Source organism: Kribbella kalugense (assembly GCF_004365875.1).
In the GTDB taxonomy this organism is placed as follows: domain Bacteria; phylum Actinomycetota; class Actinomycetes; order Propionibacteriales; family Kribbellaceae; genus Kribbella; species Kribbella kalugense.
This window is the reverse complement of sequence record NZ_SODF01000004.1, coordinates 341,924-397,339: the sequence shown is the minus strand read 5'-3', so window position 1 is coordinate 397,339 and position 55,416 is coordinate 341,924. Positions and strand designations below refer to the sequence as shown.

At 67.8% G+C, this 55,416-nt stretch carries 57 protein-coding genes, 2 tRNA genes, 1 pseudogene and 2 riboswitches (2 of these 62 only partly in view); of the genes and pseudogenes, 19 read left to right on the top strand and 41 right to left on the bottom strand.

All coding sequences use genetic code 11. The features are described 5' to 3' along the window. Window positions 1-746, bottom strand: the 5' portion of a protein-coding gene (locus tag EV650_RS39190) for a Gfo/Idh/MocA family protein (RefSeq protein WP_134124297.1). It extends 349 nt beyond the left edge of the window; the window shows 746 of its 1,095 coding nt (coding positions 1-746); its start codon is at window positions 744-746; the stop codon falls past the left edge of the window. Between the two features lie 74 nt (window positions 747-820). On the opposite strand from EV650_RS39190, the gene EV650_RS39185 reads away from it, so the two are divergent. Further along, complete coding sequence (locus EV650_RS39185; protein WP_134124296.1) at window positions 821-1,939, top strand: ROK family transcriptional regulator; 1,119 nt, start codon at window positions 821-823, stop codon at window positions 1,937-1,939. Window positions 1,940-2,053: 114 nt separating this feature from the next. Here the strand turns inward: EV650_RS39185 and EV650_RS39180 are convergent, their stop codons facing one another. Genes EV650_RS39180 through EV650_RS39170 form a run of 3 tightly spaced genes read right to left on the bottom strand, consistent with a single transcriptional unit; the run spans window position 2,054 to window position 4,754 of the window. Beyond that, window positions 2,054-2,953 (bottom strand): aminoglycoside phosphotransferase family protein, encoded by a 900-nt coding sequence (locus EV650_RS39180; protein ID WP_202875326.1) that lies wholly within the window; start codon window positions 2,951-2,953, stop codon window positions 2,054-2,056. Next, window positions 2,950-3,954 carry an NAD(P)H-dependent glycerol-3-phosphate dehydrogenase gene (locus EV650_RS39175; RefSeq protein WP_134124294.1) on the bottom strand — a complete coding sequence of 335 codons (1,005 nt, stop codon included), beginning with the start codon at window positions 3,952-3,954 and terminating at the stop codon, window positions 2,950-2,952. Before EV650_RS39175 ends, EV650_RS39180 begins: the two co-directional genes overlap by 4 nt. Beyond that, window positions 3,951-4,754, bottom strand: coding sequence for a lysophospholipid acyltransferase family protein (locus tag EV650_RS39170; RefSeq protein ID WP_134124293.1), 804 nt, complete (start codon window positions 4,752-4,754; stop codon window positions 3,951-3,953). Before EV650_RS39170 ends, EV650_RS39175 begins: the two co-directional genes overlap by 4 nt. A gap of 16 nt (window positions 4,755-4,770) precedes the next feature. On the opposite strand from EV650_RS39170, the gene cofC reads away from it, so the two are divergent. Both cofC and EV650_RS39160 read left to right on the top strand, forming a co-directional pair. Continuing rightward, window positions 4,771-5,442, top strand: coding sequence for a 2-phospho-L-lactate guanylyltransferase (gene cofC / locus EV650_RS39165; protein WP_134124292.1), 672 nt, complete (start codon window positions 4,771-4,773; stop codon window positions 5,440-5,442). Window position 5,443: 1 nt separating this feature from the next. Continuing rightward, window positions 5,444-5,650: a hypothetical protein gene (locus tag EV650_RS39160; protein ID WP_134124291.1), complete on the top strand. Its 207-nt coding sequence runs from the start codon at window positions 5,444-5,446 to the stop codon at window positions 5,648-5,650. Between the two features lie 117 nt (window positions 5,651-5,767). On the opposite strand, the gene EV650_RS39155 is transcribed toward EV650_RS39160, so the two are convergent. From EV650_RS39155 to leuC, 4 genes are all read right to left on the bottom strand, one after another. After that, window positions 5,768-6,340 (bottom strand): HU family DNA-binding protein, encoded by a 573-nt coding sequence (locus tag EV650_RS39155; protein ID WP_134124290.1) that lies wholly within the window; start codon window positions 6,338-6,340, stop codon window positions 5,768-5,770. Window positions 6,341-6,508: 168 nt separating this feature from the next. Beyond that, entirely contained in the window at window positions 6,509-7,687 is a 1,179-nt protein-coding gene (corA, locus tag EV650_RS39150; protein WP_134124289.1) for a magnesium/cobalt transporter CorA, read from the bottom strand. 267 nt (window positions 7,688-7,954) lie between these two features. Beyond that, window positions 7,955-8,554, bottom strand: a complete 600-nt coding sequence (gene leuD / locus EV650_RS39145) for a 3-isopropylmalate dehydratase small subunit (RefSeq protein ID WP_134124288.1) — start codon at window positions 8,552-8,554, stop codon at window positions 7,955-7,957. Window positions 8,555-8,568: 14 nt separating this feature from the next. Then, window positions 8,569-9,993, bottom strand: coding sequence for a 3-isopropylmalate dehydratase large subunit (leuC, locus tag EV650_RS39140; protein WP_134124287.1), 1,425 nt, complete (start codon window positions 9,991-9,993; stop codon window positions 8,569-8,571). 141 nt (window positions 9,994-10,134) lie between these two features. On the opposite strand from leuC, the gene EV650_RS39135 reads away from it, so the two are divergent. Next, entirely contained in the window at window positions 10,135-10,854 is a 720-nt protein-coding gene (locus tag EV650_RS39135) for an IclR family transcriptional regulator (protein WP_134124286.1), read from the top strand. Window positions 10,855-10,915: 61 nt separating this feature from the next. After that, entirely contained in the window at window positions 10,916-11,482 is a 567-nt protein-coding gene (locus EV650_RS39130) for an HdeD family acid-resistance protein (protein WP_134124285.1), read from the top strand. On the opposite strand, the gene EV650_RS39125 is transcribed toward EV650_RS39130, so the two are convergent. Genes EV650_RS39125 through EV650_RS39105 form a run of 5 tightly spaced genes read right to left on the bottom strand, consistent with a single transcriptional unit; the run spans window position 11,458 to window position 16,281 of the window. Beyond that, window positions 11,458-12,471 carry a LacI family DNA-binding transcriptional regulator gene (locus tag EV650_RS39125; protein WP_134124284.1) on the bottom strand — a complete coding sequence of 338 codons (1,014 nt, stop codon included), beginning with the start codon at window positions 12,469-12,471 and terminating at the stop codon, window positions 11,458-11,460. The genes EV650_RS39130 and EV650_RS39125 overlap by 25 nt on opposite strands. Next, entirely contained in the window at window positions 12,443-13,348 is a 906-nt protein-coding gene (locus tag EV650_RS39120; protein WP_134124283.1) for a nucleoside hydrolase, read from the bottom strand. The genes EV650_RS39125 and EV650_RS39120 overlap by 29 nt, the downstream gene beginning before the upstream one ends. A 7-nt stretch (window positions 13,349-13,355) precedes the next feature. Beyond that, complete coding sequence (locus EV650_RS39115; RefSeq protein ID WP_134124282.1) at window positions 13,356-14,171, bottom strand: carbohydrate ABC transporter permease; 816 nt, start codon at window positions 14,169-14,171, stop codon at window positions 13,356-13,358. Beyond that, window positions 14,168-15,028, bottom strand: a complete 861-nt coding sequence (locus EV650_RS39110; protein WP_134124281.1) for a carbohydrate ABC transporter permease — start codon at window positions 15,026-15,028, stop codon at window positions 14,168-14,170. Before EV650_RS39110 ends, EV650_RS39115 begins: the two co-directional genes overlap by 4 nt. Continuing rightward, window positions 15,025-16,281 carry a sugar ABC transporter substrate-binding protein gene (locus EV650_RS39105; RefSeq protein WP_255512135.1) on the bottom strand — a complete coding sequence of 419 codons (1,257 nt, stop codon included), beginning with the start codon at window positions 16,279-16,281 and terminating at the stop codon, window positions 15,025-15,027. The genes EV650_RS39110 and EV650_RS39105 overlap by 4 nt, the downstream gene beginning before the upstream one ends. A 186-nt stretch (window positions 16,282-16,467) precedes the next feature. Between EV650_RS39105 and EV650_RS39100 the strand changes: the two genes are divergently transcribed. Both EV650_RS39100 and EV650_RS39095 read left to right on the top strand, forming a co-directional pair. After that, window positions 16,468-16,866, top strand: a complete 399-nt coding sequence (locus EV650_RS39100; RefSeq protein WP_134124279.1) for a hypothetical protein — start codon at window positions 16,468-16,470, stop codon at window positions 16,864-16,866. Continuing rightward, on the top strand, window positions 16,848-17,594 hold the full coding sequence (locus EV650_RS39095; protein WP_134124278.1) for a hypothetical protein: 747 nt from the start codon (window positions 16,848-16,850) through the stop codon (window positions 17,592-17,594). Before EV650_RS39100 ends, EV650_RS39095 begins: the two co-directional genes overlap by 19 nt. Window positions 17,595-17,609: 15 nt before the next feature. On the opposite strand, the gene EV650_RS39090 is transcribed toward EV650_RS39095, so the two are convergent. The 5 genes from EV650_RS39090 to EV650_RS39070 all read right to left on the bottom strand — a co-directional run bounded on the left by EV650_RS39090 (window position 17,610) and on the right by EV650_RS39070 (window position 21,142). Then, a tRNA-Glu gene (locus EV650_RS39090) sits at window positions 17,610-17,685 on the bottom strand. A gap of 78 nt (window positions 17,686-17,763) precedes the next feature. Then, a tRNA-Gln gene (locus EV650_RS39085) sits at window positions 17,764-17,835 on the bottom strand. A gap of 118 nt (window positions 17,836-17,953) precedes the next feature. Next, a complete protein-coding gene (locus tag EV650_RS39080) occupies window positions 17,954-18,847 on the bottom strand; it encodes a CPBP family intramembrane glutamic endopeptidase (protein ID WP_134124277.1) in 894 nt (297 codons plus the stop codon). After that, window positions 18,844-20,361, bottom strand: a complete 1,518-nt coding sequence (gene gltX / locus EV650_RS39075; protein WP_238174763.1) for a glutamate--tRNA ligase — start codon at window positions 20,359-20,361, stop codon at window positions 18,844-18,846. The genes EV650_RS39080 and gltX overlap by 4 nt, the downstream gene beginning before the upstream one ends. Continuing rightward, window positions 20,354-21,142: a fumarylacetoacetate hydrolase family protein gene (locus EV650_RS39070; RefSeq protein WP_134124276.1), complete on the bottom strand. Its 789-nt coding sequence runs from the start codon at window positions 21,140-21,142 to the stop codon at window positions 20,354-20,356. The genes gltX and EV650_RS39070 overlap by 8 nt, the downstream gene beginning before the upstream one ends. A 41-nt stretch (window positions 21,143-21,183) precedes the next feature. On the opposite strand from EV650_RS39070, the gene EV650_RS39065 reads away from it, so the two are divergent. Genes EV650_RS39065 through EV650_RS39055 form a run of 3 tightly spaced genes read left to right on the top strand, consistent with a single transcriptional unit; the run spans window position 21,184 to window position 22,718 of the window. Beyond that, window positions 21,184-21,666 (top strand): GNAT family N-acetyltransferase, encoded by a 483-nt coding sequence (locus EV650_RS39065; RefSeq protein WP_134124275.1) that lies wholly within the window; start codon window positions 21,184-21,186, stop codon window positions 21,664-21,666. Beyond that, a complete protein-coding gene (locus EV650_RS39060) occupies window positions 21,663-22,514 on the top strand; it encodes a 3-methyladenine DNA glycosylase (RefSeq protein WP_134124274.1) in 852 nt (283 codons plus the stop codon). Before EV650_RS39065 ends, EV650_RS39060 begins: the two co-directional genes overlap by 4 nt. Window positions 22,515-22,523: 9 nt before the next feature. Continuing rightward, window positions 22,524-22,718, top strand: a complete 195-nt coding sequence (locus EV650_RS39055; RefSeq protein WP_134124273.1) for a hypothetical protein — start codon at window positions 22,524-22,526, stop codon at window positions 22,716-22,718. Here EV650_RS39055 and EV650_RS39050 read toward each other — a convergent pair. Together EV650_RS39050 and EV650_RS39045 are read right to left on the bottom strand one after the other, a co-directional pair. Next, entirely contained in the window at window positions 22,705-23,331 is a 627-nt protein-coding gene (locus EV650_RS39050; RefSeq protein WP_166678430.1) for a class I SAM-dependent methyltransferase, read from the bottom strand. The two genes, EV650_RS39055 and EV650_RS39050, sit on opposite strands and share 14 nt — an antisense overlap. Beyond that, the gene (locus EV650_RS39045; RefSeq protein WP_134124271.1) at window positions 23,328-24,152 is read right to left on the bottom strand and encodes a class I SAM-dependent methyltransferase; all 825 of its coding nucleotides are present in this window, start codon (window positions 24,150-24,152) and stop codon (window positions 23,328-23,330) included. The genes EV650_RS39050 and EV650_RS39045 overlap by 4 nt, the downstream gene beginning before the upstream one ends. A gap of 133 nt (window positions 24,153-24,285) precedes the next feature. Between EV650_RS39045 and EV650_RS39040 the strand changes: the two genes are divergently transcribed. The 4 genes from EV650_RS39040 to EV650_RS39025 all read left to right on the top strand — a co-directional run bounded on the left by EV650_RS39040 (window position 24,286) and on the right by EV650_RS39025 (window position 30,458). Then, the gene (locus EV650_RS39040) at window positions 24,286-25,554 is read left to right on the top strand and encodes a Fic family protein (protein WP_134124270.1); all 1,269 of its coding nucleotides are present in this window, start codon (window positions 24,286-24,288) and stop codon (window positions 25,552-25,554) included. A 65-nt stretch (window positions 25,555-25,619) separates the two neighbouring features. Then, window positions 25,620-26,201, top strand: a complete 582-nt coding sequence (locus EV650_RS39035) for a DinB family protein (RefSeq protein ID WP_134124269.1) — start codon at window positions 25,620-25,622, stop codon at window positions 26,199-26,201. Window positions 26,202-26,258: 57 nt separating this feature from the next. Further along, a riboswitch (cobalamin riboswitch) is annotated at window positions 26,259-26,429 on the top strand. A gap of 187 nt (window positions 26,430-26,616) precedes the next feature. Next, entirely contained in the window at window positions 26,617-29,421 is a 2,805-nt protein-coding gene (locus tag EV650_RS39030) for a ribonucleoside-diphosphate reductase subunit alpha (RefSeq protein WP_202875324.1), read from the top strand. Next, window positions 29,418-30,458, top strand: a complete 1,041-nt coding sequence (locus tag EV650_RS39025; protein ID WP_238174762.1) for a ribonucleotide-diphosphate reductase subunit beta — start codon at window positions 29,418-29,420, stop codon at window positions 30,456-30,458. Before EV650_RS39030 ends, EV650_RS39025 begins: the two co-directional genes overlap by 4 nt. A 57-nt stretch (window positions 30,459-30,515) precedes the next feature. On the opposite strand, the gene EV650_RS39020 is transcribed toward EV650_RS39025, so the two are convergent. From EV650_RS39020 to EV650_RS40595, 10 genes are all read right to left on the bottom strand, one after another. After that, on the bottom strand, window positions 30,516-31,373 hold the full coding sequence (locus EV650_RS39020) for an alpha/beta hydrolase (protein WP_134124267.1): 858 nt from the start codon (window positions 31,371-31,373) through the stop codon (window positions 30,516-30,518). Between the two features lie 78 nt (window positions 31,374-31,451). Beyond that, complete coding sequence (locus tag EV650_RS39015; protein WP_134124266.1) at window positions 31,452-32,030, bottom strand: isochorismatase family protein; 579 nt, start codon at window positions 32,028-32,030, stop codon at window positions 31,452-31,454. A gap of 12 nt (window positions 32,031-32,042) precedes the next feature. Continuing rightward, a complete protein-coding gene (locus tag EV650_RS39010; protein WP_134124265.1) occupies window positions 32,043-33,332 on the bottom strand; it encodes an MFS transporter in 1,290 nt (429 codons plus the stop codon). A gap of 38 nt (window positions 33,333-33,370) precedes the next feature. After that, on the bottom strand, window positions 33,371-33,823 hold the full coding sequence (locus EV650_RS39005; protein ID WP_202875321.1) for a MarR family winged helix-turn-helix transcriptional regulator: 453 nt from the start codon (window positions 33,821-33,823) through the stop codon (window positions 33,371-33,373). Window positions 33,824-33,869: 46 nt separating this feature from the next. Further along, complete coding sequence (locus tag EV650_RS39000; protein WP_134124264.1) at window positions 33,870-34,112, bottom strand: hypothetical protein; 243 nt, start codon at window positions 34,110-34,112, stop codon at window positions 33,870-33,872. After that, on the bottom strand, window positions 34,109-35,698 hold the full coding sequence (gene cimA, locus EV650_RS38995; RefSeq protein WP_134124263.1) for a citramalate synthase: 1,590 nt from the start codon (window positions 35,696-35,698) through the stop codon (window positions 34,109-34,111). The genes EV650_RS39000 and cimA overlap by 4 nt, the downstream gene beginning before the upstream one ends. A 237-nt stretch (window positions 35,699-35,935) precedes the next feature. Then, a complete protein-coding gene (locus EV650_RS38990; protein WP_134124262.1) occupies window positions 35,936-36,334 on the bottom strand; it encodes a hypothetical protein in 399 nt (132 codons plus the stop codon). Window positions 36,335-36,466: 132 nt separating this feature from the next. Continuing rightward, complete coding sequence (locus EV650_RS38985; RefSeq protein ID WP_134124261.1) at window positions 36,467-37,555, bottom strand: branched-chain amino acid aminotransferase; 1,089 nt, start codon at window positions 37,553-37,555, stop codon at window positions 36,467-36,469. Window positions 37,556-37,603: 48 nt separating this feature from the next. Continuing rightward, a complete protein-coding gene (locus EV650_RS38980; RefSeq protein ID WP_134124260.1) occupies window positions 37,604-38,653 on the bottom strand; it encodes a 3-isopropylmalate dehydrogenase in 1,050 nt (349 codons plus the stop codon). Next, the gene (locus tag EV650_RS40595; RefSeq protein ID WP_166678429.1) at window positions 38,650-38,805 is read right to left on the bottom strand and encodes a hypothetical protein; all 156 of its coding nucleotides are present in this window, start codon (window positions 38,803-38,805) and stop codon (window positions 38,650-38,652) included. Before EV650_RS40595 ends, EV650_RS38980 begins: the two co-directional genes overlap by 4 nt. 146 nt (window positions 38,806-38,951) lie before the next feature. On the opposite strand from EV650_RS40595, the gene EV650_RS38975 reads away from it, so the two are divergent. Continuing rightward, window positions 38,952-39,518 carry an O-methyltransferase gene (locus tag EV650_RS38975; RefSeq protein WP_134124259.1) on the top strand — a complete coding sequence of 189 codons (567 nt, stop codon included), beginning with the start codon at window positions 38,952-38,954 and terminating at the stop codon, window positions 39,516-39,518. A 114-nt stretch (window positions 39,519-39,632) separates the two neighbouring features. Here EV650_RS38975 and serA read toward each other — a convergent pair whose 3' ends face one another. The 7 genes from serA to ilvD all read right to left on the bottom strand — a co-directional run bounded on the left by serA (window position 39,633) and on the right by ilvD (window position 49,262). Next, window positions 39,633-41,231 (bottom strand): phosphoglycerate dehydrogenase, encoded by a 1,599-nt coding sequence (gene serA, locus EV650_RS38970; RefSeq protein ID WP_134124258.1) that lies wholly within the window; start codon window positions 41,229-41,231, stop codon window positions 39,633-39,635. Window positions 41,232-41,349: 118 nt separating this feature from the next. Then, window positions 41,350-42,552: a S1 family peptidase gene (locus EV650_RS38965; RefSeq protein ID WP_134124257.1), complete on the bottom strand. Its 1,203-nt coding sequence runs from the start codon at window positions 42,550-42,552 to the stop codon at window positions 41,350-41,352. A gap of 116 nt (window positions 42,553-42,668) precedes the next feature. Then, window positions 42,669-43,688 (bottom strand): ketol-acid reductoisomerase, encoded by a 1,020-nt coding sequence (gene ilvC, locus EV650_RS38960; protein WP_134124501.1) that lies wholly within the window; start codon window positions 43,686-43,688, stop codon window positions 42,669-42,671. Window positions 43,689-43,715: 27 nt separating this feature from the next. Beyond that, complete coding sequence (gene ilvN, locus EV650_RS38955) at window positions 43,716-44,384, bottom strand: acetolactate synthase small subunit (protein ID WP_134124256.1); 669 nt, start codon at window positions 44,382-44,384, stop codon at window positions 43,716-43,718. Continuing rightward, window positions 44,384-46,135 (bottom strand): acetolactate synthase large subunit, encoded by a 1,752-nt coding sequence (locus EV650_RS38950; RefSeq protein WP_238174761.1) that lies wholly within the window; start codon window positions 46,133-46,135, stop codon window positions 44,384-44,386. The genes ilvN and EV650_RS38950 overlap by 1 nt, the downstream gene beginning before the upstream one ends. Before the next feature lie 258 nt (window positions 46,136-46,393). Beyond that, a complete protein-coding gene (locus EV650_RS38945) occupies window positions 46,394-47,569 on the bottom strand; it encodes a hypothetical protein (RefSeq protein ID WP_134124254.1) in 1,176 nt (391 codons plus the stop codon). Between the two features lie 25 nt (window positions 47,570-47,594). Next, window positions 47,595-49,262, bottom strand: coding sequence for a dihydroxy-acid dehydratase (gene ilvD, locus EV650_RS38940; protein WP_134124253.1), 1,668 nt, complete (start codon window positions 49,260-49,262; stop codon window positions 47,595-47,597). 124 nt (window positions 49,263-49,386) lie between these two features. Between ilvD and EV650_RS38935 the strand changes: the two genes are divergently transcribed. From EV650_RS38935 to EV650_RS38925, 3 genes and pseudogenes are all read left to right on the top strand, one after another. Then, complete coding sequence (locus tag EV650_RS38935) at window positions 49,387-49,908, top strand: CHAP domain-containing protein (RefSeq protein ID WP_134124252.1); 522 nt, start codon at window positions 49,387-49,389, stop codon at window positions 49,906-49,908. An 86-nt stretch (window positions 49,909-49,994) separates the two neighbouring features. After that, the gene (locus tag EV650_RS38930) at window positions 49,995-50,711 is read left to right on the top strand and encodes a class I SAM-dependent methyltransferase (protein ID WP_134124251.1); all 717 of its coding nucleotides are present in this window, start codon (window positions 49,995-49,997) and stop codon (window positions 50,709-50,711) included. Further along, window positions 50,709-50,785: riboswitch (ZMP/ZTP riboswitch) on the top strand. Its footprint overlaps the gene before it by 3 nt. Next, window positions 50,783-51,715, top strand: a pseudogene (locus EV650_RS38925) (5-aminoimidazole-4-carboxamide ribonucleotide transformylase); the annotation flags it as partial. Its footprint overlaps the riboswitch before it by 3 nt. Here the strand turns inward: EV650_RS38925 and EV650_RS38920 are convergent. The 4 genes from EV650_RS38920 to EV650_RS38905 are packed head-to-tail and all read right to left on the bottom strand — an operon-like array spanning window position 51,705 to window position 54,577. After that, window positions 51,705-52,238, bottom strand: coding sequence for a phosphotransferase-like protein (locus tag EV650_RS38920; protein WP_134124249.1), 534 nt, complete (start codon window positions 52,236-52,238; stop codon window positions 51,705-51,707). The pseudogene EV650_RS38925 and the gene EV650_RS38920 overlap by 11 nt on opposite strands. Before the next feature lie 44 nt (window positions 52,239-52,282). Then, window positions 52,283-52,546, bottom strand: coding sequence for a MoaD/ThiS family protein (locus tag EV650_RS38915; protein ID WP_134124248.1), 264 nt, complete (start codon window positions 52,544-52,546; stop codon window positions 52,283-52,285). Continuing rightward, window positions 52,543-53,637, bottom strand: coding sequence for a WD40/YVTN/BNR-like repeat-containing protein (locus EV650_RS38910; protein WP_134124247.1), 1,095 nt, complete (start codon window positions 53,635-53,637; stop codon window positions 52,543-52,545). Before EV650_RS38910 ends, EV650_RS38915 begins: the two co-directional genes overlap by 4 nt. A gap of 10 nt (window positions 53,638-53,647) precedes the next feature. Continuing rightward, window positions 53,648-54,577 carry a 2-hydroxyacid dehydrogenase gene (locus EV650_RS38905; protein ID WP_134124246.1) on the bottom strand — a complete coding sequence of 310 codons (930 nt, stop codon included), beginning with the start codon at window positions 54,575-54,577 and terminating at the stop codon, window positions 53,648-53,650. Window positions 54,578-54,631: 54 nt separating this feature from the next. On the opposite strand from EV650_RS38905, the gene EV650_RS38900 reads away from it, so the two are divergent. Further along, window positions 54,632-55,416, top strand: the 5' portion of a protein-coding gene (locus EV650_RS38900; protein ID WP_134124245.1) for an FAD-binding oxidoreductase. The gene runs 595 nt beyond the window's last position; the window shows 785 of its 1,380 coding nt (coding positions 1-785); it begins with the start codon at window positions 54,632-54,634; its stop codon lies off the right edge, out of view.

Sequence of the window (55,416 nt, the reverse complement as noted above, 5' to 3'; positions counted from 1 at the left end):
TTCCGGCCGGCCGCGACCTGGCTGACCACGATCGTCCCGACCACGCCGGCTTCGGTCCGGAACTGTGCAGTTGCCAGATCCTCGGTCCGCACCTCGACGCCACCACGCTGGGCTCGGACGGTCCGCATTTGGGCACTGATCGCGGCGATCCGGTCGCCGGTGACGAACTCGGTCAGGTCACACCAGTGCGACCCGATGTCCGCGAACGTGCGCGACGGGCCGCCGGTCGTATCGTCGACTCGCCAGTTCTGATCGTCCGCCCCGGCCAGCCAGTCCTGCAGGTACGAACCGTGCAAGCTGGTGATCGTCCCGGCATCGCCGGCCGCGATCCGCGTCCGCAGCTCGCGGACCATCGGGTGGTAGCGGTACACGAACGGCACGGCGCCGACCAGACCGGCCTCGAACGCCGCGGCTTGGAGACCGGCCGCGTCCTGGACCGAGGTGGCCAGTGGCTTCTCGCAGACCACGTGCTTGCCGGCCTCGAGGGCCTTCAGCGTGACGTCGCGATGCGTGTTGTTCGGCGTGCAGACGTGGACCACATCGATGTCCGAGGCAAGCAGCTCGTCGATGGTCGCGAATCCACGTTCGGCTCCGGTCGCCTCCGCGGCCGCCTCAGCCCTTGCCGGCGAGGAGCCGACAGCGCCGACCACGGTCGCTCCCGAAACCAAGGCAGCCCGGCCGTGGACCTGGCCCATGAAGCCGCCGCCGACGATCCCGACCCGGAGCTTGCGCGCATTGGTGGACACGTCGTAGGACGCTATGGGACCCTTTTGAACCCTGTCAAGCAAAAGTCCACCGCCAGTACGACGAAAGTCCGGTGATGAGCGATCTCGGTACTGCGGACGCGGTCCTGCGGCTGCTGCTCGACGGGCAGGCCCGGACCCGCGCCGAGCTGATCGACGTGACCGGTCTGGCCCGCTCCACGGTCACCGGTCGGATCGAGGCGCTGCTCGCGGCCGGTCTCGTCGTACCGTCGGGTGAGGCCGCGTCGACCGGTGGGCGGCCGCCGGCCCGGTTCCGGTTCAACCCGACCGCGCGCCTCGTACTCGCCGCAGATGTCGGCGCGACGCATCTGTCCGTCGCCCTCACCGACCTGGCCGGCGAGATCCTGCACCGATCGACGACTCCGCTCAAGATTGCCGAAGGACCCGAGGTCGTTCTCGATGCCGTCGTACGGGCAGGACATGCGCTGCTCCGGGAGGCGGAGAGGTCGCCTGACGATCTGGCCGGCACTGGAGTCGGGCTGCCCGGGCCGGTCGAGCACAGCACCGGACGACCGAACCATCCGCCGATCATGCCCGGCTGGGACTCGTACGACGTCGTCGGCCGGCTGAGCCAGGATCTTCCGGGTCAGGTGCTGGTCGACAACGACGTGAACATCATGGCGCTCGGCGAACACGCGACGGCGTACCCGGAGATCGAGCACCTGCTGTTCGTGAAAGTTGCCACCGGCATCGGAGCCGGCGTGATCAGCGGCGGCCGCCTGCACCGCGGCGCCCAGGGCGCGGCCGGCGACATCGGCCACATCCAGGCGCAAGGGCACACCGAACTCTGTCGCTGCGGCAATGCGGGCTGCCTCGAAGCGATCGCATCGGCGGCCGCACTCGCCACCACGCTGGGTGTCGAGACGAGCCTGGACATCGTCGAGCTCGTCCGGTCCGGCAACACGACCGCGACAACCGCCGTACGCCAGGCCGGCCGCGAGATCGGCACGGTCCTCGCCGCCGCGGTCAGCCTGCTCAACCCATCGGTGATCGTGGTCGGCGGCTCACTGTCCCAGGCCGGCGACAGTCTGCTTGCGGGCCTCCGCGAAACCATCTACGCCAGATCGTTGCCCCTGGCCACAACCCACCTCCGGGTGGTCCGCTCCCAGACCGGCCGGGACGCGGCCCTCCTGGGCGCCGCCACCCTCGTCCTGAACCAGACCCTCAACGGGTAACGCCCCGGCTGTTCTGCAGCTCGACAGGAGGTGTCGACCTCCGGCGCTCAATCGTCGGCCAGCTGAGCGTGCCCCCAGGCGAGCCGGCCGGACACCTCCTGTCGAGCTGCAGATCTACCCGATCCAGCTGAGCGCGAGTTCGTCGCACAGGGCGATGAATCGATCGAGCTCGCTGCCACCGCGGGCTCGGCCGAAGCCGTGCCGGCGGCCCCAGAACGCTGACTGGACCAGGTTCAGGTGGACCCAGCGCCGGATCCGTTCGGGATCGAGCTCGGCGGTCTCGGCGAACAGTTCGAGCTCGTTCTGCAGCACCTTGATCAGGTCGTCCCTGCCGAGCTGATGAGCCGCGCGGGTGCGAAGGAACGTCGTCGCGTCGTACGCCGGGTCGCCGACGTACCCCTTCGGGTCGACGGCCAGCCAGGGCTCCCGCTCGGCGCGAAGGATGTTGCGGGGATGGAAGTCCCCGTGGATCAGGATCTCCGGCTGGTCGCGGCCGAGCTCATCGACAACGGCCAGCGCCGCGTCCACCACCGACGCGGGCAGCGGGTGGTCGAGTTCGGCCGCGTCCTTGCGCAGCTCTTCCTCCCACGCGTCGGCCTGCTCCGACATCCGCGGCAGGCCGTCCGGCGCCGGGATCCTCAACCGTCGATGCAGATCGCCAGCGATGACGACGACGTCCTCGTCGTGCTCCAGCAGCGTCGTGGGGTGCGCGCGCTCCAGGAGCATGGCGTAGCGGGCGTCGTCGCGCTCGTACAGCTTCACGGCGCCCTGACCGTCCCAGGCCTCGAAGGCGTCCGGCTCGTGCACATTTCCCGGATGCGGAAACGACACCTTCAGAGCCGCACCCTCGACCGGCACGACCACCCCAACCTGACCATGCACAACCTCGCCATCCACCGAGCAGTCCCACTGCGCAAGCAGATCCTCGATGATCCCCGGCAACTCGGCCAACCAGGCCGCACCCGTCTCGCCTTCCCGATCGATGGTTGCTTGCGCGAAAGCGGCCGGGATCATCCCCACCGCTCCGATTTCGCGGAGCGGGAGACCAGGCTGAAGAGCATGTCTTTGGGGGTCATTTCGCCGGCGACGACCTTGGTGACGTGTTCGGCGATCGGCATTTCTACGTCGTGGTGGTGCGCGAGCTCGGTGATCGACGCGCAGGACTTCACGCCTTCGGCGACCTGCCTGGTCCCGCCGGCGATCTCCGCGACGGCCATGCCCTGGCCGAGCTTCTCGCCGAACGTGCGGTTGCGGGACAGCGGCGACGAGCACGTCGCGACCAGGTCGCCGAGTCCGGCCAGGCCGGAGAACGTGTGCTCGTCCGCGCCCAACGCCGTACCCAAGCGCGCGATCTCGGCGAGGCCGCGGGTGATCACGGAGGCTCGGGCGTTGTCGCCGAAGCCGAGGCCGACCGCCATTCCAACGGCCAATGCGATCACGTTCTTGCAGGCGCCACCGAGCTCACAGCCGACGACATCGTTGTTCGTGTACGGACGGAACGTCGGTGAATGACACAGCTTCTGCAACCGGGCCGCGGTCCCCTCGTCGGCACAGGCGACGACCGATGCGGCCGGTTGCCCCTCGGCGATCTCGCGCGCCAAGTTCGGACCGGAGACGACCGCGATCCGTTCCGGTCCGGCGCCGGTGAGTTCGGCGATCACCTCGCTCATCCGCTTCGTCGTACCGAGCTCGACACCCTTCATCAGACTGACCAGCGGTACGGCGTTCGGCAGCACGCCGGCCCAGTCGGTCAGGTTGTCCCGCAACGACTGCGACGGTACGGCGAGGACGATTGCCTCCGCCCCGTCAGCCGCCGCAGCCGGGTCGTGGGTCGCGGTGATCGCGTCCGGCAACCGCAGGCCGGGCAGGTACTCGGCGTTCTCGTGCTGGGTGTTGATCGCCTCGCACAGCGACTCACGCCGGCCCCAGACGGACACCTGGTTCCCCGCGTTCGCAAGCACCACCGCGAACGCCGTACCCCAAGAACCGGCGCCGAACACCGCTACTTTCGTCATGCCTTGTCCTCACCTTCGGCCTTCCGGGCCTTGCGCAGGTCGTAGAGCTCCTTGGGCGGGGTCTCGCCGCGCAGTTCGCCGAGCGTCTCGGCCACCCGGGCCATGATCACCTCGGTTGCCTCGTGCAACAGCTGGTTGGTCAGCGGCTTGCCCTGGAACGCGCTCAGGTCGACCGGCGTCCCGGCCCGGACCTGCAGGGTCTTCCGCGGCAGCAACCGGAACCGGATCTTGCCCGTGTACGACTTGATGACGTCCTGCGCACCCCAGTTCGCGATCGGGATCACCGGGCAGCCGGTCATCAACGCGATCCGGGCCGCGCCGGTCTTGCCGGTCATCGGCCACATCTCCGGATCGCGGGTGATCGTTCCCTCCGGGTAAACGCCCACACACTCACCGCGTTCGACCGCGGCCACCGCGTCCCGGAACGCATCCGCGGCCTGAGTGGAATCCCGGTACACAGGGATCTGCCCGGCGCTGGTGATGATCGTGCCGAGCACCGGCACCTTGAACAGCGAGGCCTTGCCCAGGAACCGCGGGATCCGCCGGCATTCCCAGATGAAGTAGCCGAGGACGACGGGGTCGAGATGCGAGATGTGGTTCGGCACGTAGACGACGCCGCCGGTGCGCGGCATGTTCTCCCGGCCGGTGAACCGGCACTTGGTGAACACGATCATGAACGGCTTGACGATCGCGACGATCAGACCGAACCAGAAGCCGCGCGGCGGCCGCGGATCACCATGCCGGTTGTCCAGCTGGTTGTCCACTGCTGCCTCCTGGTGCTCGCTACTGCCATCCGTCATGGGAGAATCCTGCCTGATGGCAGACCTACAGGTCGCTCCCTGGATCCTGGCGATCCCGGTGAAGCGTACGGCGATCGCGAAGAGCCGGCTCGCTTCGGCCTACCCTCAGCACCGCCCGGAGCTGGCCCGCGCGTTCGCTGTCGACACTACTGCGGCCGCCCTCGCCTCTCCCCTGGTGTACGCCGTCCTGGTGGTCACCGACGACCCGCTGGTCGCGGCCGACGTGACCGCGGCCGGAGCGCACGTGATCCCGGATCTCCCGGCCGCCGGGCTCAACGAAGCCTTGATGCATGGTGCAACTGTGGCGGCTGCCGAGTTCCCGGGCAACGGGATCGCGGCCCTGTCCGCCGATCTACCGGCCCTGCGTCCGTCCGAGCTGACCGCGGTACTGGCGGCCTGCACAGCGCCCCGCTCGTTCGTCATCGACCAACCTGGCACCGGTACGACGCTGTTGGCGGCGACTCCCGGAGTGGCGCTGGATCCCCGCTTCGGTGTGGGTTCCGCCTTCGCCCACCAGGCATCCGGAGCGGTCCCGATCACGCTGGCCGGGATCGAGTCGGTACGTCGTGATGTCGACACGGCAGCTGATCTGGCCCACGCCGTACAACTCGGCGTCGGTCCGGCGACGGCGGACGTGATGTCTTTGGTTCTCGGCGCCGCGACCGGGACCGAAGGGCTAGCCTGCTGACATGCAAGCGACCGTGAGCCGCTACGACGGCGAGACGTTCTCCGGAGCTGTGCTGACCGACACCGGGATCGAGCTCCCGTTCACAGTGCATGCGGTCGCCGATACCCCGGTGCGTCATCTGCGGGTGGGGCAACGGGTGCGGATCGAGACCGCCGGCTCCGGCGCCGCGCTGTCGATCACGAAGGTCGAGTTCGCAACCCGGCTCTAGAACAGTTGCCCAGAAAAGTTGCCCAGAAAAGTTGCTCTGAACAACGGCGAAGGCCGGTCAACCCCTGGAATGGGGTGACCGGCCTTCGCTGTAGTGCGGTGCCGCTGTGCGTGAAGATCAGCGAGCGGTGCGCTTCGCCGCGGTCTTCTTGGCGGGGGCCTTCTTGGCCGGCGCCTTCTTCGCGACGACCTTCTTGGCCGGGGCCTTCTTGACCGGGGCCTTCTTGGCGACGGTCTTCGCCGGCGCCTTCTTGGCAACGGTCTTGGCCGGGGCCTTCTTCGCGACCGTCGTCTTCTTCGCAGCGGCGGTCTTCGTCGCGGCGGCCTTGACCGGCGCGGCCTTCTTCGCCGGGGCAGCCGCCTTGGTGGCGGTCGCGGCCGGCTTCGGGGCTACCAGCTTCGGCAGCTTCTTGGCGCCGGAGACAACGGCCTTCAGCTCCGCACCCGCGCGGAACTTCGGCACCGTGGTCTTCTTGGCACGCTTGGTCTCACCGGTCCGCGGGTTGCGCACGATGCGCGCGCCACGCTCGATGGCCTCGAAGGCACCGAAACCGGTGATGGCGACCTTGCCACCCTTCTTGGTCAGCTCGCGCTGGACGGTGTCGATCACCGACTCCAACGCGTGCTGGGCCTGGCGGCGGTTTCCGTCGAAGTGCACTGCGAGCGCTTCGACCAACTGGCTCTTGTTCACTGCTTCCCTCCGTGAACGTAGGCGTCGAGCACAGCGCTCGATCTCACAGGAACGTTATGGACTCAACACGCCGTTCACAAACACCAACGCGGCAATTCGGCCTTGTTTTGGGCGATTCGTGCCACAATTTCGCCCGATCCGGCCTCTAGAAGGGGTTTCGGCGCCCGCTTAGAGCCAACCGCGGCGTTTGAAGATCTGGTGCAGACCGACGCAGACCAAGGCCATCAGGCCGATCGCGAACGGGTATCCGAACTCCCAGTGCAGCTCCGGCATGTTGTCGAAGTTCATCCCGTAGACGGTTCCGATCAGGGTCGGGGCGAACAGGATCGCCGCCCAGGCAGAGATCCGCTTCACCTCTTCGTTCTGCTCGGTGCTGGCGATCGCGAGGCTCTTCATCTCCTCGTTCTGCTGCTGCGCGACCAGGGTCGCGTTCACCGTCAGCATGTCCCGCAGCAGCTCGCGGAATCCGTCCACCTTCTCCACCACCTCGGTGACGTGGTCGGCCACATCCCGCAGTGAACGTTGCAGTTCCTCGTCCACGCCGTACTTCTGGAAACCGCCGCGGAGCTGCTCCAGCATGCCGATCAGCGGCCGGGTCGCGCGCTGGAACTCGATCACCTCACGGGACAGTTCGTAGATGCGCCGCGACACCTTCGGGTCACCGCGGAACACCTCGGTCTCGATCTCGTCGATGTCGTTCTCGAGACCGGCGACCACCGGAGCGTAGCCGTCGACAACCTTGTCCATGATCGCGTAGAGCACCGCTTCGGCGCCCCGGCTGAGCAACTCGGGGTCACGCTCGACACGACGTCGTACCGCTGCCAGGTTGGGCGCTTCGGCGTGCCGGACCGTCACCACGAAGTCCGGTCCGACGAACACGTGCACCTCACCGAACTCGACCTCCTCGGTCGCGTCCCGGTACCGCGCGGCCTTCAGTACGACGAACAACGTGTCGCCGTACCGCTCCAGCTTCGGCCGCTGATGCGCCTCGTTCGCGTCCTCGATCGCCAGCTCGTGCAGGTCGAACTCCTGCGCCAGCGAGGCGAGCTCGCGGCGGTCGGGCCGGTAGAGACCGATCCAGGCCAGGCTGTGCGGCGCCTGGTGCAGCGCGCCGTACGTGCTGGCGAGCGAATCAGGAGAAGAGACCCGGCGGCCGTCGCAGTAGATCGCACTGTCAACCACGCTGTGCCCCTTGGGCATCTGCGGGTCCCGCGTCTGCTTCTCAGCAGGCTCGAGCGCGGCGGCAGTGTCGGCGGCGGCGCTGGCAGCAGCGTGCTTGCGAGCGGCAGCGCGCAGTGACGGCGTGCGGCTGAACGCACGAATCGTGCGAAGGCGCAGGTCGGACATGAGTCCTCCAGGTGCGGTGGTACGGGTGAGTGACAAGCGCACGTCTGCCCGACCCGCAACTACTGGAGGCTCTGCTATTGCTAGAAGAAGGAGGCCCCCGACGGTCGAGCGAGACCGGTATGTCTGGAGGGTTCGCTGCCGTTGTTCATGAGCGTCCCACCTCCTTGGTCTCGCAAGCCTCGTTCTTTACAACCCGGCAAGGGTAACACCAGAGTTATCGCCACCGAGGCCTGATCCGTTACGGCGGCGACAACTCTGGTTGGAGTTTCAGGCCTTCGCGGGCAGCGTTGCCGGCTTGAAGGACGGCCGGGTCGCTTCGTACGCAGCGATGTCGGCCTCGCGGGACAACGTGATGCCGACGTCGTCGAGACCGTTCAGCAGCCGATAGCGCGTGTAGTCGTCGATCTCGAAGGGTGCGGAGACGTCACCGGCCGAGATCGTCTTGTTCTCCAGGTCGACCGTCACCTTGGTCCCCGGGTCGGTCTCGACCGCGGTCCACAGCTTCTCGACGACGTCCTGCTCCACCAGGGCCGCGAGCAGTCCGGCCTTGCCCGAGTTGCCGCGGAAGATATCGCCGAACCGCGACGACACGACCACCCGGAACCCGTAGTCGAGTAGGGCCCAGACCGCGTGCTCACGCGACGATCCGGTGCCGAAGTCCGGTCCGGCGACGAGCACCGAAACCCCGTCGTACTCGGGCTGGTTGAGAACGAAGGCCGGATCGTTGCGCCAGGCAGCGAACAGCCCGTCCTCGAAACCGGTCCGGGTGACCCGCTTCAGGTACACGGCCGGGATGATCTGGTCGGTGTCGACGTTGCCGCGGCGCAGCGGGGCCGCCGTACCGATGTGCTGGGTGAAGGCTTCCATGATTCCGTTGCTCCTCAGGCGTTCGCAGGTACGGCGACGGGCGGCAGGTCGGCCGGAGCGGCCAGGGTTCCGGTGACCGCGGTCGCGGCGGCGACCAGCGGCGAGACCAGGTGGGTGCGACCGCCCTTGCCCTGACGGCCTTCGAAGTTCCGGTTCGAGGTGGAGGCGCTGCGCTCGCCGGGAGCCAGCTGGTCCGGGTTCATGCCCAGGCACATCGAGCAGCCGGCCCCACGCCACTCGGCGCCGGCGTCCTTGAAGATCGCGTCCAGGCCCTCGGCCTCGGCCTGCAGCCGGACCCGGCCGGAGCCCGGTACGACGAGCATCCGGGTGCCGTCGGCAACCTTCCGCCCGGCCAGTACGCCGGCTGCGGCCCGCAGGTCCTCGATCCGGCCGTTGGTGCAGGAGCCCAGGAACACCGTGTCCACGTGGATCTCGCGCATCGGCGTACCGGCGGTGAGGCCCATGTACTCCAGTGCGCGCTCGGCGGCGACCTTGTCGTTCTCGGTGTCGAAGTCGTCCGGCGACGGGACGCTCTCCGACAGCGGGATGCCCTGGCCCGGGTTCGTACCCCAGGTGACGAACGGTGCGATGTCCTCGGCCCGCAGTACCACCTCGCGGTCGAAGGTCGCGTCCTCGTCGGTGGCGAGGCTCTTCCAGTACTCGACGGCAGCTTCCCAGTCGACGCCCTGCGGCGCGTGCGGCTTGTCCTGCAGGTAAGAGAACGTGGTCTCGTCCGGCGCGATCATGCCGGCCTTCGCGCCCCACTCGATCGACATGTTGCAGATCGTCATCCGGGCTTCCATGCTCAGGGCACGGATCGCTTCGCCGCGGTACTCGACGATGTAGCCCTGGCCGCCACCGGTGCCGACCTGCGCGATCAGCGCGAGCACCAGGTCCTTCGCGGACACACCGTCCGGCAGTACGCCGTCGACCGTGACGGCCATCGTCTTCGGCCGGGCCTGCATCAACGTCTGGGTGGCGAGCACGTGCTCGACCTCGCTCGTACCGATGCCGAAGGCAATCGCTCCGAACGCACCGTGAGTTGAGGTGTGGCTGTCACCGCAGACCACGGTCATGCCGGGCTGGGTCAGGCCGAGCTGCGGGCCGATCACATGCACGACGCCCTGGTCCGGGTCGCCGAGGGTGTGGATCCGGATACCGAAGTCCTCGGCGTTCTTCCGCAGCGTGTCCACCTGAGTGCGCGACACCGGGTCCGCGATCGGCTTGTCCACGTCGAACGTCGGGACGTTGTGGTCCTCGGTCGCAATCGTCAGATCCGGACGCCGGACCTTGCGGTTCGCCAGCCGGAGACCGTCGAAGGCCTGCGGGCTGGTCACCTCGTGGACCAGATGGAGGTCGATGTAGAGGAGGTCGGGCTCTCCGTCGGCATGGCGCACGACGTGCGCATCCCAGACCTTTTCCGACAACGTCCTACCCATCAGACTCTCCTCCTTGGAAGACATTTCCCGCCCCACTGCCCCGGTCGAGGTTTGTACAGTGGAGTGCTCTCGCTCACAGTGCTCCGGCGCGGGCTGCGGAAGCCACTTGCGTTCCACGATTCGAGACGGCAATATCGTCTCATGGACAACTCTAGCGGAGTCGGCGTTCTCGACAAAGCAGCCCTCGTTCTGTCCGCCCTGGAGTCCGGGCCGGCGACCCTGGCCGGTCTGGTGGCGGCCACGGGTCTGGCCCGTCCGACGGCTCACCGGCTGGCGGTCGCGCTGGAGCACCACCGTCTGGTCGGGCGCGACATGCAAGGCCGGTTCGTGCTCGGTCCGCGGCTCAGCGAGTTGGCCTCCGCGGCCGGTGAGGACCGGCTGCTGGCGACCGCCGGTCCGGTGCTGGCCCGACTGCGCGACATCACCGGTGAGTCGGCGCAGCTGTTCCGCCGCCAGGGTGAGTACCGGGTGTGCGTCGCCGCCGCCGAGCGTCCTTCTGGTCTACGCGACACCGTGCCGGTCGGCAGTCAGCTGACCATGGCCGCGGGCTCGGCCGCACAAATACTGCTTGCCTGGGAAGACCCGGAGCGGATGCACCGCGGCCTGCACAACTCTTCGTTCAACGCGGCCGCGCTCGCAGGCGTACGGCGTCGTGGCTGGGCGCACTCGGTCGGCGAGCGGGAGCAGGGCGTCGCGTCCGTATCCGCCCCGGTCCGCTCTCCCAGCGGCAAGGTGATCGCCGCCGTCTCGGTCTCCGGCCCGATCGAGCGTCTGTCCCGCCAGCCTGGCCGCATGCACGCCCCGGCCGTGATGGCCGCGGCCGAGCGACTTTCCGAAGCTCTCCGGCGCGCCTCCGAGTAGGTAGTTGTCACACACGGCCACCAGGATCACCATGAGGTAAATAGCCTCAAGGAGGTCCAACATGGAGCGGGACTGGCTGACTCTCGGCTGGAAGATGCTGCTGGTGCGGGGCGTGATCGCCGTCATCTTCGGCGTTCTCGCGATCGTGTGGCCGATCCACACGGCGATCGCGCTGGCGCTGCTGTGGGGCTTCTGGGCCCTCACCGACGGCATCGGCTCGATCGTGCAGGCGTTCCAGCCCGAGTCGAAGGGCAGCCGGCTCTGGCTGATCGTGCTCGCGGTGATCGCCTTGGTCGCGGCGTTCTTCGCGATCACCAGCCCGGGGATGACGGCGGCGACACTGACCTGGATCCTCGGGATCTGGCTGATCATCCGCGGCGTCTTCGAGCTCGCGGGCGCGTTCCGAAGCCAGCAGGTGATGCCACGCTGGCTCCTCGTCCTCAACGGCCTGCTGTCGATCCTGATCGGCGTCCTGTTCGCCGCCAACCCGGGCGCCGGCGCAGTCAGCATCGCCGTACTGCTAGGCGTCACAGCGCTGATCTGGGGCGTAGTCCTGATCGGCGTCGGCTTCTCGGTACGACGTGCATTGCCATCAGGACCAGCTCACTCCAGCCCGTCCCCGGCCTGACAGCCGCAGGACGTGCTCGGGACGAGCACGTAGTCGAGGACGTGCCGCGCCGCCGCGGGGTTGGAGCGATCCAGCAACAGTTCGACCGCGCGGCGGGCGGTCTCCTCGATCGGCTGGCGGACGCTGGCCAGCGGCGGGATCGTCACGGTGCACTCGCTGGTGCCGTCGAAGCCCATTACTGCAACGTCTTCCGGCACCCGCAGTCCCGCCTCCCAGGCCGCGAACAGTACGCCGAACGCCTGCTCGTCGGTCGAGCAGTAGATCGCCCGCGGCGGCCGCTCCTGCTTGAACCACGGCTGTACGGCGTCCCTCGCGGCGAACCGTGACACCGGGCTGGCGACGTACCTGGCCGAGGCTCGCGGGTGCTTCTCCAGCGCGCTTTCGATCCCTCGGCGGTGTTCCGACGTACCCGGTGAGTCTTCAGGTCCGGTGACGACGCCGAGGGTCCGGTAGCCGTGCGACAGCAGGTGATCGGTCGACGCCTCGGCGGCCGCGACATAGTCGATCGAGAGCGTCGACACGGTCACCCCGTCGGGCACGGGATGCAGAGCGACGACGGGTACGCCGGCGGCCGCGAACCGTTGGATCGCAGGCTCGACCAGCAACGAGACGAGCACGACCCCGTCGACCTTGCGCTCGATGAACGAGCCGATGTGGGCCGACTCCTGCTCGGGATCACCCGCCGAGTCACCGATGAGGAGCAGATGGTCGTGCTGCCGGGCGAATCCCTCCAGGTGCTCGGCGAGCGTGGCGAAGTACGGGTTGCGGATCTGCGGAATCAGCAGGCCGAGCGAGTACGTGCGTCCCGCGCTGAGTGCACGGGCAAGGATGTTGGGCCGGTAGTCCAGCTCCGCCGCGGCCTCCAGTACGCGCCGGCGGGTCTCCGCCGACACCGGCCGGGGGCCGTTGTTGAAGACGTAGCTGACCACTGCGGTCGACGTACCGGCGCGCTCGGCAACATCACGTGCGGTCGGCATCGCTCTCCCCATGAGGTGCAGCGTAAGCCTGTCCAGCTACGACGATGCGCGCCGTGATCTCCTCGGCCACCTGCTCGGCGTCGACCCCGGTGACGATCCGCACCGATCCATCAGGATCGGGAGTGAACGTGCTCTGCCCACCAACCGCAATCGTCACCCGTCCAACGTCGGAGAACGTGAACAGCTCAGGCCGGCTCAGCGCGAGAACGGCGACCGGGTCGTGCGGCACGTTCCACGTCTCGCTCCAGTACGCCCACCACTGCTCGATGTCCGCACCAAGTGCCGCGCCCAACGGTCCTGCTGCCCGGATCCGCTCGAGCCGCGACGCTTCGATCGTCACCTGCTGCGTGATCTCCAGCCCGGTGATCGTCGTCGGAATGCCCGCGCTGAGGACGATCTGCGCGGCGAGGTCGTCGGACTTGAAGTTGTGCTCCGACTTGTCGTCGCCGAACGAGCCGCCCATCACCCAAAGATGCCGGATCCAGCCAGCCACCTGAGGCTCTAGCTGCAAAGCCTTCGCCACATTGGTCAGCGGACCGATCGCGGCCACGTCGAGCTCACCAGGTTGCTCGCGTAGCCTCGCCACCAGTCGCTCTGGCGCGCTGTCCGACCTGACGCTCTCGCGCTCCAAGTCGTCGTGCAGCGTGCCCTCATGTCCGGCCCACCAGACCTCACGCCCCGACAATGTCTCCACAGCACCTGGTACGACGACCAGGTCGCGGCCGGCCAACGCGGCGTACCGTCGCGCGAGCTGGGCCCGCAGCCGCGTGTCGCCGTACACCGTGTGAACCTCGAGCAGCTCGAGGTCCGGGCTGCCCATGATCTGGGCCAGCGCCATGGCGTCGTCGACGTCGGAGCCGATATCGGTATCGAGAATGAGCTGGTGCATGGTCCCCTTACTTGAGCCCGCTGCTTGAGACGGACTGGACGAAGTACCGCTGGAAGCCGGCGATGACGACCAGCGGGATGACGGTGAGTACGACGGCGCCCGCGAAGACGAGACCGTAGTCGGCGAAGTTCTGACCCTGCAGGTTCGACAGGGCCACCGGGCCGAGGATGTGCTTGGCGTCGGTGCCGATCAGCAGCGGCCAGACGTACGACTGCCACTGGAACAGGAACAGCATCAGGCCCGCGCCGATCAACGCCGGCTTGGACAACGGCAGATAGATCCAGCGGAACACACCGAACCAGCCCAGCCCGTCCAGCCGCCCGGCCTCGACCAGTTCGGCCGGGATGCCGAGGAAGAACTGCCGCAGCAGGAAGATCGCCATCCCGTTGCCGATCCCGGGCAGCACGAGACCGGTGAACGTGTTCGTCAGATGCCAGTCGCGGAACATCGTCGACAACGGGATCGCGATCGCGTCGAACGGCACCAGGAAGCTGAGTACGACGATGCCGAACACGAGCCCGCGTCCGCGGAAGGTGAACGCGGCCAGCCCGAACGCCGCCGACGCACAGACCGCCAGGCCGATCACGACCGTTGCCGCGCTGACCAGGATCGAGTTGAGCGTCGCCCGGCCGACATCGCTGCTGATCAGGGCCGAGTAGTTGTGCAACGTCGGCTTCAACTCGAAGAACGTCTGCCACGACAACGTCAGGTGCGCGAACGTCTCCGAGCCCGGGCGCAGCGAGTTGGTCAGCACCCACAGCAGCGGCAGGAAGAACAGGATGCCGACGACTCCGCCGAGCGCGGACAGGCTCACGCGCCTCATTCGTCACCTCGCAGCAGCCGGAACTGCCCGGCCACGATCGCGAGCGTCAGGGCGACCAGGATGACGACCTCGGCCTGCGCGACGTGGATGTCGCCGATCGCGTACGCCCGGGTGTAGACGTCGTACATCAGGAGGTTGCTGTTGCCGTTCGGGCCGCCCTTGGTGAGGATCTGGACCGGCGCGAACACGAGCAGGTTCGACACCGTGTCGGCGACGAGTACGAACGCCAGCGGTCGGCGTACGAGCGGGAGGATGACCGACACCATCCGGCGCCACGCACTGGCGCCGTCGAGCAGAGCGGCTTCACGGACCTCGACCGGGACCTCCTGGATGCCCGCGATCAGGAACAGCATCCAGTACCCGACGCCGATCCAGGACAGCAGGAGGATCAGTGACGGCAGCACCTGACCGGACGAGGTGAGGAACGGCTGCGCGGGCAGACCTAGTCGCTCGAGTACGCCGTTCGCGAGGCCGTCCGGCCGGTAGATGACGCTCCAGATCACTGCCGACACCGCAGGCGGGGTGGCTATCGGCAGGATCACGAGGGTGCGCCAGAGCTTCGAGCCGGCGGCCTTCTGAGTGAAGAGGACCGCCAGCAGGAACGAGACGACGACCTGGATCGGGTTCACCAGGACGGTGAAGAGCAGCGTCACGCCGACGGACTGGCGGAAGTCCTTGTTCGACAGGAGGTCCGTGTAGTTGCCCAGCCCGGCGAACACCCGCCCGCCGCGCAGCAGGCTCTCGGTGTAGAAGCTCTCGACGACGGCCGAGATCGCCGGCACGATCCGCAGTACGGCGAGACAGACCAGCGCCGGCGCCAGGAAGGCCAGGGCGATCAGGCCCTGCCTCTGTTTCATTTGATGGACTTCCAGGCGTCAGTGAGCTGGCGGGTTGCCTCCTGCAGCCGCGTGTCGGGGTTGGTGCCGTTGCGGATGTCGGCGAACGCCTTGCCCATGACTTCCTCGAACTGGATGTAGCCCACGCTGACCGGTCGCGACACCGCGGTGTGCTCACTCTCGTACGTCGTGATCGCGGCAGCACCCGCGGTCTTGGCACCGGAGAAGGTGTCCATCTTCGGGGTGTACTGCTTCTGCGCCTCGACGTTGGCCGGAATGATCGTCGTCGTATTCGTGGTGGCCAGGTTGCCGGTCGGGTCCAGCGTCGCGAACTCGAGGAACTTACGAGCCATCCCCTGCTGCTTCGACGCCGGGTTGATGCCGAGCGACCACGACCCGGTCGGTGTGACCGGCTTGCCGCCCTGGAAGTACGGCAGCGGGGCGACGCCCCAGTCGATCTTCGAGCTGCCGAAGATCTTCAGGTCCCACGGACCGCCGACGAAGAACGCCACCTGCCCATTGGCGAACACCGGGCCGGTCTGGAAGCCGCCGATCCCGCGCGGCGAGAGTCCGCTCGCGAAGGTCGCGCCGTACCACTGCATCGCCTTCTTCCAGCCGTCGGTCTCGACCGCCGGGGTCAGCGCGTCGTCGCCTTCGATTCCGGATCCGCCACCGAGCGACTCGGCCAGCGGCTGCAGCTGGTAGTACGCCTCGGGCTGCTCCATGAACAGCCCGTACTTCGTCCCACCCGACTGCATCGCCTTGCGACCGGCCGCCTCGACCTGCTCCCAGGTCCAGCGCTGCTGCGGGTCGGCGGTCGGCGGCGTCACCTTCGCCTTGACCAGCGCGGTCTTGTTGTAGAAGAGGAACTGGGTCGAGTTCCACATCGGCAACGACCACAGCTTGTCGCGGAAGTGATTGGTCTCGTACGCCGTCGCGCTGAAGGAACTCTTGACCCGGCCGTCGAGGTCGCTCAGGTCGACCAGGAACCCCTTCGCGGCCAGCTGCGAGACCCGCGGCTCGTCGACCGTGTAGACGTCGATCCCGGCGTCCTTCGCGCTCAGCCGCTGCTGCATGGTCGCGTTGAACTGGTCGAACGGGATCTGCGCGTAGGCGACCTTGATCCCCGGATTCTTCGCCTCGAACGCCTTGATCACAGGCTGGTAGGTCTCGGCATTGTCAGTGCCCGTAAACGTAATCGTCCCGGCAGCCGGACCAGAATCGACCGCCGGCGCCGTAGCAGCCGGCGAGCCCCCACACCCAGCAACGAGCACCGCCGCAGCAACAAGCGCGACAGGAACAGCCAAGAGCTTCCGCTGCACAGCGATCCCCTTCCAGAGTTATCTAACCGGTTAGACTCTAAGCGGTTAGACCTGAAGGTGTCCAGCAGTTCGTAACACCCGTCGATCCCCCGCGATGACCTCGGTAGGAGCCGCACGGTTCCTGCCGAGGGGGCACTGATGGCTGCTGCGGAATTCCTGACAGACGTCGTCCGGGGGCGGATCGAACTGCTGCAACTGCTGGACGAGGGCGCGTACGACGCGGTCGTCGAGCGCGGCGACCAGCTGACCGGGGCGATCGTCGATCATCTTCAGACCACGACCGACCCGACGTCGGCGGGAGCGTTGCCGCTTCAGCTCCAGCTCGGCGCGCTGACCGCGGATGTGGCGCTGGCCAGGGTCGGTCTCGGCCGGCTGGACGAGCTGCGGCCGGCGCTCGACGAGGTGCAGACCGGATTCAGCTGGCTCCGGGACCAGGCCGACGTCGGCCTGTACTTCGACGGCGCCGTGTGCTGCCACGGCAAGACGAGCCTGGACGGCCTCTGCCTGAAGAGGCCGCCATGTGGCGAATGCTCCTAGCGGCGGGCGCCCGCGCGGCCGTCATCGTCCTCCCGATCCCGATCCTGACAGCGCTGTTCGCCGACGCGTTCACGCTGCGCTCGATCTGCGCCGGGTGTCTGGTCGCGCTGGTGGTCGTGGTCCTGGCCGGCCGGATCCTCTGGTTCGGCGACTACCTGCGCCGATGCCTGCATGGCGCCGGCCACGGAAACGGACGGGTACTGCGAGCTTGGACGATCGCTCGCCGTACCAGCAATCGCTTCCAGGGCGGGGACACCAAGCGGCACCTGCGACTACTGGAGCTGGAGGCACGCCGGCTCGATATCGTCCTGGTCGGTGGTTCGATCGCACTCGCAGCCTGGACCCAGCTCTTCGTCGCGAACTCCGCTCACCTGTCCGGACGGACCCTGAACCTGCTCCTGGCCGGCGCGGCGTGCCTGATCGGCGGACCGCTCGTGTGGCGGTCCGTGGGCGGGCACCTGACGATGATGGGACGAATCAGCGCGCTCGAGACCGGCTACACCCTGATCGCGGTGACGCTGGCCTCGATCGCCATCGATCTCGAGAACAGGACCGCGATGACGATCGCTCTGATCGCGATGCTGGTGATCGGCATGCGGGACCTGTCCGCGATCTACGGCTGGGTGGTCAGCACCCACCCGCTGCTCGACTTCGCCGCCGACGCTCCCAAGCACCAAGCCGCCGCCGAACCCACGCAACAAGAAGCGCCTCCCACTCTGACCGAGTAGGAGGCGCTTTCACTCTGGTAGCCCCGACGGGATTCGAACCCGCGCTACCGCCTTGAGAGGGCGGCGTGCTAGGCCGCTACACAACGGGGCCAGAGGATTGTCAGCCGGGCCTCTCGGCCCGGGCAACGAGGTTGAACTCTACCGATTCTCACCGGCGCGGTCCAATCCGCTGGGGTACTAGGACTCGAACCTAGACTAACTGAACCAGAATCAGACGGGCTGCCAATTACCCCATACCCCAAAGGCATTTCACCGTAGCTGGGAGGTTGTTTCCGCCCTCACCAACCCGGCTCGGAGAGCTTACCCGAGGCAGGGACCGGACGCCAAAACGGGTCGGCCCCGGCGGGTTGTCACTCCCGTCACACCCGTTTCTTGGCATCGGCGGTCAGGCCGAGCCGGCCCGCGATCCACAAAGCGACCGCACCGAAGACCACAAACTTGACCACATCGACCGTCACCAGCGACCACGGCGCGTCCTTCACACCGAGGCTGGCGCCGACCGTGTTGGTCAGCGCCGCGAAGACGAACGTGACCACGTTGTTCGCCGCGTGTCCGGCGATCCCGGCCTCCAGACCACCCGTGCGTACGGCGAGCACCGCCGCGACCAGGCCGAACGCGAGCCGGTCGACGAACAACGCCGGGCTCTGCCACGGCCAGATCCCGTGCGCCGCCGTGAACAGCAGAGCGGTCACCACGACCACGATCGCCGTACTCCGGATCAGCGCGCCCATCGCCTGCAGCATGTAGCCGCGGAAGTAGTACTCCTCCCCCGCGGACTGGAACGTCGACGTGAGCAGCGTGACGACGATCACCGCGGCCGCATCGGGCGCGGCGCCACCGCTGTGCCGCTCCCCGGTAGCGAGCTGGATGTCGCCGAACTGGACGATCGCCAGCGCCAGCAGCTCGATCACGATCGCCGCCAGCGCGAACCAGGCCAGCGCCCGCCACCGAAGCCCGCCGGCCACCGAGGACAGCAGCCCTCGCGGTTGCCGGTTGAGCTTCCGGGCGACCAGGATGCTGAGCGGGATCAGCACGATCAGCGACAGGTTCGTCGCCAGCAGCCCGAACCACGAGAGCGTGCCCTCGGGATCGGTCCGGATCGCCTGCTGGACGCTCAGGATGATCACGCTCGCGATCATCCAGCCGACCAGAATCGTCAGCGCCCCGAGGACGACGTACGCCCGGGGAGCATCAGGATTCCGGAGCAGGTCCTGATACCGCGACCGACCCTGCAACTTGTCCTGCACGGTCATGACGTCGTACGGCGAGCCTGCTCGAGCCGGCGGAGGGACTTCTCGCGGCCGAGCAGTTCCAGCGATTCGAACAGCGGCGGCGAGATCCGGCGACCGGAGATCGCTACCCGGACCGGGCCGAACGCGTTCTTCGGCTTCAGCCCGAGCCCGTCGATCAGCGACGCCCGCAGGGCAGCCTCGATCGCCTCGGTGTTCCATTCGACGTCCGCGAGCGCCTTGGCCGAGGCCTCGAGGACGGCGCCCGCGTCACCGGTCAGGACCTTCGCCGCAGCGTCGGGGTCGATGGTGAACTGGGCGTCGTCGACGAACAGGAAGCCGAGCATGTCGACGGACTCCGACAGCGTGTTCATCCGCTCCTGCACCAGCGGTACGGCGGCATTCAGCACGGCAAGCTGATCCGCCGACGGCTCGGCCGGCAGCACCCCACCCTGCGCCAGGAACGGCACCATCCGGGACGCGAACTCGTCGGCCGGCAGCATCCGCATGTGCGCGGCGTTGATCGCCTCGCACTTCTTCGGATCGAACCGGGCCGAGTTCGAATTCACCTTGCGGATGTCGAAGGCCTCGACCATCTCGTCCATCGTGAACACGTCGCGGTCGTCGGCGATCGACCAACCGAGCAGCGCCAGATAGTTGAGCAGGCCCTCGGGCAGGAAGCCGCGCTCCATGTACTCACCGAGACCGGAACCCTTGTCCCGCTTGGAGAGCCGCTTGTTGCCCTCGCCCATCACGAACGGCAGGTGGCCGAACCGCGGGGTCCGGCCGCTGCCGACGCCGATGTCGGCGAGCGCCTCGTACAGCGCGATCTGCCGCGGCGTCGAGGGCAGCAGGTCCTCACCACGGAGCACGTGGGTGATGTCCATCAGCGCGTCGTCCACCGGATTCACCAGCGGGTAGAGCGGGTAGCCGTTCGCCCGGACCAGGACGTAGTCGCCGAGGTTCTCCGGCAGGAAGGTGATCTCGCCGCGGACCAGGTCCTCGAACACGATCGGCCGGTCCGGCATCCGCAGCCGGACCACGGGCCGCCGGCCCTCGTCGACGTACGCCTGGATCTGCTCCGGCGTCAGGTTGCGGCAATGCCCGTCGTACCCGCTGTGCTGGCCGGCCGTGCGCGCGGCCTCGCGACGCTGGTCGAGCTCCTCCTGCGAGCAGTAGCAGTGGTACGCCTTGCCCGCCGCGAGCAGCTTGGCGACGACGTCGGCGTAAATGTCCATCCGCTCGGACTGCAGGTACGGACCGTACTCACCGCCGACCTCGGGACCCTCGTCCCAGTTCAGACCGAGCCAGCGCAGCGAGTTGTAGGTGTAGGTGTAGCCCTCGTCGGTGTTGCGCGCGGTGTCGGTGTCCTCGATCCGCAGGATCAGCTTGCCGCCGTAGTGCCGGGCGAAGGCCCAGTTGAACAGCGCACTGCGGATGTTGCCGACGGTCAGCAGACCGGTCGGCGACGGTGGGAACCGCACCCGTACCTTGCTCGGCTCCAGGTCGCCCAGCACATCGTCAGCCCGGTCAGTCACGCACGATCACCTTGTTCGTCAGAGTTCCGATTCCTTCGACGCTGACCGAGACCTCGTCGCCGGGCAGCATCGGGCCGACCCCCGCCGGGGTGCCGGTGAGGACCACGTCGCCGGGCAGCAGCGTGGTGAAGGAGGTGATGTAGGCCAGCACCTCCGGGATGTCGAAGATGAACTGCGACGTCCGCCCGTCCTGCTTGGGCTCGCCGTTCAGCTCCGTCGAGACGCGTACGTCGGACGCGTCGAGCTCGGTCGTGATCCACGGGCCGAGCGGGCAGAACGTGTCGTACCCCTTGGCCCGGGCCCACTGCCCGTCGCTCTTCTGCAGGTCGCGAGCCGTCACGTCGTTCGCGATCGTGTAGCCGAAGATCACCTCGTTGACCCGCTCCTTGGGCAGGTCGCGGCAGATCCGGCCGATCACGATCGCGAGCTCGCCCTCGAAGTTCAGGTCGTGGGTCTGCTCGGGGTAGACGATGCCGTCCCGCGGGCCGATCACGCTGGTGTTCGGCTTCAGGAAGATCAGCGGCTGTTCCGGTACGTCGTTGCCGAGCTCGGCGGCATGGGCCGCGTAGTTCCGCCCGACGCAGACCACCTTGCTGCGCGGGATCACCGGCGCGAGCAGCCGGACGTCGGCGAGTTGCAGCTTCTCCCCGGTGAACTGGACCGGCCGATACAGCGGGTCCGAGTCGAGAACGTTGACAGTGCCGGTGAGCCCCTCGGGGTCGTCGGTCTCGACGACGCCGTACTTCGGCTCGTCGTCCACGGAGAATCTGGCAATACGCACGGGCCGAGCCTACCGTCGCACGGGAATGAGACAGTTATCCGGTGACGATCGACATCCGGCCGGCCCTGCCCGAGGAGTACGACGCCGTCGGCGAACTGACTGTCGACGCGTACTCGCACAACGGTTACGTCCGCGGTGACTACGCGATGACATTGCGTGCAGCCGCCGACCGAGCGGCCAAGGCCGAGCTGTGGGTCGCGGCGGACTCGTCCGGTCTGCTCGGCACTGTTACCTACTGTCCTGTCGGCTCCGTCTACCGGGAGATCGGGCTCGACGACGAGGGCGAGTTCCGGATGCTCGGAGTCGCCGGACGCGCGCGCGGCCTCGGGATCGGGACGGCGCTGACCGAGCGCTGCATCGAGCGAACCCGCGAACTCGGGCTCCACCGGGTCGTGATGAGCAGCGCGACCTACATGACCACAGCCCACCGCATCTACGAGCGCCTCGGCTTCGTCCACACCCCCGAACGCGACTGGTCCCCCATCGCCGGCGTCGACCTCTTCGCGTTCGCCCTGGACCTGTGACTGTCACGCTGCCGTTCGCCGAATGGTCGTCGTACGCGGCAGACCACTCAGCCCGCGTCGACGCTCTGGTGGTCGGCCACCTCGACCGGCAGAAGCGCCGCGAAGCCCATCCGGTCGAGGACTTCCTCTTCACCTATTACTCGGTGAGGCCGAATCAGCTCCGGGTCTGGCACCCCGGACCTGGTGTCCGCCTTCTGGATGCTGCGCCGTACGGCGAACGTCGCGGTTATGTGGTCGTCGACGGGACTGCGTCTCTGGATCCTTTGGAAGTCGTACGCCGAGCAGACAGCATCACCTGGATCCGCGGGCTGCTCGGGTCCACGCTGGATCGCCAACCACAGTTCGGGTGCTTCGGTCTGCACGAGTGGGCGATGGTCTACCGGACGTCCGACGTACGGCATCAGAAGTGGCCGCTGCGGTTAGGTGCCGAGGGCACCGATCAGGTCGTCGAGTCGCACAAGATCGCCTGCTCGCACTTCGACGCGTTTCGCTTCTTCACCACTCCCGCCAGGCCTTTGAACGTGCTCCAGCCGACCCGCGAGTCCCAGCCGGCTCTGGAGCAGGGCGGCTGCCTGCACGCGAACATGGACCTCTACAAATGGGCGACCAAGCTGATGCCCTTCACCCCGAGCTCCTTGGTTTTGGAGTGCTTCGAGCTGGCCCGGGACATCCGCACCCTCGACATGCGTGCATCGCCGTACGACCTCTCGCCGCTCGGGTACGCCCCGGTCCAGATCGAGACGCCCGACGGCAAGGCGGAGTACACCGCCGCCCAACGAGCCTTCGCGGACCGCGCCCGCCCGCTTCGCCGCCAACTCGTAGCCGTCTGCGACCAGCTTCTCGGCTAGGCTCGCCGCATGGGAAAGTTCGTCGCTGTCGCCTTTGCTGCACTGCTGATCGCAATCGGCGGCGTCTGGACCTTCCAGGGCCTGGGCTACCTCAAAGGCAGCTCAATGACCGGCAGCACCATGTGGGCCACCATCGGCCCCATCGTGATGGCCTTCGGCGTAGCCCTGATCTACGTCGCCTACCGCGGCCCTAAGAAGCGCTGACCCGTAGCACTGCCCACTGGTAGTGCATGGCTTGCCCGTCGTCCCAGGTGAGCCACTCCTCCACGACGCCGTACCGCTCGAGCGCGGTCCGTAACGCCTCGTCGGTGCGGATGCTGAAGAACCGCCCGGCTCCATAGCCTTGGCCGTCCTCAAAGACTTCCTCGCGACCGTCCGCACTCCCCCAGAGCCCGATCGCCAGCGGCGCGCCAGGACGCAGTACGCGGACGATCTCCGCCAGCGCTTCGTCCAGATCCTCGTCGGCGACGTGCAGCAGCGTGCTCATCGTCCAGCCGGCGTCGAACGTCCCGTCCCCGAACGGCAGCTCGAGAACCGACGCCACCCGCGCATCCAGTCCGAGCGACCGGCACGCCTCGACGCTCGCCGGCGAGAGATCCACGGCGGTGTAGGCGAAACCCGCGTCGGCAATGGCCTGCCCATCGCGCCCCGGGCCGCAGCCGAGCTCGATGACGCTGTGCCGTCCTTCGTCGCGCAGTTGCTGCAGGTACGCCGTACGCCGGGCGACTCGCTGGTCCGGTAAAGCCCGGTCGGTGCGGGCCTGGATCTCGTTGGAGTAGTAGGTGATCAGGTCCTGCTCGCGCTCGCTGCGGCTCATGACTTGGTTGCTTTCAGTGCAAAGAGGAGTGGGATGCGGGGGGACTCGTCGGGTAGGCGCCACCAGCCGTTGGGGGTTTGGTGCATGTGGGGCCAGCGGGGCCATGGGAGTACTTCGGACTCGCGGAGGCTGGTGAGGTGGAGGCCGGTGGCGGCGAGCGTGGTGGTGATCTCGCCTAGGCCGTGGCGCCATTCGTAGCTGGTTTGGCGGCCGGGGACCTCGTCGCCGGTGTACGTGACAGTGGATTCGTGGGCGATCGGACCGCGGCCTTCCAGGTAGTCGGCGCGGAGCACGAGCTCGTCGGTCTCACCGGGCAGGGAGACCTCGCGGAGTGCGTTCAGCAACGGGTGGAACTCGACGATGTAGAGCGCGCCGCCCGGCTTGAGGAGGTCGCGGACGACCTCGGCCCACTGCTTCAGATCGGGCAGATAACAGAGCGCGCCCTTGCCGGTATAGACGATGTCGAACTGCCGATCGCCCACCGCCTCGGCTGCGTCGTAGACGTTCGCATGCACGTAGTCGACCTCGACGCCCGCATCATTTGCGATCTCGCGGGCAGCCTCCAGCGACTTCTCCGAGAGGTCGAGCCCGGTCGTCCGCGCACCCCGCCGCGCGAACTCGATCGTCTCCGTGCCCAGATGACACTGCAGATGCAGTACGTCGCGACCCTCGAGCGGCCCGAGATCCTCCCACTCATACTCGGCGAACCAGAACTCCGCCGGCCGATCGTAGAAGTCGCTCGCCGCATGCAACGGCGCCCGAGCATTCCAATCAGCCTCGTTGGCGGCCACCATCTCCCGCGCTTGCGCATCCAAAGTCACGCCGCCCAGTCTGCCTAAGCCCGGGTCCACTCACCGCCGAGCCTGTCCACAGGCGGGTCCACAGGACGATCCGCTTGGGTCCACAGGATTCACAGGGCTTGTTCAAGGTTTGTGGATAAGGTTGAATAAGGGTATGGCGAAGGTGGAGTTGCACCGGTGGCCCGGGCACCCGGACGGGTTCACCCGGGCGGAGCGGCTCGGCGGGTCGTACGAGCTGTACATCCCCGATCCGCTGGTCGGCCGCGACTTCGACCTGAGTGACGACGTACTCGCGGTGCTCGAGGACGCCGCCGGCGATCTGGCCCGGCTGGACGCGACCGCGGCCGTCCTGACCAACAGCGAGGCGCTGGCGCGGCTGCTCCTACGGGCCGAGGCCGTCGGCTCGTCGCACATCGAAGGGCTCGTCGTCGGGGCGCGACGGTTGCTGAAGGCCGACGTACTGCGGGAGACGACGCGGGACGTGACCGCCGAGGAGGTCCTGGGCGCGGTCGACGCGATGACCTGGGTGACCGAGTCCGTCCAGGCCGGCGACAAGCTCGAGGTCGAGCACCTGCTCGAGGCGCATCGCCGGCTGATGGCGCTGTCGCCGCACGCGGAGTTCGCCGGCGAGATCCGCTACCTGCAGAACTGGATCGGCGGCCGCTCCCCCGCCGAGGCGTACTACGTCCCGCCGCCGGCGCAACTGCTCCCCGAGTTGCTCGCGGACCTGATGACGTTCGTCCGCGAGTCGCGACTGCCGGTGCTCGCCAAGACCGCGATCGCGCATGCCCAGTTCGAGACCATCCACCCCTTCGCCGACGGGAACGGCCGGACCGGCCGTGCGCTGATCCACCTGATCCTGCGCGCCGAAGGCCTCGTCACCCGCACCGTCCCGCCGGTCTCGCTCTCGCTCGCCACGCACGCCGCCGAGTACGTCGACACCTTGACCGCCTTCAGGTACGTCGGTCGCGCGACGACCGCGAAGGCCCGAGCGGCGGCGAACCCGTGGCTGCACATGTTCGCAATGGCCTGTACGCACGCGACCGCGGAAGCTGCCCGCTTCGAACAGACCGCCGTCGACCTCAAGACCTCCTGGCGAGAACGCGCCGCGCCGGTCCGGGCCGGCTCCGCGACCGACCTCCTGATCGACGCGCTGCCCGCCGCGCCGGTCCTCACGCTCGCCGCCGCGGCTCTGCTCATCGACCGATCCCAGCAGGCCGCCAATCAAGGCCTCGCCCGGCTCGTCGAGGCGCGCGTCCTGCGCGAGGTCACCGACGGTCGGCGCAACCGCGTCTACGAAGCGCCCGAGCTCATCGACGCCTTCACCCTGCTCGAACGCCGCTTCGCCAGCCCGGCCGCCGATACGCGGATCGAGCCGCCTAGCAGACCCGTCCCGTCGAGGCCAGAACCGACACACCAGTGAATTGACTTTCGTCTCCAGATCGAGCAAGAATTCGAACACATGTTCGATCGTACAGGGGAGATGTGATGTCGGAGGCGTTCGACTGGGACATCCTGCATCGGCGGTCGGCGATGGCCATGGTCCGCGGCCAGCTCGGCTTCAGCTGGATGGTGCTGTCCGGCCGACTCGCGCAGTTGACCGACGATCAGTACTTCTGGCGGCCGAGCAGCGAGGCCTTGACCGTCGTACGGCGGCATTACGCCGGGCAGTTCCGATCACTCGGGTCCGGCGAGTGGGTCGCGCAGTGGCCGGACGAACCGGACCATCGTGGTCCACGGACGATCGCCTGGCTGATCGCCCACCTGACCGAGACGTTCTTCGAGCGCTGGGAGTGGACGTTCGGGGCCAGCGCACAGGGCCGCGCCGACATCACCCTGCATGGCAACGCGCAGGACGCAGTCGCCTGGTTGACCTACTGGGTCGAGGCCTGGCAGGACGCGATCGCGGCCTTGGATGAGGACGAGGTGATGACGGTCGGCCTGAGCCGGGCCAACGAGCTCGACGCCGGCGAGCCGTTCGGTCACGTCGTACTGCGGCTGAACCGCGAGCTGATCCATCACGGCTCCGAGATCATGACGCTCCAGGATCTCTATGCGGTCGCGGCGTGAGGACCACAAGATGTGCGACACGCGGCGTGGCGCTACCACAAGATCTAGATCCGTCCGTCTAGCATCACTACTGCTGGTGGTTCGGAGTGGCTTGCACCACAAGATGTGGGTCATTCCGAGGCAACAGGGGAATCCGGTGCAACTCCGGAGCTGCCCCGCAACGGTGAGCGGACGTGCTGTCGTACGGCGTCCGCGAGTCCGGATACCTGCCATCGGCGCGGGCACCGCCGGTGCCCGCTGTCCGAGACCTCGCGGGTGGGTCGCAGGGCGTGACGGCAGTGATCCCGGCCGGTGCTGCCGGTCTCGTCGTGCGCCTGCTCGCGTTGTCCCGGGCTCCCGAACTCTTGTGGAGAACACACCTGTGACCCTTGCTTCCTCAACGGCTGCCTCCCCGTCCCCAGTTTCAGGGACCGCGGTGGACCAGCCGATCGAGCTCACCGTCATCCGTCGCGACGGCAGCAGTACGCCGTTCGACGCCACCAAGATCTCCGTCGCCGTGACGAAGGCGTTCCTCGCGGTCGAGGGCTCCGACGCCGGCGCCACCCACCGGGTCCGCGACCTGGTGACCGACCTGACCGGCCGGGTCGTGGGTGTCCTGACCAGCCGCGGCGACTCACGCCGCAGTGTGCAGGTCGAGGACATCCAGGACCAGGTCGAGCTGGCGCTGATGCGCGCGGGCGAGCATCAGGTCGCCCGCGCCTACGTCCTGTACCGCGAGGAGCGGACGAAGGCACGTACTCCGGCCGACGCGGCCGGTGTCACCGAGAAGCCGGCGCTGACGGTTCGCGCGGCCGACGGCAGCCAGGCCCCACTCGACATCGACCGGCTCCGGGTGGTCGTCGCCGAGGCGGCCGCCGGGCTGGACGCGGTCGACCCCGAGCTGATCCTCAACGAGACGCTCGGCGCCTGCTACGACGGCATCGCGCAGCACGAGGTCGACCTCGCGCTGGTGATGGCCGCCCGGTCGTACGTCGAGACCGAGCCGCAGTATAGCTTCGCCGCGTCCCGGCTACTCCAGGATCAGATCCGGCGCGAGGCGCTCGGCAGGGTCCACGGCGAGCCGCAGCAGGCCAGCCAAGCCGACATGACCGACGCCTACGTCGACTACTTCCCGAAGTACATCCAGGTCGGGATCGAGGCCGGGCAGCTCGACCCCGAGCTCGCCACCTTCGACCTCGACCGGCTCGCCGCCGCGATCAGGCCCGAGGCGGATCTGAACTTCACCTTCCTCAGCCTGCAAACGCTGTACGACCGCTACCTGTTGCACATCGGCAAGGTGCGCTACGAGCTGCCGCAGGCGTTCTTCCTGCGCGTCGCGATGGGGATGGCGCTGCGCGAGGACGACCGGGAGGCGCGGGCGATCGAGTTCTACGAGCTGCTCAGCTCGTTCCGCTTCATGTCGTCGACGCCGACCCTGTTCAACTCCGGCACCACCCGGCCGCAGCTGTCGTCGTGCTTCCTGACCACGGTCGACGACGACCTGGCCGGCATCTTCCACGGCATCCGCAACAACGCCCTGCTCGCGAAGTACTCCGGCGGTCTCGGCAACGACTGGACCCCGGTCCGCGGCATCGGCGCCCACATCCGCGGCACCAACGGCGAATCCCAAGGCGTCGTCCCGTTCCTGAAAATCGCCAACGACACCGCGGTAGCAGTGAATCAAGGCGGAAAACGGAAGGGGGCGGTGTGTGCGTATTTGGAGACTTGGCATATCGATGTCGAGGAGTTTCTTGATCTTCGGAAGAACACCGGGGACGAGCGGCGGCGTACACATGACATGAACACGGCGAACTGGGTGCCGGATCTGTTTCTGCAGCGGGTCGAGGCCGGCGGTGACTGGACGCTGTTCTCGCCAAACGAGGTGCCGGACCTGCACGACCTGTACGGCACGGCGTTCGCCGAGGCGTACGCCGGGTACGAGGCGGCTGCGGATCGTGGCGAGATCCAGGTCTTCAAGCGGGTCAAGGCCGTGGACCTGTGGCGGCGGATGCTGACTGTGCTGTTCGAGACCGGGCACCCGTGGATCACCTTCAAGGACGCCTGCAACCTGCGTTCGCCGCAGCAGCACAACGGCGTCGTCCACTCGTCGAACCTGTGCACCGAGATCACCCTCAACACCAGCGTCGAGGAGACCGCGGTCTGCAACCTGGGCTCGGTCAACCTGGTCGCGCACCTGACCGAGAACGGCCTCGACGCCGACCTGCTCCGGGACACGGTGAAGACCGCGGTCCGGATGCTCGACAACGTCATCGACGTGAACTTCTACACCACCCCCGAGTCGGAGCGGGCGAACCAGCGGCACCGCCCGGTCGGCCTCGGGCTGATGGGTTTCGCGGACGCGCTGTTCGCGCTGCGGATCCCGTACTCCTCGGACGCCGCGGTCGAGTTCGCGGACAGCTCGATGGAGCAGATCAGCTACCACGCGATCGAGGCGTCGAGTGAGCTCGCGGCCGAGCGCGGCCGCTACTCGACGTACGACGGATCGCTGTGGAGTCTCGGGATCCTGCCGATCGACTCGCTCGACCTGCTGAAGACGGCCCGCGGTGGTGACGTGATCCTGGACGAGACCACCAAGCTGGACTGGGAGTCGCTGCGTCAGAAGGTGCTCCGCGACGGCATGCGGAACTCGAACGTGATGGCGATCGCGCCGACCGCGACGATCTCCAACATCTGCGGGGTGAGCCAGTCGATCGAGCCGACGTACAGCAACCTGTTCGTGAAGTCGAACATGTCCGGTGAGTTCACCGTCGCCAACCCGTACCTGGTCGCCGACCTGAAGGCGCGCGGACTGTGGGACCAGGTGATGGTGTCGGATCTGAAGTACCACGACGGCGTGCTGGCCGGAATCGAGCGGATCCCGTCGGACCTGCGGGAGCTGTACGCGACGGCGTTCGAGATCGAACCGCAGTGGCTGATCAAGGCGGCATCGCGCCGGCAGAAGTGGATCGACCAGGCGCAGTCGCTGAACCTGTACATGGCCAAGCCGTCGGGTCGTGCGCTGGACGAGCTGTACCGATCGGCGTGGCGCTATGGCCTCAAGACGACTTATTACCTGCGTTCCCAGTCAGCAACCCATGTGGAGAAGTCGACACTGAAGGGCACCGACGGCCGCCTCAACGCCGTACCCGTGTCTGTCCCGGTGCCGGTCGACATGCCGCTGCCCGAGCCCACCGGAGCTGTCTGCTCCATCGACGACCCGGACTGCGAGGCCTGCCAGTGAGCGCCATTTCGATCGGAGCGGCCCGGGTCGAGGTCGCCGACAAGGCGATGATCAACTCGCGGGCCGACGTCAACCAGCTGCTGCCGTTGAAGTACACGTGGGCCTGGGAGAAATACCTTGCCGCATGCAACAACCATTGGATGCCGACCGAGGTCTCGATGCAGGCCGACATCTCCCTGTGGAAGTCGAAGGACGGCCTGACCGAGGACGAGCGGCTGATGCTCAAGCGCAACCTCGGGTTCTTCGCCACCGCGGAGTCCCTGGTGGCGAACAACATCGTGCTCGCGGTCTACCGTCAGCTGAGCAACCCCGAGTGCCGGCAGTACCTGCTGCGCCAGGCGTTCGAGGAGGCAGTGCACACCCACACCTTCCAGTACATCTGTACGTCGCTCGGGCTCGACGAGGGCGAGCTGTTCAACATGTACCGCGAGGTGCCGTCGATCTCCGACAAGGATGCCTGGGCGCTGAAATACACCCAGCATCTGGAGGACCCGGACTTCCGGACGGGTACGCCGGAGGCCGACACCGCGTTCCTGCGGGACCTGATCGCGTTCTACGTGGTCTTCGAGGGGATGTGGTTCTACACCGGGTTCGCGCAGATCCTGTCGCTCGGCCGGCGGAACAAGATGGTCGGCATCGCCGAGCAGTACCAGTACATTCTGCGGGACGAGTCGATCCACCTGAACTTCGGCATCGACTGCATCAACCAGATCAAGCAGGAGAACCCGCACCTGTGGACGGCCGCGTTCCAGGCCGAGGTCCGTCAGATGCTGGCCGAGGCATGCGAGCTGGAAGTCGCGTACGGTCGCGCCACGATGCCGAACGGGATGCTCGGCCTGACGTCCGAGCTCTGCGAGCAGTACATGCACTTCGTCACCGACCGCCGCGCAGAACAGATCGGTATCGATCCGATCTTCGGTGAAACGCGGAACCCGTTCGGCTGGATGTCAGAGGTGATGGACCTGAAGAAGGAGAAGAACTTCTTCGAAACACGCGTCATCGAGTACCAGTCCTCCAGCGGACTAAGCTGGGACTGACCCGAACTGGGAGGCCCGCGGCGCAACTCGCCGCCCCGCGGGCCTCCCGCCTCAGAGCTAACCGGAGTGTTCCGCCGGGCCTTGTTTGCGGATGAAGTCGAGTGCGGTGCGAGCGACTTCTTCCCAGCCGTGGTCGATCACGAGCGAGTGACCACGTCCCGGTATTTCGACGAACTCAGTCACGCCGGTGTTCTTGCTGTGCTGCTTGTACGCCGCGTGCGTGATCGCATGCGGGACGGTGTGGTCCTTCTCTCCGGAGATCAGCAGGATCGGCCCACGGTTCTCGGCCTTGTAGTCGACCTTGGTCTCGCTGAACGGGTTCAAGTTCGCAACCGCGGCCTGGAAGATCGGTACGCCGGACGCCGCGACGTGGAACTCGTCGTACAACTGCCGGGCCTCCTCCTCGTCGAGGTTGTTCGCCCAGCCGTACTTGAACTCGTCGAACGTCAGCGTCACCGACCGCCGCGCGTTCGCCGGGTTCCCCAGCACCGGCGAACCCGACTTCAGCGCCGACGCCGGCAACGGCAGTACGCCGCGACCCGGAGCCGGATCGATCGCCACCGTGACGGCCGACGCGCCCTCCCCCGCGATCTTCTGCGCGATCAGACCGCCGAACGAATGCCCCACGACAGCAGGCTTCTCGTTCAGCCGGCCGATCGCATCGAGGTAGTGATCAGTGACAGCCTGCACCATCTTGTGCGCGAACACCTCGGGGTGATCGCGCGCTTCCGCGACCGTCTCCGGGTCGTCCGGCCAGCCGGGCGCGACCGTGCTGTAGCCGTTGGCCTCGAACAGTCGCCGCCACCGATCCCAGCTGCTGGAGAGCAGCCAGAGACCATGGATGAACACCACGGGTTGCTTGCCGGACGCGTTCGCCTGCTCGACCTCGGACTGCTCGCGATCGGTGAGCGACATGCTGCCTCCTAGGGCTTGTATGGTCGCGACGCTAGTCGCGCAAGACCGGCCTGACCATGGGCAGCTGACCTACCGAATTCAGCCAAGCAGGGCGATGATCTCCGCGGTCGTGCCGGACTCCCCGAGCCGAGGGAAGATCCGTGTCAGCGAGTGCTCGTGGGACTCCGCAGCGAGGTCGGTCATCGCGTCGGTGGCAAGCGTGACGTGGTAGCCGTGCTCGTACGCCGCACGCGCGGTCGACTCGACGCCGATGCTGGTGGCGACACCGGTCAGCACGATCTGCGTGATCCCACGGCGACGCAGGTGTACGTCGAGATCGGTGCCGTGGAAAGCACCCCAGTTCCGCTTGGTGACGATGATGTCGTCAGCGTTGCCGGCCAGCTGGTCGACGATCTGGTCGGCTCCGGGCGGCGGCGTACCACCGGCCGCACGGGATGCCTGTTCGGTGCGACCGGTCAGCCGATCGGCGCCGTCCGCGGCAAAGCTGACCCGAACCAGAACCACCGGAAGGTCGTGCTTACGGAAGGCGTCGGCGAGCTCGACGGTCTTGCTGATCACGTCGGCCGTGCTGTGCGGCGCACCGGGGAGTACGGCGACACCGTTCTGCAGGTCGATGACGACCAGGGCGGTCTTCGGGTCAAGGGTGGTGACGGACACGGGTGAACCTCTCTATTCGGGTAGTTCCAGGAGGGTGACCAGCACGAGCAGACCGGACACGACGAGCAGGAAGATCGCCAGGTCGTGCAGTCCGGCCGTTGTCGCGCCGTACTGGAAGAAGTGGGCGTTGGCCGCGGCCGAGATGAGCGCACCGACGTACACGCAGGTGCGCAGCAGGCCCGCGGACGAGCCGATCCGGGTCGGATCGGCCTGCTTGTAAAGGGCAGTCTGGTTGGCCAGGTTGTTGAGGCCTTGGGGAACGCCGGCGATGACGCCGACCAGAGCGAGGATCCAGATCGGCGTACTCGCTCCAACGAACAGCTGGGCGGTCGCGGCCAGGACCAGAACGATGCTTCCGGCAACGAGCTTGCCGCGGATCTGCGCACTCCGGCCGGTGAACGCGGTGACCAGGACGGCGGCCAAGGACAGTGGCAGTAGAAGGAGTCCGGCCGACGAGGCACCGAGACCGCGGCCCTCCTCGAGCCATTGGGTGAAGCCGTAGAGGAACGAGTACGTGCCGACGAACGCGAGCACCTGCCGGGAGTACGTCAGGATCAATGGGCGGTTGCCACCCAGTACCCGCAGATCGATGAACGGAGCCAGCACCCGGAGCTGCGCGACCACGAACGCAACGCCAAGAACCAGCGCGAGCACCAGCAAGTACCACCGCGACACTCGCGGTTGCATCAGGAACAGCATCGACGAAACCAGCGTCGCGGTGAACAACGCGATCCCCGCATAGTCCAGTCCCCCGGCGCCGCGCGACCGCGCCCGCCGTGGCAGCCAGAGCGAGCCGAGTACGACGCAGATGATCGACAGCGGGACGTTGATCGTGAAGATCAGGTGCCACCCGCCGAGCCCGATCAGCAGACCGCCGAGCGTCGGGCCGATCACTGCGATCACCTGGTTCGCGATCGACAGACTGCTCAGGATCGCCGCGGGCGTATCCATCCCGGTGCGGTCGGCCTCGCTGCGGATCAGCGACATCGCCGCTGGGTACGCCGCCGACGTACCGAAGCCGAGGAGGACTCGGGAGGCGATGAGTACGCCGAGGTTCGGCGCGAGCGCCCCGAGGAGACCGGCGATTCCGACCAGCGACGTGGCGATCAGGTAGAGCGGCCGCGGCCCGAACAGGTCGACCAGGCGACCCATCACCGGCTGGCCGACCGCAGTAGCGAGGTAGAGACCGGTGACCAGCCACGCCGTCTGCGACGGAGGTACGCCGAACGCCGCGCCGATCGGGATCAGCGCCACCGCAAGCATCGACGAGTTGATCGGATTCAGGACCGAACCGACGAGCATCGGTGCGATCAGTTTCCGGTCAAAGCGGAGCGGTTGTGTCAACGCTCCGTCGCCGCCTCGATGGCGTTGTCGAGCAGGGCGAGGGCCTTGAGGATGGTCAGTCGCTCGGCCTCGGTGCAGCGGTCCTGCAACGTCCGCGCCAGCCATTCCTGCCGGACCTTGCGATCACCTTGCAGGCGGTGCCGACCGGCAGTGGTCAGCGACACGACCTGGCGACGGCCGTCCTGGGGATCCGGGTGCCGCTGGATCAGGTCCGCCTCGCGTAGCGCGGCCAGGATCGCGGCGATCGACTGCGGCCGGATCCGCTCCGCCGTGGCCAGTTCGCTGGCCGACGCCGGCCCGTCCTTGTCGATCCGGCTCAGCACCGAGGACTGCGACGGGGTCAGGTCGTCGGTGTCGGCAAGCTCCTTCAGCCGCCGCTTCACCCGGCCGAAGACCACCCGCACCTCGCTCGCGGCCTGCGCCGCGGAGGCAGAAATCCGTTCGCTCACACCACCACAGTAAATTAGACAGCCTGGACTGTCCAGTTTGGACTGATCAGTTCGAGCTGACGACGACGTCCAGGACGCCGATCACCTTCTGCAGCCGCGCGGAGACCCGGCCGGCGTCGAAGCCGTTGCCCTCGACCACGATCCGCAGCTCACCGCGGTCCAGCGACAGCGCGAGCTCGCGAACGTCGTACGGGTTCAGCAGTACGGCGATCCGCGCCAGCATCCCGCCGGTCTCGACAACCGTGGCAGTGAAAACTGTGACCGTTCGCTCGACCGCGAGCAGGCTCATCGGACGACCTCCTTGTGACGCAGCAGACCGAAGGTGAAGCCGTCGACCAGCGCCTCCCAGGACGCCTCGACGATGTTGTGCCCGACCCCGACGGTCACCCACGAACCCTCGCCGTCCGCGGTCTCGATCAGAACTCTGATAACGGCGTCCGTACCGTGGCCCTGGTCGAGGATGCGGACCTTGTAGTCGACCAGCTCGAACTTGTTCACCACCGGGTAGGCCCGCTCGATCGCCGTCCGCAGCGCGTGGTCGAGGGCGTTCACCGGGCCGTTCCCCTCCCCCGTCACGATCTCCCGCTCGCCGCCCGCGACCAGCTTCACCGTCGACTCGGACACCGCCTCGCCGTCGGCGCGCGACTCGGTGATCACCCGCCACGACTCGACGTCGAAGTACGACGCACGCGCGCCGGTGACCTCCTCGGTCAGCAGCAGCGAGAACGACGCGTCCGCAGACTCGAACGTGTATCCGCGAGACTCCATCTCCTTGACCCGATCGGCGACCCGGCTGACCAGCTCCCGGTCGTTGCCGAGGTCGAACCCGAGCTCGCGGCCCTTCAGCTCGACGCTCGCCCGGCCGGCCATCTCCGAGACCAGCATCCGCATGTCGTTGCCGACCCGGGACGGATCCGTGTGCTGGTAGAGATCCGGGTCCACCTTGATCGCGCTGGCATGCAGGCCCGCCTTGTGGGCGAACGCGGACAGGCCCACGTACGGCTGCCGGGTCGACGGCGGCACGTTCGTGACTTCGGCGATCGCGTGCGCGATCCGGAACGACTCGGCCAGGTTGCCGGGTGGGAGCAGTTGCTGCTCCCGCTTCAGTTCGAGGTTGGCGACGACCGCGAGCAGGTCGGCGTTCCCGGTGCGTTCGCCGTACCCGTTGATCGTGCCCTGGACGTGCGTGACGCCGGCCTCGACGGCGGCGATCGAGTTCGCCACCGCGCAGCCGGCGTCGTTGTGACAGTGGATGCCGAGCCTTGCTCCGGTGGATTCGAGAACATCCCGTACGACGTCCTGGAGTTCCCGGGGCAATGTCCCGCCGTTGGTGTCGCACAACGCGACCACGTCGGCGCCGGCCTCGGCGGCCACTCGTACTACTTCGAGTGCATACGCGCGGTTGGCGCGGTACCCGTCGAAGAAGTGCTCGGTGTCGAGGAAGACCCGCTGACCGTTCTCACGCAGGTGGCGGACGGTGTCGCCGACCATGGCGAGGTTCTCGTCGAGCGTCGTCCGCAGCGCGCGCTCGACGTGCGCATCGTGGCTCTTGGCAACGAGTGTGACGACACCCGCACCGGAGTCGCGCAGCGCGGCGACCTGCGGGTCGTCGGCGGCCGCGGTCTCCGGCTTGCGGGTCGCGCCGAAGGCCGCGAACGTCGCGTTCCGCAGGTGCAGCTCGGTCCTGGCCCGCTCGAAGAACTCGGTGTCCTTGGGCACCGCACCCGGCCAGCCGCCCTCGATGAACCCGACCCCCAGCTCGTCCAGGTAGTGCGCGATGGCGATCTTGTCGGCCACCGACAGCGCGAGCCCCTCCTGCTGCGCGCCGTCGCGCAGAGTCGTGTCGTAGACGTGGAAATCGTCCGAGATGCTCATGGGGGTCGGCCTTCCGGAGGGGACTGTCGGTTCGATATCAGGCAAACAAAAAACCTCCCGCAAGGTGCGAGAGGTCTGCGCGCTCAGGTACGGCTGGCTGAGCGCGCCTAGGAAATAATCACCCGATAGTGCTTCATGACGTTTTGCAGTCTGCCACACAATGTCCGCGTGGTGACGAGAATGTCTCGCATCACGAACATTCAGTACTCCAACGGGTACTGGAGTTCAGCCAAAAAATCAGGCCGTAAGTGACCAGCCCGGGTCGTCCCACGCGGTGTAGAAGTCTTCGCGGGACAGCGGCCGCAAGGACCACTTCTCCCGGTCGAGGGCCTGGTCTGTGAGCATTCCCTCCTCGTCCTCGAGCCGCTGCCACCAGTACCGCGTGACCTCGCCGTCCTCGCCCATGCCGAGCTGCCGGACGACGACCCACTCGCGCTCGTGCCAGACCGCTTCGTACAGCCAGTCGGTGCCGTGGTCGTCGGCCACCGCGCCGTACGTCCGCGGTGCGGTACCGCGGTCCAGGTCGCGGATCAGCTCGACGGTCGACCGGATCGCGGCGACGGTCTCGGCGGACCAGCCGCGGTTCGCGGCGAGCTCCGTGTAGTAGGCGTCGACGTCATCCGGGAAGCTGCTCATGCCGCCCGACCCTATCGGGCCGGACCTGCCGCCAGCGACCACGAGTCCGGCCCGCAGACCTGAAAAGATGCTGTGAATCACAACGTCCGAAGTACTGCGGTCAGGAGACTGCAGTACTTCGGACGTAGCGGATCAGATCTTGGTCATCCAGCCGTGGGGGTCGGCGACTCGGCCGTACTGGACGTCCAGCAAGGCGCTGCGGACGGCTGCGGTGACGGGACCGCCGTTGCCGTCGCCGATCTGGGACTCGCCGTCGTGCCACTTCAGCGAGGCGACTGGGGTGACGACCGCGGCCGTGCCGCAGGCGAACACCTCCTTGACCTTGCCGGAGGCGGCGCCCTCACGCCATTCGTCGACCGAGATCTTCCGCTCGGTGACGGTGTAGCCGAGGTCGGTGACCAGCTTCAGGATCGAGTCCCGGGTGACACCCTCGAGGATCGTGCCGGACAGCTCCGGCGTGACGACGGTGTTGTCGTCCAGGACGAAGTACAGGTTCATCCCGCCGAGCTCTTCGACCCACTTCTTCTCGACCGCGTCGAGGAAGGCGACCTGGTCGCAGCCCTGCTCGATCGCCTCGGCCTGCGCGAGCAGCGAGGAGGCGTAGTTACCGCCGGTCTTCGCCGCGCCGGTGCCGCCGGGGGCCGCGCGGGTGTACTCCTCGCTCAGCCAGATCCGGACCGGCTTCACGCCCTTGGCGAAGTACGACCCGGCCGGCGATGCGATCAGGCAGTACGTGACGTGACTGGACGGGCGGACGCCGAGGAACGGGTCGGACCCGAACATGAACGGCCGCAGGTACAGCGAGGTCTCACCACCGCCCGGCACCCAGGCCTTGTCGAGCTCCACCAGCTTGTACAGGGAGTCGAGGAAGATCTCGGTCGGCAGCTCCGGCAGCGCGAGGCGGTGCGCGGACCGCTGGAACCGGGTCGCGTTCGCCTCCGGGCGGAACAGGTGGATCGAGTCGTCGGGATGCCGGTAGGCCTTCATCCCTTCGAAAATGGTCTGGGCGTAGTGGAACACCGCGGTCGCGGGAGACAGCTCCAGCGGTCCGAAGGCGGTGATCCGCGCGTCGTGCCAGCCCTTCTCGGCCGTCCAGGTGGCGATCGCCATGTGGTCGGAGAAGTACTGCCCGAAACCTGGGTTCGCCAGGATCTGGGCGCGCTGGTCGTCGCTGGCCGGTTGGGTGTTCGGCTCAACTGAGAACTGCAGATCGGCGCTCATAGCCGCACCGTACCTCTTGGCCAAGTGGTCATGCGAGCACCCGCCTTTTCAGCCGGCCGCGCGCTTGGCGATCGCGTCGCCGACCTCGGAGGTACTGCGTACGGCGCCGGTGCGCTCCTCGATGTCGGCCTCGACGGCCGCCTCGATCGCGCGGGCCGCCTCGGTCAGGCCGAGGTGCTCGCAGAGCAGTGCCGCGGACAGGATCGCCGCGGTCGGGTCGGCCTTCTGCTGGCCGGCGATGTCCGGCGCGGAGCCGTGCACCGGCTCGAACATGCTCGGCGCGGTCCGGTCCGGGTTGATGTTGCCGCTCGCGGCCAGCCCGATCCCGCCGCTGATCGCGGCCGCCAGGTCGGTGATGATGTCGCCGAACAGGTTGTCGGTGACGATCACGTCGAACCGGCCCGGGTCGGTGACCAGGAAGATCGTCGCCGCGTCCACGTGCAGGTAGTCGACCGTGATGTCCGGGAAGTCGGCGGCGACCTTGTCGACGGTCCGCTTCCACAGGTGACCGGCGTACACCAGCACGTTGTTCTTGTGCACGAGGGTGAGCTTCTTGCGCGGCCGCGCCTGGGCCCGCGCGAACGCGTCCCGGACGACCCGCTCGACGCCGTACGCCGTGTTGACCGAGACCTCGGTGGCGATCTCGGCCGGCGTACCGGTCCGAAGCGCGCCGCCGTTGCCGACGTACGGACCCTCGGTGCCTTCCCGTACGACGACGAAGTCGACGTCGCCCGGGTCCGCCAGCGGCGAGCCGACGGACGGGTAGATCTTCGAGGGCCGCAGGTTCACGTAGTGGTCGAGGGTGAACCGGAGCTTCAGCAGCAGACCGCGCTCGAGCACGCCGGACGGGACACTCGGGTCACCGACCGCACCGAGGAGGATCGCGTCGTGCTTGCGGATCTCCTCCAGCTCGGCGTCCGGCAGCGTCTCACCGGTGGCGTGCCAGCGCTTCGCGCCGAGGTCGTACTCGGTCCGCTCGAACGTCACGCCGTGCTGCGCGGCTACCGCGTCGAGGACCTTCAGGGCCTCGGTGGTGACCTCGGGTCCGATCCCGTCGCCGGGAACGACGGCCAGCGTGAAGTTCTTCTTCTCGGTCACTTCTTGGGTTCTCCCCCATTGTCACGGCGGTTCATGGCCTCTTGGACAGCCTTGACCTCGTCGCTCGCCGGGCGCGCGGTACGGCGACGCCGGGTCGCCTTCCGCTCGCGGGCATCGATCGCGGGCCAGTTGGCTGGATACATGTCGTACATGCTGCTCCTCCCAAGGATGTCGTGGGCGGCAGGGCAGGCACGAATTTACTCGCACGTCCGACTAATTCGCCACTATGCGGGCAGCCTGTCCCGGAATGTGAGATAGCGGTGTGGGTACTGGACCGGACCTGTGCAACTCTCAACCGGTGAGTGCTCCTCCAGAACTGCCGCCGCTGGTATCGGCGGCCCTCAGCCTGTCCGGCCGGCGTGGATTCGTCAGCTCCACCAGGAACGAGACCGGCCGGCTGCTCGCCACTCTCGCGGCCTCGAAGACCGGCCTGCTCGGTGAGCTCGGGACCGGCTGCGGCGTCGGATCGGCGTGGTTGCGCAGCGGCGCTGGAGACGGGACGAACATCGTCACAGCGGAGAGCGATCCGCAACTGGCGCAGGTCGTCGCCGAACTCTTCGCGGCCGATGAGCGGATCGAGGTCGTCTCGGCCGACTGGACCGCGCTGATCGAGCGCGGTCCGTTCGCGCTCCTCTTCGTCGATGCCCGCGAGGCGAAGCTGTCCGCCCGCGACGTGATCGCGGACGTGGTCGAGCCCGGCGGCTTCGTCGTACTGGACGACTTCACGCCGTCCGCTGTCTGGCCGCCGATGTATGAGGGCCGGGTCGACACGCTGCGCCAGGAATGGCTGATGGACAAGCGTTTCACCACCGTCGAGGTGATGGTCGCCCCCGACGCCGCCGTACTGCTGGCCACTCGGCACTAAAACTGCTGTGCTGACTAAATGAAGCGGGCCCGGGCTATGGAGCCCGGACCCTTGTCAGCCGCCATGCGCCTGCGGGCGGCTGACCGCCTCCAGTAAATCAGTCGTTCGTGTTAATCAGGCTTCGAGGTCCACCGTGCGGGCGGTGTCGGCCTGGACCGCGGCGGCGATGTCGTCGAGAACCGCCGGGACGATCTTCGAGTCGACCGACAGAGCAACCAGCGCCTTGCCGCCCTTGCGGTCGCGGCTGACCTGCATGCCCGCGATGTTGACGTCGGCGTCGCCGAGGATGCGGCCGATCTGGCCGACCGCGCCCGGCCGGTCCTCGTAGGTCAGGAACGCGAGGTGCGCGGCCAGCTCGACCTCGACGTCGTACCCGTCGATCTCGACCAGCCGCTCCGACTGCCGTACGCCGACCAGCGTGCCGGACACCGACACCTGGCCGCCGTCGGCGAGCGTGCCGCGCAGGGTGATCAGGTTGCGGTGTTCCGGGCTGTCGTGGTCGGTGACGAGCCGGACCTCGAGGCCCCGCTCGGCCGCCAGCAGCGGCGCGTTCACGTACGAGACGTTGTCCTCGACAACATCCGCGAACACACCCTTGAGCGCGGCCAGCTCGAGCACCTTCACGTCGTACTGCGTGATCTCGCCGCGGACCTCGACGTCGAGCTGCTGCGCGACGCCGCCGGCCAGCGCGGTGAAGATCCGGCCCAGCTTCTCGGTCAGCGCGATCCCCGGCCGGACGTCCTCGGCGATCACGCCACCCTGGACGTTGACGGCGTCCGGGACCAGCTCACCCGACAGCGCGAGCCGGACCGACTTGGCGACCGCGATGCCGGCCTTCTCCTGCGCCTCGTCGGTGGACGCACCGAGGTGCGGGGTGACGACGACGTTCTCGAACTCGAACAGCGGCGAGTCGGTGCACGGCTCGGTCTTGAACACGTCCAGACCGGCGCCGGCCACCCGGCCCTCCTTGAGCGCGGAGTACAGCGCCTGCTCGTCGACGATGCCGCCGCGGGCCGCGTTCACGATGATGACCTCGGGCTTGACCTTGTGCAGCTGCTCGTCGCCGATCAGGCCGATCGTCTCCGGGGTCTTCGGCAGGTGCACGGAGATGAAGTCGCTGACGCTGAGCAGCTCGTCGAGCGAGGCGAGCCGGACGCCCATCTGCGCGGCCCGGCCGGCCTGCACGTAGGGGTCGTAGGCAACCACGTTCATGCCGAAGGCGGCCAGCCGCTGCGCGACCAGGACACCGATCTTGCCGAGGCCGACGATGCCGACGGTCTTCTCGAACAGCTCGACGCCGGAGTACTTGCTGCGCTTCCACTCGCCCTTCTTGAGCGACTCGTTCGCGGCCGGGACCCGGCGCGCGGACGCGAGCAGCAGCGCGACCGCCAGCTCGGCGGCGCTGACGATGTTGGAGGTCGGTGCGTTCACGACCATCACGCCGGCCTGGGTGGCGGCCTTCACGTCGACGTTGTCCAGGCCGACACCGGCCCGGGCGACGACCTTGAGCTTCTTCGCCGCGGCCAGCGCCTCGGCGTCGACCTTGGTGGCACTGCGGATCAGGATGGCGTCGACGTCGGCGATGGCGGGCAGCAGTTCGGCGCGGTCGGCGCCGTTCACGTGCCGGATCTCGAAGTCGGGGCCGAGGGCGTCGACGGTGGCCGGGCTGAGCTCTTCGGCGATCAGGACGACGGGCCGGGTTACGTCAGTCATGGAGGAATCTCCTGCAGAAGCGGTAGGGGCTCATGATTTTCAGAGCACCGCGCTGTGCCCGCTGCAGTCGATGGTACCGCGTCCGCCGTTCGGCCCGCGGACGGGACCCACGATCCGGTCACTCGCTGTCGCAGGCCACCGAGGGCGACATCGTGACGGCCGTGTCGATCAGCAGCTTCCCGCCGTCGCGGATCAGGTGGTAGCGGTAGTCCAGGTGGTTGCAGTTCCGGCCGTCGGCACCCGAGGCGGTCGGCGAGAAGAGGGCGTTGAACGCCATCCGCGCGTACGCACCACCCTCGCCGTCCGAGCTGACCTCGCTGATCTTCGGGGCGAAGAAGTACGTCGTCTGGTGGCTGGTCTGGTCCTTGGTCACGGTGTACTTCTTGGCCAGCTGCTTGGAGTAGAGCGCCTGCAGTGCCGGGAAGTCGCGCTTGTTCTCGAGAGTCAGGTAGTCGCCGAACAGCTTCTGGACCTCGCTCGCCAGCTGCGTGCGTGCGACCTGCAGCTCGGGGACGATTCCGCGTTGCGGGCCTTTGGACTGAACCGTGCAGCTGTCGGCGTTGTCGACGGTGAGTCCGATCGGCGTCAGCGCGGCGTACCCGCGCAGTGTGTCGAGCCCGACGATCGTGCTGGTCTGGACCGTGTCGCCGACGACCAGTCCATCCAGCCGCCCGGACCTGTCGACGATCGGGCTGCCGATCTTCTCCGCGTTCATCACCGCGCTCAGCGAGGTGGGCTCAGCCGTCGAACCGATCGGGTTGATGACCTGCTTGCCGGCCGCGGTGTAGCCGGCCAGCGCGCGCTCGGACTTCGGGTCGGGGTTCGCGGCGGCGAGCTGCAAAGGCGTGGCGTCGATCTCCCCGATCGGCTGCAGTACGGCGACACCGTCGGTACTCGTACCGAGCAGGTTGGCCCGCCGGATCCGGCCGTCCGGAAGGACCACCACAATCCCCAGCGGCTGCTCGACCACGGACGTCGCGGTCAGGATCCGGCCGCCGTCGATCAGTACGCCGGTCCCCTCGCCACTGCCCGCACACGTCGTGGCCAGGACGCGGACGACCGCCGGCTTGACCGACTGCAGGACCTGGTCGGTGTCGATCTTCAGGCTCCGCGCGCGGACGAACCAGCCCGCGCCGGCACCGGCTCCGACGATCACGAGCAGTACGAGGAACCCGGCCAGGATGCGACCGAAGATCCACGGCCCCCTGGGTGGCGGCGTCCCGCCGTTGGGACGGCGCGGAGCCTCCAGCTGGGTCAGCGTCCCGGCCCCCGCCGGAATCCGCCGAGGCGGCCGCGGCAGCGCATTCCTGCCGTCCTCCACCGCCGGTCACCTCCCCCAAAATCACCTGTCCGGACCTCAACCGTCACACATTGTGTCAAACGAAGGGGCCCGATCCATCCACCTGGATGGTCCGGGCCCCTTCGGGTTTGTTCGCGTCAGCGGGCCGCGGTGCCCTCGACGTAGTCCTCGTCGTGGGACTTGACCCACGCCATCAGGCCGCGCAGTTCCTTGCCCACGGCCTCGATCGGGTGCTCCTGGCTCTTCTTGCGGAACGCCGCGAACTCCGGTGCGCCGGCGTCCTGGTCGGCGATGAAGCGAGCCGCGAAGGTGCCGTCGGTGATGTCACCGAGGACCTCCTTCATCCGGGCCTTGACCGACGCGTCGATGATCCGCGGGCCGGACACGTAGTCGCCGTACTCCGCGGTGTCGGAAACCGACCAGCGCTGCTTGGCGATGCCGCCTTCGTAGATCAGGTCGACGATCAGCTTCACCTCGTGCAGGCACTCGAAGTACGCGACCTCGGGCTGGTAGCCGGCCTCGGTCAGCACCTCGAAGCCGGTCTGGATCAGCGCCGACACACCACCGCAGAGGACGGCCTGCTCACCGAACAGGTCGGTCTCGGTCTCCTCGGTGAAGGTGGTCTTGATCCCGCCGGCCCGCAGACCGCCGATGCCCTTGGCGTACGACAGCGCCAGGTCCCACGCCTTGCCGGTGGCGTCCTGCTCGACCGCTACCAGCACGGGTACGCCGCGACCCTCGGAGTACTCACGGCGTACCAGGTGTCCCGGGCCCTTCGGGGCAACCATGAACACGTCGACGCCGGCCGGCGGCTTGATGTAGCCGAACCGGATGTTGAAGCCGTGACCGAAGACCAGCGCGTCGCCGTCGACCAGGTTCGGCTCGATGGCCTCCTTGTAGAGCTGACGCTGGGCCGGGTCCGGCGCGAGGACGACGATCACGTCGGCCTCCTCGACCGCCTCGGCCGGGGTGAGCACCCGCAGGCCCTGGGCCTCGGCCTTGGCCCGGCTCTTCGAGCCCTCCGGCAGACCGACCCGGACGTCGACGCCGGAGTCGCGCAGCGAGAGCGCGTGGGCGTGGCCCTGGGAGCCGTAGCCGAGGACGGCCACGTGGCGGCCCTGGATCACCGACAGGTCGGCGTTGTCGTCATAGAACATTTCAGCTGCCACTTGCGGCACTTCTCCTTAGTGTTGATTCGGTACGACGGCGGATCGGCCCGGCGGCGGCGCCGGCACCGGGTGGTGCGGAGACACGGGCTGCGCGGATCCGGCGTGCTGGGCATGATCGACAGGGCGCGCCTGCACGTTAGGGGGTCCGGACTGGACGTGCGGCGGAGGCACCGGGACCGGCCGCAGCGTGCGGTCGGAGATGGAGCGGCTGCCCCGGCCGATCGCCACCATGCCGGACTGCACCAGCTCGCGGACGCCGAAGGGTTCCAGCACCCGGAGCATGGCTTCGAGTTTCTCGGGATTGCCGGTCGCCTCGATCGTGATCGCGTCCGGTGCCACGTCCACCACCTTCGCACGGAACAGCTGGACGGTCTCCAGCACCTGTCCGCGGGTCAGGGTGTCCGCCTTGACCTTCACCAGCAGCAGTTCGCGCTGAACCGTCTGGGTGGGTTCGAGTTCGACGATCTTGATCACGTTCACCAGCTTGTTCAGCTGCTTGGTGATCTGCTCCAAAGGCTGCTCGTCCACGCTGACCGCGATGGTCATCCGGGACACCTCGGGGTGCTCGGTCGGACCGACCGCGAGGGAATCGATGTTGAACCCGCGCCGCGAGATCAGCGCCGCGACCCGGGCCAGCACACCGTGCTTGTTCTCGACCAGGATGCTCAGCGTGTGCTTGGACATCAGAGCTCCTCCCCGTCCCACTTGGGGGCCATGTCGCGGGCGATCTGGATCTCGTCGTTGCTGACGCCGGCCGCGACCATCGGCCAGACCATCGCGTCGCGGTGGACGACGAAGTCGACCACGACCGGCTGGTCGGTGACCGACATCGCCTTGTCGATGGTGGCGTCGACCGAGTCCTTGTCGGAGCACCGCAGGCCCACGCCGCCCATCGCCTCGGCCAGCTTGGCGAAGTCCGGGATCCGGGCCGAGTGCAGGTCGGTGTTGGAGTAGCGCTTGTCGTAGAACAGCGTCTGCCACTGCCGGACCATGCCCAGCGACTGGTTGTTGATCACGGCAACCTTGATCGGGATGCCCTCGAGCGCACAGGTGACGAGCTCCTGGTTGGTCATCTGGAAGCAGCCGTCGCCGTCGATCGCCCACACGGTCTTGTCCGGCCGGGCGACCTTGGCCCCCATCGCGGCCGGCACGGCGTACCCCATGGTGCCGAGGCCGCCGGAGTTCAGCCAGTGGCGGGGCTTCTCGAACGGGAGGTAGTGCGCGGACCACATCTGGTGCTGGCCGACGCCCGCGGTGTAGATGGCGTCCGGTCCGGCGATCTGGCCGATTCGCTCGATCACGTACTGCGGGGACAGCGTGCCGTCCTCGGGGTCGTCGTACGCCACCGGGTACTTGGCCCGGACCGATTCGAGCTGATGGCGCCAGGCGTCGTACGACGGGGTGCGGCCGGTGCTCGCGATCTCGGTGCGGAGGGCGGCGATCAGGTCGGTGATGACCTCCTTGCAGTCGCCCACGATCGGCACGTCGGCGGCCCGGTTCTTGCCGATCTCGGCCGGGTCGATGTCGGCGTGGATGACCTTCGCGTCCGGCGCGAACGAGTCGAGCTTGCCGGTCACCCGGTCGTCGAACCGGGCGCCCAGGGTGATCAGCAGATCGGAGCGCTGCAGGGCGCCGACCGCGGACACCGACCCGTGCATACCGGGCATCCCGAAGTGCAGCGCGTGCGAGTCCGGCAGCGCACCGCGGGCCATCAGCGTGGTGACGACGGGGATACCGAGGAGCTCGGCCAGTTCCTTCAGCTCGGGACTGGCCTGGGCGCGGATCACGCCGCCGCCGACGTAGAGCACCGGCTTCTCGGCCGCGGCGATCAGGCGGGCCGCCTCACGCACCTGCTTGGGGTGCGGGCGGGTCACCGGCCGGTAGCCGGGCAGCGCGAGCTCGGTCGGCCAGTGGAAGTCGACGCCGGTGGTCTGCATCGCGTCCTTGGTCACGTCCACCAGGACCGGACCGGGGCGGCCGGTGGAGGCGATGTGGAACGCCTCCGCGATCGTGGTCGCGATGTCGGCCGGGTCGGTCACCAGGAAGTTGTGCTTGGTGATCGGCATCGTGATGCCGCGGATGTCCGCCTCCTGGAAGGCGTCCGTGCCGATCGCGGCGCCGGCCACCTGGCCGGTGATCGCCACCATCGGCACCGAGTCCATGTAGGCGTCGGCGATCGGCGTCACCAGGTTCGTCGCGCCGGGACCCGAGGTCGCCATACACACACCGGTCTTGCCGGACGCGGCGGCGTACCCCTGGGCGGCGTGACCGGCGCCCTGCTCGTGACGTACCAGGATGTGGCGGATCTGGGTCGAGTCGAGCATCGGGTCGTACGCCGGGAGGATCGCGCCACCCGGGATGCCGAAGACGGTGTCCACTCCGGCATGTTCCAGTGCGCGGATCAGAGCCTGTGCCCCGGTCAGCTGCTCACTCATGAGTGCCTTCCTTAGTCCTGTCACGTTTGGCTTGCGCGACCGATCCATCCTCGCTCGTGTTCGCTGTCCCTGCGCATCTGGGTCGCAGATAGTCGCATTGGCAACAAAAAACCCCCTCCGCCGGGTGGGCTGAAGGGGGCGCGCTCGACTCGGTGGTCGCGTCAGTCGGCGCGCCGCACAAGTACGAGGAGAATCGATCGCATGTAGGCAACATTCGCCGACCGACCGCGACCGGGTCAAGTTCGGCTCGCTCATATCTCACCTAGCGAGACGACTGTCTTTAGATACAGACGCCCTCGGCGTCGCGCGGGCCCCGTCGGCCTTCGGCAGTACGACGGCACCGTGCAGATCGATCCCCGCCCGGTCGCGCTCCGTCTGCAGCTCCGGCGGTAGGGCCTCGGGGCTGCGTACGCCGGGCGCCTGGCCGCGCAACCCGGGGGCGAGATCACCGATCAGATCCCGCGGATCGGCGATCAGCGTCGACGCCGCGCCACGTGACGGGACCGGTTCGGTCCGTGCCAGCTCGGTGGTGTGAGCCACCATCTCGGTCCAGGTCATCCGTCCCGCCACATGCTCGCGTCGCAGCTGCTCCAGCCGCTCGACGGTGAACGCCCGCTGCGGGAAGAGAGCGTTGCTCTGGCTGAGGGTGAATCGATCGTTGGCGAAGATCTCGCACTGGGACTCGAGGTACGGCACGGTCAGTTCGCGAGGCAGGTCGACATCCATGCCGTCGCTGAACGCCGGGACGGCGAGGGTCGCCCGGTTCCGTTCGAGCAACAGCCCGAGACCACGACGCAGTCCGCCCTGCAAGGCCAGGTCGGACTTGTCGGCGTCGCTCATCGCTGCACCCAGCGGCCGGTCGGCCGTCGACCTGGTGCCGATACCGTCCTGCGGCGTCGCTCCCACGACCTGGGTGTCCATGATCAGCTCGTCGACGGTGTCGTAGCCGGCTTGGGTGAACAACTCCGTCGGCTCGTAGCCATGCTCACGTTCATATGCACGCATCGCATCGTGGGCAGCGGCCACACTCAGTCGCTCGCGGTCCGGGCTCAGGTCGTAGGTCAGTGGGCGCAGCGGTGCGCCGGCGCGTTCCAGCTGGTGGCGCAGGATCGCCTGCTGTTCGTCGACCTCGATCAGGGCCGCCCGGTGCGGACTGCCGTCGTACGGACTGCCGACCTCCTGGACGTGGTCATGGTGGATTCCGGCAATCAGGGCGAAGGGCACCGCCTCGGGCGGCTCCGCCCCTGCCTCGACCAACCTGGCCGCACCACGCGCCGCCTGCCAGGCGACCCGGAGGTTGTGGGTCGCGTTGTGGTTGCCCCAGCCGTCGCGGAAGCGGTCGTCGACGCCGTACCGGCGTACCAGGTAGGCGAACTGAGCCCGGGCGATCGTGCTCGCTGCCTGTTGAACCTCGACCAGCTGCTCGGCGTCCATCGGCATACCTAAGCAGTCGGCCGGTTCAGATACAGACGGCGCCTTCGGACGCCGACCGGACCAGGCGGGTGTACTTGCCGAGGACGCCCTTGGTGATCGAGGGAGTCTTCGGGGTCCAGCCTTGTTTGCGGCGTTCGAGTTCGGCAGCGTCGATATGCAGGTCGAGGGTGCGGTTCTTCACGTCGAGGGTGATGCGGTCGCCGTCCTGGACGAAGGCGATCGGTCCGCCGTCGACGGCCTCTGGTGCGACGTGTCCGACGCAGAGTCCCGTCGTACCGCCGGAGAAGCGGCCGTCGGTCAGCAGCAGCACGTCCTTGCCGAGACCGGCGCCCTTGATCGCGCCGGTGACCGCGAGCATCTCGCGCATCCCGGGGCCGCCCTTCGGGCCTTCGTACCGGATCACGACGACGTCGCCGGGATTGAGGTCGGGTACGGCGTCCATCGCGGCGCGCTCGCCGTCGAAGACGCGGGCGGTTCCTTCGAAGACGTCCGAGTCGAAGCCGGCGCTCTTCACGACTGCGCCGTCCGGGGCGAGCGAGCCGTGCAGGATGGTGATGCCGCCGGTGTGGTGGATCGGCTTGTCGAGGGCGCGGATGATCGTGCCGTCGACGTCGGGCGGCGCGATGTCGGCCAGGTTCTCCGCCATCGTCCGGCCGGTGACGGTCAGGCAGTCGCCATGGAGCAGACCGGCGTCGAGCAGTGCGCGCATCACCACCGGGATACCGCCGACGTGGTCGACATCGGTCATCACGTACCGGCCGAACGGCTTCAGGTCACCGAGATGCGGGACCCGGTCCCCGACCCGATTGAAGTCGGCGAGGGTCAGGTCGACATCCGCTTCGCGTGCGATCGCGAGCAGATGGAGTACGGCGTTCGTCGAGCCGCCGAGCGCCATCACGACGGCGATCGCGTTCTCGAACGCTTCCTTGGTGAGGATCTGCCGAGCCGTGATCCCCTTCTGCAGCAGGCCAACCGCGGCCTCGCCGGACTTGCGCGCATAGCCGTCACGGCGACGGTCGACCGCCGGCGGGGCGGCCGATCCCGGCAACGACATCCCAAGCGCCTCGGCAGCGGCGGCCATGGTGTTGGCGGTGTACATGCCACCGCAGGCGCCTTCACCCGGGCAGATCGCGCGCTCGACCGCGTCGACCTCGTCCTGGGTGATCAGGCCGCGGAGGCACGCGCCGACGGCCTCGAAGGCGTCGATGATCGTGACGTCCTTGTCGCCGAGCTTGCCGGGCATGATCGAACCGGCGTACAGGAAGACCGAGGCGAGATCGAGCCGGGCCGCGGCCATCAGCATGCCGGGCAGGGACTTGTCGCAACCGGCCAGCAGCACCGAGCCGTCGAGCCGCTCGGCCTCCATCACAGTCTCGACCGAGTCGGCGATGATCTCCCGGCTGACGAGCGAGTAGTGCATGCCGACGTGACCCATCGAGATACCGTCGGAGACGCTGATCGTGCCGAACTCGAGCGGGTACCCGCCGGCCGCGTGCACGCCTTCCTTCACAGCCTTGGCGAGCCGGTCCAGCGACAGGTTGCACGGGGTGATCTCGTTCCAGCTCGAGGCCACGCCGACCTGCGGCTTCACCCAGTCGTCGTCCCCCATCCCGACCGCCCGCAGCATTCCCCGGCTGGCCGTCGCCTCCAGCCCGTCAGTGACCGTCCGGCTCCGCGGCTTCACATCGACCATGCGGGTCACTCTATGCCTTCGTAATTTAACGACGCTGTGATTGCTTTGTGTTGTTAGTTAATTACATACTGATTCCGCTAGCCGCCTGGGGGGATTTTGTCCCAATCCGAAACGGAGCAAGCTGATGCGCCCCACATTGCGACTCCTGTTGTCCGCTGTCGTCCTTTCCTTACTGGGCTCGCTGTCGCTGACCGCGGCGGCCGCTGATACCCGGACGAAGATCGTCAACGCCGCCAACGGCGAGATCGGGCAGGGCGAGACCCCACCCGGCAGCAACTGCAACCCGTACGGCGCCTGCGAGTCCTGGTGCGCGCACTTCGCCACCTGGACCTGGCGCAAGGCCGGGATCGACATCCCCAACTACGGCTTCACCGGCGACATCTACACCTGGGGTCAGCGCAAAGGCCGGGCTCATTCCGGCAACACCGGCATGAAGCCCGGCGACATCGTCCTCTACGGCACCGGCCCGCAGAACACCGGTACCAGCCTGCACACCGGCGTAGTGGTTGCTGCTGGCAACGGCAAGATCAGCACTGTGGAAGGCAATTCGCACGACAAGGTGCAGAAGCTCGGGCCGTTCGATCCGAAGCACGCGAAGAACGCCGGCCGGCCAGGCAACATCTACGGCTGGGTCTCGGCCCAGTAGGTCTTGAGCGCCGGTGCGGTCCTCGCCGACCGCACCGGCTTCTTATTGCGTTGTCCTCGTGCAACGGCACTCCTAGCATTCGGCTGATGACTGACGATCCGTACGGCGACGAGCAGCTGGTGGGGTTGTACGACCTGGACAACCCGGCCGGAGACGACCATGCCTACTACCGCGCACTGGCCGACGGTGCTCGCAAGGTGGTGGACTTCGGCTGCGGGACCGGGCTGCTCACGCGGTCGCTGGTCGCACCTGGGCGAGTGGTGATCGGGGTCGATCCGAGCCCGACGATGCTCGGGTACGCGCGTCGTCAGCCGGGTGCTGACGCGGTCACCTGGATCGACGGGGACTTCCTCGCCGTCGAGCCCGCCGGCGACGCCGACCTCGTCATCAGCAGCGGCAACACGCTGATGCACATCGACAACCAGGCCGAGGTTTTCAAGCGACTGGCCGGCGCGCTTCGGCCCGGCGGCGTGATCAGTTTCGAGTCTCGCAACCCGGCGGCTCGGGCCTGGGAGCAGTGGACCCGCGAGGCGACGTACGGCGAACGGGACACCCCGGCCGGTCATCTTCGCGAGTGGCTCGACTTGATCGAGGTCGCCGACGGCCGGGTCATCTTCGATGCGCACAATGTCTTCCCCGACGGCCACGATGCCGTCTATCGCAACACCTTGTACTTCCGCTCCGCCGAGGAGATCACGGCCGACCTGGATGCCGCCGGTTTCGCTGACGTGACGGTTGACGGCGGCTGGCACGGCGAGCCGGCGGGCTCGCGGCTGATGGTCTTTCGCGCCGTCGTAGGCTGAGGGCACCGCGACTGGCGAAGGTGGGTCACCACCAGGGAGCGAAGAACAAGGCGTCGTCCGCCTGGGCGCCTCCGATCGATTCGGAGGTCCCGATGCGTTATGGCATGAATCCGCATCAGTCAGCGACGATGACAGTGCTCGGCGACCGTGCCCCGTTCACGGTGGTTTCGGGCGCGCCGTCGTACATCAATGTGCTGGATGCGCTGACTGGGTGGCAGTTGGTGCTGGAAGCTGCGCGGACGTTCGGTACGCCGGCTGCTGCGTCGTACAAGCATGTGTCGCCGGCCGGTGCGGCTCTTGGTGAGACTGTGACCGAGGCTTATGGACGAGCGCGGGATGCGGATCCGAAGTCGTCGTACGGCGACTTCGTGGCGGTCTCGCATCCGGTGGACCTGGAGCTTGCCGGCGTGCTGAAGCGGGTGGTGTCGGACGGGATCATCGCGCCTGGGTACGACGAGGGTGTGGTGGAGATCCTGGCGGCGAAGAAGCGCGGGACGTACCTGGTGCTGGAGGCTGATGCGGACTTCGAGCCGCCTGCTCTCGAGGTCCGTGAGCTGTACGGACTGCGGTTGACGCAGGAGCGTGATGCGCTGCCGCTGACCCGCGAGCTGCTCGACGAGGCTGTGCCGGACGACGCGGCCCGCGACCTGCTGCTGGGGTTGATCGTCGCCCGCTACACCCAGTCCAACACCGTCGTACTGGTGAAGGACGGGATGGCGATCGGCATCGGCGCCGGCCAGCAGTCGCGGGTCGACTGCACCCGACTGGCCGGCGAGAAGGCCGCGCTGTGGTGGTCCCGCCGGTCTGATGAACCGCTGACCGGCGTCGCAATGGTCTCCGACGGCGCCTTGCCTTTCGTGGACAACGTCGAGGAGGCTCACCGGTACGGCGTCGCGCACATCGCCGAGCCCGGAGGGTCGATCCGCTCCCCCGAGGTCGCCGCCGCCTGCGCCGAACTCGGCATCACCTGGTCACCAACCGACGTACGCCTCTTCAGACACTGAGCAAGTAGTCCCCCGAGGCAACAGCTTTGCGGACCTCGGCCGCCGTCTCCGCGGGATCGAGCAACGACGTGTCGATCGCGTGGTGCTCGAGCGGCCCGAGGTCCGCGAACGCCCCATGCAACCCGTTGATCGCCTCCGCGTCCGTCAACTCACCTTCACCGCGTGCCTGCCCGCGTTCGAGGGTCGTCGCAAGATCCGGCCGGAGGACGACGTACGACATCTTCCAGTCGCCGGCCGCTGCGCGAAACGGCTGGAGAAACCACGGCCCGATGATCCCGTCCACCACCACGTCGTACCCACCGCGCGCGTAGACGCCAACGGCCGCGATGATCGCGTCGACGACCACCTCGTTCTGCCGCTCCGACTCAGGCAGGTACGGCGCGATGAAGCCGGTCCGGATCGCCCGATAGAACTCGTCGGTCGTCACATGCACCGTCGGCCGCGCCGCGTCGGTGGCAACCAGCCTGGCCACGGTCGTCTTACCTGACCCGGACGACCCGGTCAGCAGAAGCACATCACTCATGCCGCCCGACGGTAACCAACCGAGCCCTTGAACTACAGCCTTTTTCAGCCGCCGGCGACGCTGGGGAGGATCAGGAGCTCGTCGCCGTCCTGGACCGGCGTGTCCAGGCCGTCGAGGTCGCGGATGTTGTCGTTGCCCAGGTAGATGTTGACGTGCCGGCGGACGGCGCCCTGGTCGTCGGTCAGGCGGCGGCGCAGCGGTGGGTCCAGCGCGGCGAAGGCCTCGGCAACGGTGGTGCCTTCGACCTCGACCCGTTCGGCGCCGGCAGCGAACGGGCGGAGGACGGTTGGCAGGCGGACAGCGATCATCCGACCACCGCGGCACGCACGGTGAGTACGTCGGGGAGGTGGCGGGCGACCTCGGCCCAGCTGTCTCCGCCGTCGGCGCTCGCGTAGACGCAGCCGTCGCGGGTGCCGACGTACACGCCGGCCGGGTCCGCGGTGTCGGTGGTCATCGCGTCCCGCAGGACCGGTACGTAGGACACGTCGGGCAGCCCGGCGGACAACGGCTCCCAGGTCGAGCCGGCGTCCCGGGACCGGTAGACCCGGCACTTCGCCTCGGTCGGGATCCGGTTGCCGTCCGCGATCAGCGGGAATACGTACACGGTCGCGGGCTCGTGTGGGTGCACCACGATCGGGAACCCGAAGTCCGACGGCAGCCCGTCCGCGATCGACTTCCAGATTGCTCCGCCGTCGTCGGAGCGGTAGACGCCGTGGTGGTTCTGCGCGAACATCCGCTCGGGTACGTCGGGATGCCCGGCCAGCTTGTGGACACACTGGCCGAACTCGGGATAAGGGTCGGGAAAGAACGTCGCCTGGATCCCCTGGTTGGCCGGCTTCCACGTCGTGCCGCCGTCGGCCGTCTGGTAGACGCCGCCGGTCGACATCGCCACGCTGACCTGTTCGGCGTCGGTCGGGTGCGGGAGCACGGTGTGCACGGCCTGCCCGCCGAATCCGGCACCCCACTCGGTCCGATGCGGGTGATCCCACAGTCCGCGGACCAGCTCGAAGGTCACTCCCCCGTCGGTCGACTTCCAGAGCGCGGACGGCTGCGACCCGGCGTACACGACGCCCGGCTGCCCGGCCGGGGCCGGCTGGATCTGCCAGACCCGCTCGAGTGAGGCCCCGGCGTCGGCCGGGAACCCGAGCGAGCCCTCCGGCGGCTCGGCCCAGGTCGCGCCGAGGTCGTCGGAGTGGAACACCGCCGGACCCCAGTGCTCACTCGTGCCGCCGACGAACAGGCGAGGCCGGTCGCCACGGGTGTCGATGCCGACGGCGTACACACCCTGCATCTCGAACTCCGGCACCGGCCCGTCCAGCCGCCACTGCGTACGGGCAGCGTCGCTCCGGCCGATCCAGAGCCCCTTCTTGGTCCCGATCAGCAGTACGGCCTCGGACATCGTCGTTCTCCTAGCGTTGTGGACCTGCCACTACGTTGATCAGTGGTTCGCCGGTGGCGTAGCGCTCCAGTTGGGCGCGGACCAGGCGGGCCACCCGCGGCGCGAAGGCCGTCGACGCGCCGCCGCGATGAGGGTTGATCAGTACGTTCGGAGCTGACCACAGTGGATGGCCGGTGGGCAACGGCTCGGGGTCGGTCACGTCGAGGGCGGCGCTGATCCGGCGCGTGCCGAGCTCGGTCAGCAGCGCGTCCGTGTCGACGACGACACCGCGCGCGACATTCACCAGCAGCGCACCGTTCTTCATCCTCGCGAGGAACTTGGCGTCCACCATCCCCCGGGTCTCCGGCGTGGCTGGAGTCAGCACTACGACGACGTCCGCGCGTGGCAGCAAGTCCGGCAGGTCAGCAGTCGGGTGTACGCCGTCGCGCGCCCGCCGCGCGACCCGGATCACCTCGCACTCGAAACCACTCAGCCGACGTTCGAGCGCCTCGCCGATCGCGCCGTATCCGAGGATCAGCACCGTCCGGTCGGCGAGCGAGTCGTCGACCTCGTCGTACGAGCTCGGCCAGATCTCCCGCTCCTGATCGCGGACGGCCCGCGGCAGCCGCCGGTACGACGCCAGGATCAAGGCGACCGCGAGCTCCGCCGTCGACGCGTCGTGCACCCCGCGGGCGTTGCACAAGGTCACGCCCTCGGTGAGTCGCGACTGGACGTGCTCGAACCCGGCCGTCTGCAGCTGCACGACCTTCAGCGCCGGCATCTCGCGGACGACGTCGAACACGTCGCCGCCGCCCATGTAGCTCGGCACGTAGAACTCGACCTCGTCGATCGACGCCGGCCGCTCACCGCCGGAGTAGAACTCCACGTCGGTCCCCTTGGGCAGCCCTCCGAGGAAAGCGTCCGGATCTTCCCACGGCAGCCAAGCCTTCACGTCAGCCATGTGACGAACCTACTATCCCGTGCCGGAAGCGGTGCGTCGTCGTACTCTGGATCGGTGCCTTCGACATCGGATCTAGCGGCGACGCTCGCACACGATCAGGCAGTCGGGCGACTGCGGGAGTCGTACGAGCAGATCCCGCCAGGCGAACCCGTCCGGCTGGCGAAGCGCAGTTCGAACCTCTTCCGCCCACGGGCCGACCTCGACCGCCCGGGCCTGGACGTGTCGAAGCTCACCGGCGTGATCAGCGTGGACCCGGTCGCGCGGACGGCCGACGTACAGGGCATGTGCACGTACGAGGACCTGGTCGCGGCGACGCTCCCGCACGGGCTGACCCCGATGGTCGTGCCGCAGCTCAAGACGATCACGCTCGGCGGCGCCGTGACCGGGCTCGGCATCGAGTCGTCGTCGTTCCGGGCCGGCCTGCCGCACGAGTCGGTGCTCGAGCTCGACATCCTCACCGGCTCCGGTGAGCTGGTCACCGCGACTCCCGACGGCGAGCACGCGGACCTGTTCCGGATGTTCCCGAACTCGTACGGCACCCTCGGGTACGCGACCCGGCTGCGGATCGAGCTCGACAAGATCTCGCCGTACGTCGCCCTCCGCCACGTCCGTCTCGGCCTGGACGAGCTGGCGCCGGCGATCAACGAGATCGTTGCCGGTGGCACGTACAACGGGGAGCCGGTGCACTTCGTCGACGGGGTCGCGTTCAGCCCGACGGAGGCCTACCTGACCCTCGGCCGCAACAGTGACGCCGCGGTCCGGACCAGTGACTACACCGGTCAGCAGATCTACTACCGCTCGATCCAGAACCGGCAGCAGGACTTCCTCACCGCGCACGA

Bases quoted from the DNA above. Each gene is read 5' to 3' on its own strand.
- EV650_RS39185 (WP_134124296.1), top strand. From the start codon at position 821: ATGAGCGATCTCGGTACTGCGGACGCGGTCCTGCGGCTGCTGCTCGAC.
- EV650_RS39180 (WP_202875326.1), bottom strand. From the start codon at position 2,953: ATGATCCCGGCCGCTTTCGCGCAAGCAACCATCGATCGGGAAGGCGAG.
- EV650_RS39175 (WP_134124294.1), bottom strand. From the start codon at position 3,954: ATGACGAAAGTAGCGGTGTTCGGCGCCGGTTCTTGGGGTACGGCGTTC.
- EV650_RS39170 (WP_134124293.1), bottom strand. From the start codon at position 4,754: ATGACGGATGGCAGTAGCGAGCACCAGGAGGCAGCAGTGGACAACCAG.
- cofC (WP_134124292.1), top strand. From the start codon at position 4,771: ATGGCAGACCTACAGGTCGCTCCCTGGATCCTGGCGATCCCGGTGAAG.
- EV650_RS39160 (WP_134124291.1), top strand. From the start codon at position 5,444: ATGCAAGCGACCGTGAGCCGCTACGACGGCGAGACGTTCTCCGGAGCT.
- corA (WP_134124289.1), bottom strand. From the start codon at position 7,687: ATGTCCGACCTGCGCCTTCGCACGATTCGTGCGTTCAGCCGCACGCCG.
- leuD (WP_134124288.1), bottom strand. From the start codon at position 8,554: ATGGAAGCCTTCACCCAGCACATCGGTACGGCGGCCCCGCTGCGCCGC.
- leuC (WP_134124287.1), bottom strand. From the start codon at position 9,993: ATGGGTAGGACGTTGTCGGAAAAGGTCTGGGATGCGCACGTCGTGCGC.
- EV650_RS39135 (WP_134124286.1), top strand. From the start codon at position 10,135: ATGGACAACTCTAGCGGAGTCGGCGTTCTCGACAAAGCAGCCCTCGTT.
- EV650_RS39130 (WP_134124285.1), top strand. From the start codon at position 10,916: ATGGAGCGGGACTGGCTGACTCTCGGCTGGAAGATGCTGCTGGTGCGG.
- EV650_RS39125 (WP_134124284.1), bottom strand. From the start codon at position 12,471: ATGGGGAGAGCGATGCCGACCGCACGTGATGTTGCCGAGCGCGCCGGT.
- EV650_RS39120 (WP_134124283.1), bottom strand. From the start codon at position 13,348: ATGCACCAGCTCATTCTCGATACCGATATCGGCTCCGACGTCGACGAC.
- EV650_RS39115 (WP_134124282.1), bottom strand. From the start codon at position 14,171: ATGAGGCGCGTGAGCCTGTCCGCGCTCGGCGGAGTCGTCGGCATCCTG.
- EV650_RS39110 (WP_134124281.1), bottom strand. From the start codon at position 15,028: ATGAAACAGAGGCAGGGCCTGATCGCCCTGGCCTTCCTGGCGCCGGCG.
- EV650_RS39100 (WP_134124279.1), top strand. From the start codon at position 16,468: ATGGCTGCTGCGGAATTCCTGACAGACGTCGTCCGGGGGCGGATCGAA.
- EV650_RS39095 (WP_134124278.1), top strand. From the start codon at position 16,848: ATGTGGCGAATGCTCCTAGCGGCGGGCGCCCGCGCGGCCGTCATCGTC.
- EV650_RS39080 (WP_134124277.1), bottom strand. From the start codon at position 18,847: ATGACCGTGCAGGACAAGTTGCAGGGTCGGTCGCGGTATCAGGACCTG.
- EV650_RS39055 (WP_134124273.1), top strand. From the start codon at position 22,524: ATGGGAAAGTTCGTCGCTGTCGCCTTTGCTGCACTGCTGATCGCAATC.
- EV650_RS39050 (WP_166678430.1), bottom strand. From the start codon at position 23,331: ATGAGCCGCAGCGAGCGCGAGCAGGACCTGATCACCTACTACTCCAAC.
- EV650_RS39040 (WP_134124270.1), top strand. From the start codon at position 24,286: ATGGCGAAGGTGGAGTTGCACCGGTGGCCCGGGCACCCGGACGGGTTC.
- EV650_RS39035 (WP_134124269.1), top strand. From the start codon at position 25,620: ATGTCGGAGGCGTTCGACTGGGACATCCTGCATCGGCGGTCGGCGATG.
- EV650_RS39020 (WP_134124267.1), bottom strand. From the start codon at position 31,373: ATGTCGCTCACCGATCGCGAGCAGTCCGAGGTCGAGCAGGCGAACGCG.
- EV650_RS39010 (WP_134124265.1), bottom strand. From the start codon at position 33,332: ATGCTCGTCGGTTCGGTCCTGAATCCGATCAACTCGTCGATGCTTGCG.
- EV650_RS39000 (WP_134124264.1), bottom strand. From the start codon at position 34,112: ATGAGCCTGCTCGCGGTCGAGCGAACGGTCACAGTTTTCACTGCCACG.
- cimA (WP_134124263.1), bottom strand. From the start codon at position 35,698: ATGAGCATCTCGGACGATTTCCACGTCTACGACACGACTCTGCGCGAC.
- EV650_RS38990 (WP_134124262.1), bottom strand. From the start codon at position 36,334: ATGAGCAGCTTCCCGGATGACGTCGACGCCTACTACACGGAGCTCGCC.
- EV650_RS38985 (WP_134124261.1), bottom strand. From the start codon at position 37,555: ATGAGCGCCGATCTGCAGTTCTCAGTTGAGCCGAACACCCAACCGGCC.
- EV650_RS40595 (WP_166678429.1), bottom strand. From the start codon at position 38,805: ATGTACGACATGTATCCAGCCAACTGGCCCGCGATCGATGCCCGCGAG.
- serA (WP_134124258.1), bottom strand. From the start codon at position 41,231: ATGACTGACGTAACCCGGCCCGTCGTCCTGATCGCCGAAGAGCTCAGC.
- ilvC (WP_134124501.1), bottom strand. From the start codon at position 43,688: ATGTTCTATGACGACAACGCCGACCTGTCGGTGATCCAGGGCCGCCAC.
- ilvN (WP_134124256.1), bottom strand. From the start codon at position 44,384: ATGTCCAAGCACACGCTGAGCATCCTGGTCGAGAACAAGCACGGTGTG.
- EV650_RS38950 (WP_238174761.1), bottom strand. From the start codon at position 46,135: ATGAGTGAGCAGCTGACCGGGGCACAGGCTCTGATCCGCGCACTGGAA.
- EV650_RS38945 (WP_134124254.1), bottom strand. From the start codon at position 47,569: ATGGACGCCGAGCAGCTGGTCGAGGTTCAACAGGCAGCGAGCACGATC.
- ilvD (WP_134124253.1), bottom strand. From the start codon at position 49,262: ATGGTCGATGTGAAGCCGCGGAGCCGGACGGTCACTGACGGGCTGGAG.
- EV650_RS38935 (WP_134124252.1), top strand. From the start codon at position 49,387: ATGCGCCCCACATTGCGACTCCTGTTGTCCGCTGTCGTCCTTTCCTTA.
- EV650_RS38930 (WP_134124251.1), top strand. From the start codon at position 49,995: ATGACTGACGATCCGTACGGCGACGAGCAGCTGGTGGGGTTGTACGAC.
- EV650_RS38920 (WP_134124249.1), bottom strand. From the start codon at position 52,238: ATGAGTGATGTGCTTCTGCTGACCGGGTCGTCCGGGTCAGGTAAGACG.
- EV650_RS38915 (WP_134124248.1), bottom strand. From the start codon at position 52,546: ATGATCGCTGTCCGCCTGCCAACCGTCCTCCGCCCGTTCGCTGCCGGC.
- EV650_RS38910 (WP_134124247.1), bottom strand. From the start codon at position 53,637: ATGTCCGAGGCCGTACTGCTGATCGGGACCAAGAAGGGGCTCTGGATC.
- EV650_RS38905 (WP_134124246.1), bottom strand. From the start codon at position 54,577: ATGGCTGACGTGAAGGCTTGGCTGCCGTGGGAAGATCCGGACGCTTTC.